The organism is Nitrospira tepida (genome assembly GCF_947241125.1).
Lineage (GTDB): Bacteria > Nitrospirota > Nitrospiria > Nitrospirales > Nitrospiraceae > Nitrospira_G > Nitrospira_G tepida.
In genome coordinates this window covers 508,414-566,084 of sequence record NZ_OX365700.1, presented here as the reverse complement: position 1 = coordinate 566,084, position 57,671 = coordinate 508,414, and the positions used below count along the sequence as shown (strand labels likewise).

General features: G+C 61.0%; 49 protein-coding genes and 1 tRNA gene (1 of these 50 running past the window's edge). 23 read left to right on the top strand and 27 right to left on the bottom strand.

Translation table 11 applies throughout. The annotated features are described in order from the left end of the window. Positions 1-81: 81 nt before the first annotated feature. Positions 82-1,395: an ABC transporter ATP-binding protein gene (locus tag QWI75_RS02750; RefSeq protein WP_289267156.1), complete on the top strand. Its 1,314-nt coding sequence runs from the start codon at positions 82-84 to the stop codon at positions 1,393-1,395. A gap of 75 nt (positions 1,396-1,470) precedes the next feature. Here the strand turns inward: QWI75_RS02750 and QWI75_RS02745 are convergent, their stop codons facing one another. The 19 genes from QWI75_RS02745 to rpmH form a co-directional block, all read right to left on the bottom strand. Further along, on the bottom strand, positions 1,471-2,025 hold the full coding sequence (locus QWI75_RS02745; RefSeq protein WP_289267155.1) for a GNAT family N-acetyltransferase: 555 nt from the start codon (positions 2,023-2,025) through the stop codon (positions 1,471-1,473). A 65-nt stretch (positions 2,026-2,090) separates the two neighbouring features. After that, positions 2,091-2,993, bottom strand: a complete 903-nt coding sequence (locus tag QWI75_RS02740; protein ID WP_289267154.1) for a hypothetical protein — start codon at positions 2,991-2,993, stop codon at positions 2,091-2,093. Between the two features lie 469 nt (positions 2,994-3,462). Further along, complete coding sequence (locus QWI75_RS02735) at positions 3,463-3,885, bottom strand: F0F1 ATP synthase subunit epsilon (RefSeq protein ID WP_289267153.1); 423 nt, start codon at positions 3,883-3,885, stop codon at positions 3,463-3,465. 37 nt (positions 3,886-3,922) lie between these two features. Then, a complete protein-coding gene (gene atpD, locus QWI75_RS02730) occupies positions 3,923-5,368 on the bottom strand; it encodes a F0F1 ATP synthase subunit beta (protein WP_289267152.1) in 1,446 nt (481 codons plus the stop codon). A gap of 116 nt (positions 5,369-5,484) precedes the next feature. Next, positions 5,485-6,372, bottom strand: coding sequence for an ATP synthase F1 subunit gamma (gene atpG / locus QWI75_RS02725; protein ID WP_289267151.1), 888 nt, complete (start codon positions 6,370-6,372; stop codon positions 5,485-5,487). 147 nt (positions 6,373-6,519) lie between these two features. Then, the gene (gene atpA, locus QWI75_RS02720; protein WP_289267150.1) at positions 6,520-8,037 is read right to left on the bottom strand and encodes a F0F1 ATP synthase subunit alpha; all 1,518 of its coding nucleotides are present in this window, start codon (positions 8,035-8,037) and stop codon (positions 6,520-6,522) included. 41 nt (positions 8,038-8,078) lie between these two features. Beyond that, on the bottom strand, positions 8,079-8,618 hold the full coding sequence (gene atpH, locus QWI75_RS02715; protein WP_289267149.1) for an ATP synthase F1 subunit delta: 540 nt from the start codon (positions 8,616-8,618) through the stop codon (positions 8,079-8,081). A gap of 155 nt (positions 8,619-8,773) precedes the next feature. Continuing rightward, a complete protein-coding gene (mnmA, locus tag QWI75_RS02710) occupies positions 8,774-9,865 on the bottom strand; it encodes a tRNA 2-thiouridine(34) synthase MnmA (protein WP_289267148.1) in 1,092 nt (363 codons plus the stop codon). A 23-nt stretch (positions 9,866-9,888) separates the two neighbouring features. Continuing rightward, entirely contained in the window at positions 9,889-10,329 is a 441-nt protein-coding gene (locus QWI75_RS02705; RefSeq protein ID WP_289267147.1) for a bactofilin family protein, read from the bottom strand. A gap of 61 nt (positions 10,330-10,390) precedes the next feature. Beyond that, positions 10,391-10,876: a bactofilin family protein gene (locus tag QWI75_RS02700; RefSeq protein ID WP_289267146.1), complete on the bottom strand. Its 486-nt coding sequence runs from the start codon at positions 10,874-10,876 to the stop codon at positions 10,391-10,393. Positions 10,877-10,981: 105 nt separating this feature from the next. Beyond that, a complete protein-coding gene (locus QWI75_RS02695; RefSeq protein ID WP_289267145.1) occupies positions 10,982-11,839 on the bottom strand; it encodes a ParB/RepB/Spo0J family partition protein in 858 nt (285 codons plus the stop codon). Beyond that, positions 11,817-12,593: a ParA family protein gene (locus QWI75_RS02690; RefSeq protein ID WP_289267144.1), complete on the bottom strand. Its 777-nt coding sequence runs from the start codon at positions 12,591-12,593 to the stop codon at positions 11,817-11,819. The genes QWI75_RS02695 and QWI75_RS02690 overlap by 23 nt, the downstream gene beginning before the upstream one ends. 92 nt (positions 12,594-12,685) lie before the next feature. Beyond that, on the bottom strand, positions 12,686-13,333 hold the full coding sequence (gene rsmG, locus QWI75_RS02685) for a 16S rRNA (guanine(527)-N(7))-methyltransferase RsmG (protein WP_289267143.1): 648 nt from the start codon (positions 13,331-13,333) through the stop codon (positions 12,686-12,688). A gap of 107 nt (positions 13,334-13,440) precedes the next feature. Next, complete coding sequence (gene mnmG, locus QWI75_RS02680) at positions 13,441-15,369, bottom strand: tRNA uridine-5-carboxymethylaminomethyl(34) synthesis enzyme MnmG (protein WP_289267142.1); 1,929 nt, start codon at positions 15,367-15,369, stop codon at positions 13,441-13,443. Positions 15,370-15,391: 22 nt separating this feature from the next. Further along, positions 15,392-16,825 carry a tRNA uridine-5-carboxymethylaminomethyl(34) synthesis GTPase MnmE gene (mnmE, locus tag QWI75_RS02675; protein ID WP_289267141.1) on the bottom strand — a complete coding sequence of 478 codons (1,434 nt, stop codon included), beginning with the start codon at positions 16,823-16,825 and terminating at the stop codon, positions 15,392-15,394. Positions 16,826-16,894: 69 nt separating this feature from the next. Further along, entirely contained in the window at positions 16,895-18,592 is a 1,698-nt protein-coding gene (gene yidC, locus QWI75_RS02670; RefSeq protein WP_289267140.1) for a membrane protein insertase YidC, read from the bottom strand. A 4-nt stretch (positions 18,593-18,596) separates the two neighbouring features. Next, complete coding sequence (gene yidD / locus QWI75_RS02665) at positions 18,597-18,827, bottom strand: membrane protein insertion efficiency factor YidD (RefSeq protein WP_289267139.1); 231 nt, start codon at positions 18,825-18,827, stop codon at positions 18,597-18,599. Between the two features lie 10 nt (positions 18,828-18,837). Further along, a complete protein-coding gene (gene rnpA / locus QWI75_RS22625; RefSeq protein WP_370693542.1) occupies positions 18,838-19,236 on the bottom strand; it encodes a ribonuclease P protein component in 399 nt (132 codons plus the stop codon). 201 nt (positions 19,237-19,437) lie between these two features. Beyond that, positions 19,438-19,575, bottom strand: coding sequence for a 50S ribosomal protein L34 (gene rpmH / locus QWI75_RS02660; RefSeq protein ID WP_289267138.1), 138 nt, complete (start codon positions 19,573-19,575; stop codon positions 19,438-19,440). Between the two features lie 490 nt (positions 19,576-20,065). Here rpmH and QWI75_RS02655 point away from each other — a divergent pair, with 490 nt between their 5' ends. The 11 genes from QWI75_RS02655 to QWI75_RS02605 all read left to right on the top strand — a co-directional run bounded on the left by QWI75_RS02655 (position 20,066) and on the right by QWI75_RS02605 (position 32,946). Further along, the gene (locus QWI75_RS02655) at positions 20,066-20,293 is read left to right on the top strand and encodes a hypothetical protein (RefSeq protein ID WP_289267137.1); all 228 of its coding nucleotides are present in this window, start codon (positions 20,066-20,068) and stop codon (positions 20,291-20,293) included. A 105-nt stretch (positions 20,294-20,398) separates the two neighbouring features. Then, positions 20,399-21,022: a hypothetical protein gene (locus QWI75_RS02650; RefSeq protein WP_289267136.1), complete on the top strand. Its 624-nt coding sequence runs from the start codon at positions 20,399-20,401 to the stop codon at positions 21,020-21,022. Between the two features lie 50 nt (positions 21,023-21,072). Then, the gene (locus QWI75_RS02645; RefSeq protein WP_289267135.1) at positions 21,073-22,212 is read left to right on the top strand and encodes a L,D-transpeptidase family protein; all 1,140 of its coding nucleotides are present in this window, start codon (positions 21,073-21,075) and stop codon (positions 22,210-22,212) included. Positions 22,213-22,368: 156 nt separating this feature from the next. After that, positions 22,369-22,881, top strand: a complete 513-nt coding sequence (locus QWI75_RS02640; RefSeq protein ID WP_289267134.1) for a L,D-transpeptidase — start codon at positions 22,369-22,371, stop codon at positions 22,879-22,881. Between the two features lie 68 nt (positions 22,882-22,949). Then, positions 22,950-23,594, top strand: a complete 645-nt coding sequence (locus QWI75_RS02635; protein WP_289267133.1) for a hypothetical protein — start codon at positions 22,950-22,952, stop codon at positions 23,592-23,594. A gap of 95 nt (positions 23,595-23,689) precedes the next feature. Next, positions 23,690-24,439 carry a 6-phosphogluconolactonase gene (gene pgl, locus QWI75_RS02630; protein ID WP_289267132.1) on the top strand — a complete coding sequence of 250 codons (750 nt, stop codon included), beginning with the start codon at positions 23,690-23,692 and terminating at the stop codon, positions 24,437-24,439. A 28-nt stretch (positions 24,440-24,467) separates the two neighbouring features. Then, positions 24,468-25,541 (top strand): glucokinase, encoded by a 1,074-nt coding sequence (gene glk, locus QWI75_RS02625; protein WP_289267131.1) that lies wholly within the window; start codon positions 24,468-24,470, stop codon positions 25,539-25,541. Then, entirely contained in the window at positions 25,538-26,236 is a 699-nt protein-coding gene (gene rpiA, locus QWI75_RS02620; RefSeq protein WP_289267130.1) for a ribose-5-phosphate isomerase RpiA, read from the top strand. Before glk ends, rpiA begins: the two co-directional genes overlap by 4 nt. Before the next feature lie 231 nt (positions 26,237-26,467). Beyond that, entirely contained in the window at positions 26,468-29,107 is a 2,640-nt protein-coding gene (locus tag QWI75_RS02615) for a M1 family metallopeptidase (protein WP_289267129.1), read from the top strand. A gap of 85 nt (positions 29,108-29,192) precedes the next feature. Next, entirely contained in the window at positions 29,193-32,300 is a 3,108-nt protein-coding gene (locus QWI75_RS02610) for a DUF748 domain-containing protein (RefSeq protein ID WP_289267128.1), read from the top strand. A 151-nt stretch (positions 32,301-32,451) separates the two neighbouring features. Continuing rightward, the gene (locus QWI75_RS02605) at positions 32,452-32,946 is read left to right on the top strand and encodes a PilZ domain-containing protein (protein WP_289267127.1); all 495 of its coding nucleotides are present in this window, start codon (positions 32,452-32,454) and stop codon (positions 32,944-32,946) included. A 193-nt stretch (positions 32,947-33,139) separates the two neighbouring features. Here QWI75_RS02605 and QWI75_RS02600 read toward each other — a convergent pair whose 3' ends face one another. Both QWI75_RS02600 and QWI75_RS02595 read right to left on the bottom strand, forming a co-directional pair. After that, positions 33,140-35,800, bottom strand: coding sequence for an ABC transporter permease (locus tag QWI75_RS02600; RefSeq protein ID WP_289267126.1), 2,661 nt, complete (start codon positions 35,798-35,800; stop codon positions 33,140-33,142). Then, the gene (locus QWI75_RS02595) at positions 35,797-36,501 is read right to left on the bottom strand and encodes an ABC transporter ATP-binding protein (RefSeq protein ID WP_289267125.1); all 705 of its coding nucleotides are present in this window, start codon (positions 36,499-36,501) and stop codon (positions 35,797-35,799) included. The genes QWI75_RS02600 and QWI75_RS02595 overlap by 4 nt, the downstream gene beginning before the upstream one ends. A 54-nt stretch (positions 36,502-36,555) precedes the next feature. Between QWI75_RS02595 and QWI75_RS02590 the strand changes: the two genes are divergently transcribed. Further along, the gene (locus QWI75_RS02590) at positions 36,556-37,278 is read left to right on the top strand and encodes an arylesterase (protein WP_289267124.1); all 723 of its coding nucleotides are present in this window, start codon (positions 36,556-36,558) and stop codon (positions 37,276-37,278) included. 105 nt (positions 37,279-37,383) lie between these two features. On the opposite strand, the gene QWI75_RS02585 is transcribed toward QWI75_RS02590, so the two are convergent. The 3 genes from QWI75_RS02585 to QWI75_RS02575 all read right to left on the bottom strand — a co-directional run bounded on the left by QWI75_RS02585 (position 37,384) and on the right by QWI75_RS02575 (position 39,789). Then, the gene (locus tag QWI75_RS02585) at positions 37,384-37,560 is read right to left on the bottom strand and encodes a hypothetical protein (protein WP_289267123.1); all 177 of its coding nucleotides are present in this window, start codon (positions 37,558-37,560) and stop codon (positions 37,384-37,386) included. A 134-nt stretch (positions 37,561-37,694) separates the two neighbouring features. Further along, positions 37,695-38,528, bottom strand: coding sequence for an SWIM zinc finger family protein (locus QWI75_RS02580; RefSeq protein ID WP_289267122.1), 834 nt, complete (start codon positions 38,526-38,528; stop codon positions 37,695-37,697). Between the two features lie 229 nt (positions 38,529-38,757). Beyond that, positions 38,758-39,789, bottom strand: coding sequence for a ChaN family lipoprotein (locus QWI75_RS02575; protein WP_289267121.1), 1,032 nt, complete (start codon positions 39,787-39,789; stop codon positions 38,758-38,760). A 111-nt stretch (positions 39,790-39,900) separates the two neighbouring features. Between QWI75_RS02575 and QWI75_RS02570 the strand changes: the two genes are divergently transcribed. The 4 genes from QWI75_RS02570 (at position 39,901) to QWI75_RS02555 (ending at position 45,755) form a co-directional block, all read left to right on the top strand. Then, a complete protein-coding gene (locus tag QWI75_RS02570; protein WP_289267120.1) occupies positions 39,901-41,247 on the top strand; it encodes a hypothetical protein in 1,347 nt (448 codons plus the stop codon). 148 nt (positions 41,248-41,395) lie between these two features. Next, positions 41,396-42,337, top strand: coding sequence for an AAA family ATPase (locus QWI75_RS02565; RefSeq protein ID WP_289267119.1), 942 nt, complete (start codon positions 41,396-41,398; stop codon positions 42,335-42,337). 54 nt (positions 42,338-42,391) lie between these two features. Further along, positions 42,392-43,603 carry a DUF58 domain-containing protein gene (locus QWI75_RS02560; RefSeq protein WP_289267118.1) on the top strand — a complete coding sequence of 404 codons (1,212 nt, stop codon included), beginning with the start codon at positions 42,392-42,394 and terminating at the stop codon, positions 43,601-43,603. Further along, positions 43,575-45,755: a transglutaminase TgpA family protein gene (locus tag QWI75_RS02555; RefSeq protein ID WP_289267117.1), complete on the top strand. Its 2,181-nt coding sequence runs from the start codon at positions 43,575-43,577 to the stop codon at positions 45,753-45,755. Before QWI75_RS02560 ends, QWI75_RS02555 begins: the two co-directional genes overlap by 29 nt. Positions 45,756-45,809: 54 nt before the next feature. On the opposite strand, the gene QWI75_RS02550 is transcribed toward QWI75_RS02555, so the two are convergent. Further along, positions 45,810-45,884 (bottom strand) — tRNA-Gly (locus QWI75_RS02550). A 287-nt stretch (positions 45,885-46,171) separates the two neighbouring features. Between QWI75_RS02550 and QWI75_RS02545 the strand changes: the two genes are divergently transcribed. After that, positions 46,172-46,354, top strand: a complete 183-nt coding sequence (locus QWI75_RS02545) for a hypothetical protein (RefSeq protein WP_289267116.1) — start codon at positions 46,172-46,174, stop codon at positions 46,352-46,354. Positions 46,355-46,714: 360 nt separating this feature from the next. Here QWI75_RS02545 and QWI75_RS02540 read toward each other — a convergent pair whose 3' ends face one another. Together QWI75_RS02540 and QWI75_RS02535 are read right to left on the bottom strand one after the other, a co-directional pair. After that, entirely contained in the window at positions 46,715-46,987 is a 273-nt protein-coding gene (locus tag QWI75_RS02540) for a transposase (RefSeq protein WP_289267115.1), read from the bottom strand. Positions 46,988-47,205: 218 nt separating this feature from the next. Further along, positions 47,206-47,622, bottom strand: coding sequence for a hypothetical protein (locus QWI75_RS02535; protein ID WP_289267114.1), 417 nt, complete (start codon positions 47,620-47,622; stop codon positions 47,206-47,208). Positions 47,623-48,280: 658 nt separating this feature from the next. On the opposite strand from QWI75_RS02535, the gene QWI75_RS02530 reads away from it, so the two are divergent. The 5 genes from QWI75_RS02530 to QWI75_RS02510 all read left to right on the top strand — a co-directional run. Beyond that, positions 48,281-51,718: a molybdopterin-dependent oxidoreductase gene (locus QWI75_RS02530; protein WP_289267113.1), complete on the top strand. Its 3,438-nt coding sequence runs from the start codon at positions 48,281-48,283 to the stop codon at positions 51,716-51,718. Between the two features lie 103 nt (positions 51,719-51,821). Next, positions 51,822-53,111 carry a 4Fe-4S dicluster domain-containing protein gene (locus QWI75_RS02525; protein WP_289267112.1) on the top strand — a complete coding sequence of 430 codons (1,290 nt, stop codon included), beginning with the start codon at positions 51,822-51,824 and terminating at the stop codon, positions 53,109-53,111. A 271-nt stretch (positions 53,112-53,382) separates the two neighbouring features. Next, the gene (locus QWI75_RS02520) at positions 53,383-55,554 is read left to right on the top strand and encodes a sensor histidine kinase (RefSeq protein ID WP_306417582.1); all 2,172 of its coding nucleotides are present in this window, start codon (positions 53,383-53,385) and stop codon (positions 55,552-55,554) included. After that, the gene (locus tag QWI75_RS02515; RefSeq protein ID WP_289267110.1) at positions 55,551-56,975 is read left to right on the top strand and encodes a sigma-54-dependent transcriptional regulator; all 1,425 of its coding nucleotides are present in this window, start codon (positions 55,551-55,553) and stop codon (positions 56,973-56,975) included. Before QWI75_RS02520 ends, QWI75_RS02515 begins: the two co-directional genes overlap by 4 nt. Positions 56,976-57,443: 468 nt before the next feature. Further along, on the top strand, positions 57,444-57,671 hold the start of the coding sequence (locus QWI75_RS02510; protein ID WP_289267109.1) for a molybdopterin-dependent oxidoreductase. It continues 3,210 nt past the right edge of the window; the window shows 228 of its 3,438 coding nt (coding positions 1-228); it begins with the start codon at positions 57,444-57,446; the stop codon falls past the right edge of the window.

Sequence of the window (57,671 nt, the reverse complement as noted above, 5' to 3'; positions counted from 1 at the left end):
CAGGGTCATCCCGTCTCGTTCCCTTCGGTCCCGGGACCGAAGGGGTTCACTCAGAGCGACAAGAACATCTGCGAGAATGCCGTGAACGATATCGCGATAGAGGCGGCGCACCTGACCAAGCAGTATCATATCGGAACGTCGGCCGACTCCTCCGGCTCTCTTGCGGAACGGATCACGCAGAAGGCCGCATCGCTGCTCCGCGGGCGCGCGGAATCTTCCGGCGGAGCATCCGGACGTCAACCTCTCTGGGCGCTCAAGGACGTGTCGTTTGAAATCCCGCGCGGCCACGTGTTCGGCATCATCGGCCGGAACGGGTCCGGCAAAAGCACCCTGCTGAAAATCCTGTCCAGGGTGACGGAGCCGACATCCGGACGCGCGGTCGTCCGCGGACGGGTCGGCACGCTCCTGGAGGTGGGAACGGGCTTCCATCCCGAACTGACCGGGCGGGACAACATCTATCTCACCGGCAGCATTCTCGGCATGAAGCGGCGAGAAATCCGGAAGAAATTCGACGAAATCGTCGCCTTCTCCGGCGTCGAACAGTTTCTGGATACGCCGGTCAAACGCTATTCCAGCGGCATGTATGTCCGGCTGGCCTTCGCGGTCGGGGCGCATCTGGATCCGGAAATCCTGCTCGTGGACGAGGCGTTGGCCGTGGGCGATCTCCAGTTCCAGAAGAAGTGCATGCAGAAGATGCAGGACCTCGGGTCAAAGGGACAGACCATCGTGCTCGTGTCGCACGACATGCAGGCCATGAGCCGACTCTGCCATCGGGTGCTGCTGCTGGAGAAAGGGCGGCTCGTGGCGGATGGCCCGGCGCACCAGGTCGTCTCGTCCTACCTGCACGGAGGGTTCGACGATTGGTCCTTCAGAGAGTGGCCCGACCTGCGGACCGCCCCCGGCGACAGTACCATGAGACTGTGCAGCATCCGGGTCAAGAACTGCGACGGAGAACTCACGGACACCATCGACGTGCGCGAGAGCTTTGCGGTCGAGATGGAATATGAGGTGCTGCGTCCCTGCTCGCCCGTGACGCCGAGCGTGACGATCACGAACGAACAGGGCGTCGACCTGTTCGAAACGTTCGATCTCGATCCGCAATGGCGGGGATCGGTGCGGCCCGTCGGCCGTTTTGTGGGAACCGCCTGGATTCCTGGCAACCTCCTGACGGAGGGCACCTTCTTCGTGAGCCCGAGCGCCTTCTGCCAAGAACCCTTCCACGTGCATTTTTTCGAACGGCAGGCGGCAGGATTTACCGTCGTGGATCCCCTGGCCGGCGACTCGGCGCGCGGGGATTTCAGCGGCCAGATGCGCGGGCTCGTCAGGCCGCTGGTCGAATGGACCAATCGGTTCGAACCCAAAAACTCAAGGAAGCCCGTCGGTTCCTACCGCTGACCCTGTTCTCGACAAAATGCGCTCCCGCGATCGGCTACGGGGCTGGACTATGGACAATCCCAGATCGAGTCCCCATCAACGCTGTCCATCCGACAGCAACGACCGGAACATGATGAAGGCATCCTGGTAGGTGCCGTCGTTCTTCCGCACGGCGCCCGGGATCGTTCCGATCACGCGGAAGCCCAGCTTCTCCCACAAGCCTCGGGCAACGTGATTGTCAGAGAACACGAGGTTGAAGAGCACGCTGCGATAGCCCAAGGACTTGGCATAGTCGAGCATCACCGCGCCGAGCAGCCACCCCAAGCCACGACGACGCCACTCCGGCGCCACGATAAAGCCCGCGTTCGCCACATGCCTCGCCCGCCCGGGCCAGTTCGGTTTGAGGTAGAAGGCCCCGAGCAGATCGGCCTGGTCCTTCCGCGGCCGTTCATAGGCGACCACCGTGCTCTTGCCTCGCACCCAATAGTCTTGAAACTGATCCAGCGTCAGCGGCCGATCGTGAGGATAGGAGATGCCTTCCGCCACGATCCGCTCATAGAGAGCGGCCAGCGCCGGCCAATCCCGATGGTCGGCCAGGACCAACTCCACCGACGTCCCGTCCTTCAGCTTGGCTTCGATGGGGAACTGCATGGCCTGCTAGCTCAGTAGTGGAAATGCTTTTGTGCAGATTGTTTCCACTTGCTTGATCAGCACAATTATTCAGATGGCTCCTGGCTGCCGGTTATTTCGAATGCTTGGTTCCCAGAGAAAGACACATCGGCGGCCATAGCTCTGGCAAGATCTGTTTTGCTGAATTCAGATACATTCTTGATCAATGAAGTTTCTACAAGATCCTTTTGCTTTTTAGACATAGTGGATAATAGATAGCCTGCACGGTTAGCTCGCCCATTGAGAAAGTCCATCACCACAGCGTGGACAGAGTAGGGCCCCGGTTCAATCTTGCCAGAGTCAGCGGCGACCTCCGTACCAGACCAATGTTCTGGGTTCTCGTCCATAATCCGACCAAAGAGAAGTATTTGTCCAAGTTTCGCAAATGCATATGCCATTCTTTCAGACCGAATCACATCGATGTCGACGGAACCGATGAGATAACGGTTCATAAATGGTGAGAGGTTCGGAATCGTATGTTCGTGAATTATCGTGAGGGGTAGAAGGTGTTGTGTATAGAGACCAATGGACATCTCATTTCCAGAAAGAAAGCGGTGCCAGCTATTTATCGCCTTATCTAATTCATATGTCTGGGTCTGGCTGAAATGTCTTATACCAAACTGGCGTTTGATGAAATGAACCACGCGCCAGGAAATTGAAACAAGACATTTGTTTGCCCATGGCCCATAGACCAAGCTAGCTGACTGCTTCCTATGATATGGAGCAAACACCTTTTTGCAGAAGTTCGTCTCCCATTTCGAAAACTGGCTTTCACATCCACCACATAAGAGTGGGATCTTGTAAGCATCTTGAATTCGGCGATTCGGAGCACCTCCAGCTCTAAGCGAACCTGGCTGAGTGGTCTTCAGCCAGTCGATCACAAACTTCGGAATGATATGAGAGAGCTTCAATTCACACTTCCGGTCGCACAGCGCACACACGTTACTCAAGAATTCACCTCGGTCAGCGACTTGTCAGGATGTCACAACCACTTCCCAGCCAACATGAGAACCATGAAATGGTGCCAGGCGACTTCTTACTCCAAATCCTAAACAAATTGTGCACACGAGGGAAGCAACGGGCGGAAAGGTTGTTTCTCGCCATTACCTCCCGAGCAATTATCCCATGGGAGCGATGCCCGTATGGTCCTACTGCGGCCGTCGAGCGAGCACATTCAGATCGTGCGGGCTCCGGGAGCAAGGGACCATACGGGCGTCGCTCCCAACCCTGACGGATAGGCGTGATCGACTTTGGGAAGATGGATTAGTTTCTTAAGCCCAACATTCCCAGCAGCGGCAGGATGGCGTAGTAATACACCCCAGCAAGGAGGACGAGGAGGATAAGCAACCGTATGAGACGGATCAGAATTCGATGAGGGCGTGGAGGGTACGAATCGGGGTCGGGATGATCGTCACGCAATTAGGCATGTCCGCCGCGCCGGGCTCGTTCAGCGATCTTTTTCCGCAGACGGGCTTTTTCGAGGCTGATCTGTGCTTCTTTGAGTTCAGAGGAGATTGTGCCGGCCTTCAAGCGGGCCTCGGCCTTTTCCACCCCCGCCTGCGCCCGTTCGATGTCGATCTCTTCGGCCTTCTCGGCGATTTCCGCCAGGATGGTGACTTTGGTCGGGGTGACTTCGGCAAACCCCCAGAGGACGGACATGTACCCGGTGTTGTTGCCGGAACGGTAGCGCAATTCGCCGATCTTGAGTGTCGAAAGAAAATGGCAATGGCCCGGCAGCACGCCGAATTCACCTTCCGAGCCAGGCGCAATGACTTCATCGACCTCCTGGCTCAACAGGAGCTTCTCCGGCGTCACCACTTCTAGCAACAACTTTCCTGCCATCTTTTCCTTTGTGCTCTCTTTTATCGAGAAAGCCGGCTCACGCCTTGTATCCCAGCTTCTCCGCCTTCGCCACGACTTCGTCGATCGTGCCCACCATGTAGAAGGCCTGTTCCGGCAGGTGGTCGTACTTCCCTTCGAGAATGGCCTTGAAGCTGGCCACCGTATCCTTGAGCTTCACGTACTTCCCCGGCGTGCCCGTGAAGGCTTCCGCCACGTGGAACGGCTGGGACAGGAACCGCTGCATCTTCCGGGCCCGCGCGACGACCATCTTGTCGTCTTCCGACAGTTCGTCCATGCCGAGAATCGCGATGATGTCCTGTAAGTCCTTATAGCGCTGCAACACGCCCTGCACGCCGCGGGCCACTTGATAGTGTTCCTGCCCAACGGTCTGCGGGTCCAAGATCCGCGAGGTGGAGTCCAGGGGATCGACGGCGGGATAGATGCCCAACTCGGCGAGTTGCCGAGACAACACCGTGGTGGCGTCCAAGTGGGCGAAGGCCGTGGCCGGTGCCGGATCGGTCAAGTCATCGGCCGGCACATAGATGGCTTGCACCGAGGTGATTGATCCCTTCTTGGTCGAGGTGATCCGTTCCTGGAGCGCGCCCATCTCCGTGGCCAAGGTCGGCTGGTAGCCGACGGCGGAGGGCATGCGGCCCAACAAGGCGGACACTTCGGATCCCGCCTGCGTAAACCGGAAGATGTTGTCCACGAACAGGAGCACGTCCTGGCCCTCTTCGTCGCGGAAATATTCCGCCGAAGTGAGGCCCGTCAGGGCTACGCGCAGCCGCGCGCCCGGCGGCTCGTTCATCTGCCCGTACACGAGCGTGGCCTTCGACTTGGCGAAATCCTTGGGATCGATGACCTTGGACTCCTGCATTTCGTGCCAGAGGTCGTTGCCCTCACGCGTCCGCTCGCCGACCCCCGCAAACACGGAGTAGCCGCCGTGGTGCAGAGCGATGTTGTTGATCAGCTCCATGATGATGACGGTCTTGCCGACGCCGGCGCCGCCGAACAACCCAACCTTGCCGCCCTTGGAATAGGGTTCCAGCAGATCGACCACCTTGATGCCGGTCTCCAACACCTCGGTCTTGGTTTCCTGATCTTCGAGCCGTGGAGCGGGGCGATGGATCGGATAGAACTTCTTGGCCGGGATCGGCCCCATTTCATCCACCGGCTCGCCCAACACGTTGATTAACCGGCCGAGAGTTTCGCGACCTACCGGCACGGTGATGGGCGCTCCCGTATCCTTGACCTCCATCCCGCGGGTGAGACCGTCCGTGGTGGTCATCGCCACGCCACGGACCCGGTTTTCTCCCAGGTGTTGCGCGACTTCGAGCGTCAGCCTGATCTCGGGGCGCCCGGCCCGCTTGTCTTCCGGGGCTTCGATCCGCAACGCATTATAGATGTTGGGCAGGTGTCCGGGCGGAAACTCGGCATCGACGACCGGCCCGATGACTTGAACGACTTTCCCGGCTGTGCTCACGGCTTGCTCCTTTCGACTCTCAGCGCTTCGTCAATCGTCAATGGTCATTCGTCAATCGTGCCATGAAGAGAACGTTCTCAATTCGCTTGACCAATGACGTGTGACGGATGACGACTCTATTTCAACGCTTCGGCGCCGCCGACGATGTCCATCAGTTCTTTCGTGATCGCCGCCTGGCGGGTCTTGTTGTAGTACAGGGTCACCTTCTTGATCAGCTCGCCGGCGTTGCGCGTGGCCCCGTCCATCGCCGCCATCTGCGCGCCGTAAAACGCGGCAAACGATTCCAGCAGGATACGATAGACCTGCGTTTGAACGTGCTTGGGCAGGAGGGCCTCCAGCAACTGGTCCTCATCCGGCTCGTAGAGATAGCTGCCCCCCGCGGCTTGGCTTTCGCTCGCCTGATCACCCTGGCCGAACAAGAAATCGGCGGAGATCGGAAAGAGCTTTTCGACGATGACCCGCTGTTGGATCGCTGACTTGAACTCGTTATAGACCACGTACAGTTCGTCGAACGTGCCCTTAGTATAGGCGTCCGACAACTCGCTGCCGATATCGACCCCGTGCTCAAACGTGAGGCGGTCCAAGAACCCGATCCAGTTCTGTCTGATCGTCCAGGGACGCCGCGTGAGGAAGTCGCGGCCCTTACGGCCAACGATGCTGACGCTGACCTTGGCGCCGCGGGATTCGAACTCGCGCAACACCTCCATGGACTTGCGGAGAATGTTGGCGTTGAAGGCCCCGCAGAGCCCGCGATCGCTCGTGACCACCAGGACCTCGATGACCTTCTCTCCCCGCTTCTGCAGCAGGGGATGCGCGGCGCGATTCACGCGCGTGCTCAAATTGGCCATCACCCCCCGCAACTTGTGGCTGTAGGGACGCAACGCCAGGATCCGGTCCTGGGCCCGCTTGAGCTTGGCGGCCGCGACCATCTTCATGGCCTTGGTGATCTTCTGTGTATTCTTGACCGCCGCGATCTTGCGGCGGAGTGACTGTAGACTGGGCATATCGGCTTGTTGAAAACGGCCCCCAACTTCGTTCTCAGTCGCCTGTCCTTGTGACGTACTGCAACAGTACGACTCAGTCGCCAGGCTCCCTGCGGCCGCGTTGGAGCACCGTTTTGAACGGCCGAGGGCAATGGACGGTTTCAGCTCTTACTTTGTCGTATACCCGTACTCCTGCTTGAACGAGGTCAGGATCTTCTTCAGTTCTCCACCGAAGGCCTCATCGATCTTGCCCTTGGCGGCGACGTCCTGGCGAACCTGCGGATGCTTCTGCTTCACGTAGGCAAGAAAATCCTCTTCAAACTGCCGGACCTTGTTCACCGGCACGTCGTCCAGGAACCCGTTGACACCGGCAAAAATCGAGAGGACCTGATCGGCCACCGCCATCGGTTTGTACTGGCCCTGCTTCAACAGCTCGACCATGCGCACGCCGCGATTGAGCTGGGCCTGCGTCGCCTTGTCGAGTTCGCTCCCGAACTGCGCGAACGCCGCCATCTCGCGATACTGCGCCAAGTCGAGGCGCAAGGTCCCCGCGACCTGCTTCATAGTCTTGATCTGAGCCGAACCGCCGACCCGGGACACGGACAGGCCGACGTTGATGGCGGGCCTGATGCCGGAATAGAACAGGTCGCTGGCCAGATAGATCTGCCCATCGGTGATCGAAATGACGTTCGTGGGAATATAGGCCGAGACGTCGCCCGCCTGCGTCTCGATGATCGGCAAGGCCGTCAGGCTGCCCCCGCCGAGCTTGTCGCTCAGCTTTGCGGCCCGTTCGAGCAGCCGGGAGTGCAGGTAGAAGACGTCGCCCGGATAGGCTTCACGGCCGGGGGGCCGGCGCAGGAGCAACGACAGTTGCCGATAGGCCGCGGCGTGTTTCGACAGGTCGTCATAGACGATCAGAGCATGTTTGCCGCTATCCCGGAAATACTCGCCCATCGCGACTCCGGCATAGGGGGCCAGGAATTGCAGCGAGGCGGCGTCGCTGGCCGTGGCGGAAACCACGGTCGTGTAGTCCATCGCGCCGTATTCTTCGAGCGTCTTGACCACGCGGGCGACGGTGGAGCGTTTCTGGCCGACGGCCACGTAGATGCAAAAGACGTTCAGGCCCTTCTGGTTGATGATGGTATCGACCGCGATGGCGGTCTTGCCGGTCTGCCGGTCGCCGATGATCAGCTCGCGCTGGCCGCGGCCGATCGGGATCATCGCGTCGATCGCCTTCAGCCCGGTCTGGAGCGGCTCGCGGACCGACTGTCTCGTAACGACCCCGGGAGCCACCACCTCGATCCGGCGCGTCTTATCGGATTTGATCGGCCCCTTCCCGTCGATCGGCTGGCCGATGGCATTGGTCACGCGCCCGACCAGCGCTTCTCCCACCGGAACTTCCGCAATGCGGCCCGTTCGCTTGACCGGATCGCCTTCCTTGATCCCCGTGTCTTCCCCCATCAACACGGCACCGACGTTGTCCTCCTCGAGGTTGAGCGCGATGCCATACACGTTGCCGGGGAATTCGAGCATTTCGCCGGCCATCGCCCCCTCAAGCCCATAGATCTTGGCGATGCCGTCTCCGACCTGGATGACGGAGCCCCGCTCGCTCACATCGACGGCCTGATCGAATCCCTTGATCTTTTCCTTGATAATCGAGCTGATTTCTTCGGCTTTGATCTGCATTGCCTCTCCTTGCCAACGCTTGTCGAGAAAGCCTCGCCGCGCTATTCGCGCATGAGCAATGTTTTCATACTGTTCAACCGGTTCCGCAGGGAACTGTCGTACACGGTGCTGCCGATCTTAATTTGCAGCCCGGCCAGTAGGGCGGGGTCCGTGTGCACCGCAAGTTCGACCTCGCGTTTGAGCGACGTGCGAAGCCGTGTTTTAAGCTGCTCATGAACCGCGGGGTCCAGCGGTCTGGCCGATACGATTTCAACCGGTTGCGTCCCTTTCGACTGATCGACCATGGCACCGAAGGCCTCGGCGATATCCGGGAGAAAAACCACCCGGTTGGTCTTGACCAATTGACTCAAGAAATTCTGGCCGACCGGCGGGCACCCGGACCGCCTGCCGAGTTCCGTCAATACCCTCACCTTGTCGTCAAGGGTGAAGGCGGGGGAGGCCATGACATGCTGAAGGTCTGTGGACTGCTGGAGAGCCTCTCCGAGCGCCGTCAACGAGGCGCGCGCCTGCGCGAGGCTCGACTGGTCCAGGAGTTCAAACAGAGCTTTTGCGTAGCGGCGGGCTACCGATGTCTTCTTCACCGTTTATACCGTTGTGTTGAAACGGCAGACCTGTCTCAGCAGGAGTTCTGCGTGCGGTGGGCACGACAAAAGCGGCGTAGCGTAGCATTCAAACGCGCGGACTGTCAAGAACGAGGCTCGGGAGCGAGGGCGGGGGTTGCAGGACGGCTCAGGCGCTAGATCGGCCGGACCGGACTAATAATTCCTCCTCCAAGAACCCTGGACCCGTCATAGAAGACGGCGGACTGTCCCGGGGTCAGCGCACGCTGCGGTTGGTGAAAGCGGATGAGGAGGGTACCTTCACCAAGGGGGTCGATCGAAGCAGTAGAGGCCGGCGTCGCATATCGGACCTTGACCTCAACCTCCCGGCGCCCATTCAACCGATCAGGATCAACGGCATGGAGGTTGCTTACCTCGCAGGCTTCCGAATAGAGCGATTCGTCCGGCCCCAGGACCACGACATTGGTCTGTGGTTCGACCCGCTGCACATACAACCGCTGCCCCGTGGCTACGCCGAGCCCGCGACGCTGCCCCGGCGTGTAGAAGGCAATGCCCTCGTGTTCGCCGAGCACCCGGCCCTCGCCGTCCGTGAACGGTCCTGGTCGATGGGCCTGAGGCGCCTCCTGTTCGAGGAACGTCCGATAGTCGCCATGACTGACAAAACAGATCTCCTGGCTCTCCTTGAGCTCATCGACCGGCAACCCCAGCGTCTCGGCCTCCTGCCAGACATCTGCTTTCTGCATTTCTCCCAGTGGGAATAGGGTCCTGGGAAGCCATGCCGGATCGATTCGATAGAGGAAATAGCTCTGGTCCTTCTTGGCGTCCAGAGCCCGATGGAAGGTCCAGCGGCCGTTCTCGCGGAGGATGCGTGCATAGTGGCCGGTCGCCACATAGTCCGCTTCCCGTTCTCTCGCCAGCTCGACCAGGGTTCTCAGCTTCACCCGTTCATTGCAGCGGACGCAGGGGTTGGGGGTGATGCCGTTGACATAGCCGCCGACAAAGTCGTCGATCACGGACCGGCGGAACCGCTCCCTGGTATCGATGACCTCATGGGGAATCCCAAGCTTCTTGGCGACAAACTTCGCGAGGCCCACCTTGCAACAGCCTCGCTCCTGCCACCGCTTGGAGGTTGCCACAGTCTCGTCCTCATGTTCCCAGACCTGGAGTGTGACGCCCCGGACATCATATCCCTGGGCGACCAACAACGAAGCGGCGACGGAGCTATCCACCCCCCCGCTCATGCCGAGAATCACGGTGTGACGAGCCATATGTCCGGCGGGATTATACTGTGTCAGGCAAGCGCTTTACCACGATGGACGGCGATGTCATGGACATTGGCGGGGAGTTCCGAATAGTCGTCTCCGCTCTGCTCCGCTCCCATGTCACACATCCCCTGGAACCGGGCCCCTTCTTCAATCGAGATATTGGGCGTGCGGATGTCGCCGACCAGAATGCCGGGCTTGAGCAGTTGGAGCTTATCGGTGGCCGTGACCGTCCCGTTGACCTTCCCGCTCATCATGAGCACGCCGGCCGTAACGATTCCCTTGATGACCGCGTGCTCCCCGACGACCAAGGTCCCGGTCGTATGGATCTCCCCTTCCAACTTGCCGTCGATGCGGACCGTCCCTTCAAAATTGACGACCCCCTTGAAATGGGCTCCCTTCCCGAGGAACGTAAAGTTCTCATCCTCCGCGACCGCCGCCCCTACCTTCTTCTCACCTTTTGTCCACATGTCCGTTCCTCCCTCTCACCTCGTGTGACCGGGAGTGGGGCGGCGACCGGCTGAGATTCCGTCAGCTATAGGCGCCCGCCGCAACCATCCCCTCTCCTGCAAGATTGGCCGTCCGGGCCGGCGCCGACATCTCGATCGTGCCGTTGAACTGGACGCCTTCCTCCATGGAAAGCATGGGCGTTTCCACTCCTCCATTGATAACGGCCGGCGCGCGCAGGGTGACCTTTTCCTTGGCCAGGATATCGCCGGTGATCTGCCCCTTGCACACGATCGTGCCGGCCGTCACCTTCGCCTTGATTACGGCCTCCTCTCCGACCAGCAACGTGCCCTCGGTATGAATCTCACCTTCGAGGGTGCCGTCGATGCGGACCGTGCCGTGATAGCTGATCGTGCCTTTGAAGTCCACGCCCTTTCCGACGAACGCGTTGATGCCTTCCAAGGCCCCGACCGGTTCGACCGCCGCGCTCTGGCCGTTCGTCGTCGTGGCCATAAGGTCATCGGCCTGGCCCGGCTGGCGCTTGCCGTCAGTTTTTTCCTTGTTCCACATGCGTCACCTCCGTTGAAGTATAACAAAGCATCTGTTGAGCACCAGGAAAAAGCAAAGTGTCGTCGCCGCGGCGAGGCATCGGCGGACGAATCGTAGAATGTCTCTTCACCCGAGCAAGATGTCAAGGAGTCTTTCCTGCTCCTGGGGCGAAAAATAATGCACCACGATGCGGCCGCCGGTCCCTGCCTGTTCGATGACGACCTTGGTCCCGAGTTTTTTCTGCAGCCGCGCTTCGAGATCCTGGAACGCCGAGGGCTGTGCGCGGCCGCGCGTCGGCCGCTTGTCGCGCGCCTGCGCGGCGACTCTTTTCTCTGACTCCCGCACCGACCATTGCCGATCCACGATCTCGCGGGCCAATCGCACCTGCGCCTCGCCTCCGTGTACAGCCAGCAGCACTTTGGCATGTCCGGTGGAGAGGCTCCCAGCCGCCACCATCTGCTGCACCTCCTCGGGCAGATGGAGCAACCGCAAGAGGTTCGCCACTGAGGACCGTTCCCGGCCGACCCGCTGGGCGATCACATCCTGGGTCATCCCGAATTCCGTCGCCATCCGGTGGTAGGCATGTGCCGTTTCCATCGGATTGAGGTCGTCCCGCTGGAGATTCTCGATGAGCGCCAACGCCATGGCCTCATCGTCGCTACAGTTTCTGACCAGCGCCTTGATCGTGCCGAGCCCGGCCAGTTCCGCCGCTCGCCACCGCCGCTCGCCCGAGATCAACTCATAGAGGCCGTCGCCCTTCCGGCGGACGACGATGGGCTGGAGCAGGCCGTTCTGCCGCAGCGAGTCCGCCAATTGCTCAAGCTCGTCCTCCGGGAAATCCCTGCGCGGCTGGAATCGGTTGGGAAGAATATGATCCAACTCGATGTCGAGCACGTCTTGCGATTCGGCGGCCGGCTTCACCGGAGCCGGCGCCGCAACCGGCAGCAAAGCATCCAGTCCTCTACCTAGGGCTTTCTTCTCCATGGCTCATGAGCTCCTTTGCGAATTCCAGATACGCCTGCGCCCCGGCCGACCCGGCGTTGTACAGCAATGCCGGCCGGCCGTAGCTCGGGGCCTCCGCCAGCGTGACGTTCCGAGGAATCACGGTCTTGAAGACCTTCTCCTTGAAATGCGCCCTGACCTCCTCGGCGACTTGCCTGGCCAGGGTGTTCCGGATATCGAACATAGTGAGCAACACCCCCTCCAGTTCAAGTTGCTGGTTCAGGCTTTGGCGAACCCGCTCGACGTTCGCCATCAACCAGCCTAGCCCCTCCATGGCGTAGTACTCGCATTGGACCGGCACCACCACGGAGGTGGCGGCGGCCAAGGCATTGATGGTCAACAGGCCGAAGGCCGGGGGACAGTCGATGATCACATAGCGGTAGTCGTTCAGGACGTGATCAAGAGATCGCTTAAGCACAAGCTCACGTGAAAGCACCTGAATCAGCTCGACCTCCGCTCCAGCCAGATCCCTATTGGCCGGCAGGACCGATAACTGTGACACTCCAGTCTGAACAATCGCTTCAGATGCGCGGGCCGACCGCATCAGGCAATCATAGATAGTTTTGGTGAGTTCTCTTGGCGAGATGCCAAGACCGCTTGTCGCATTGGACTGGGGGTCCATATCGACGAGCAGAGTCGGAGCCCCATTGATGGCAAGATAAGCGGCTAAGTTGATGGAGGTCGTGGTTTTTCCGACCCCGCCTTTTTGGTTGGCAACGGCGATCAGGCGGGTCATGAGCCGCATCCTGCTAGGCTTTCCAACATCAGGACATGCCCGCGTTGTTCCACGTGGAACATTGCTCCGCTCCCTCCGGTCTCCGCTTCGCTCTATCCCTTTTTGAGCACGATGAGCCTTCTGTCACCCAGTCCCTGCGGCAGTTGATAGGGTATTTGATCGAGAAGCTTCAACTGATAGTTGTCCAGAGAATGAAACCAAGGAGTAGTGCTGTAGAGAATCAGGCGCTCCTCCCTGTTCAGGAGGCATGCAAAGAGACCAACTCGATCCTCTACCTTCAACCCCCTCACAACGATCGAGAGCGGTCCATTCATACCGAAGTCCTGGCGAGAGAGATCCTCTATTTTTCTATTTAAAACATAGGCTTGTCCAAGCTTGAGCAGGCCAACAAGGTGAAGGAGGAACGAGGCCTTCTTGCTATTGGGCTCCACGATGGAGAGGGCCAGATCCGGCATCATGATCTTCAGCGGAATCCCTGGAAATCCTCCTCCGCTCCCGACATCGACAAGCCGTTGCGCCCCGGTCGGCAGCGCAAGCACTCCAAAGAGCGAGTCCAGAAAGTGTTTGATCGCGACGTCTGTCGGCTCGGTGATCGCCGTCAGGTTGACCTTTTGATTCCACCGGCTCAGCTCGTCCGCAAATCTGGCGAATTGATCGAACTGGGTGCTTGTGAGCGAGAGCCCGATGAGATGGATTTGTTCAGCAAGACAGGTGGAAACGATCTCACCGAAATGTTCCACGTGGAACATCTACTTGAATCTGTCAAGGAGGTCAAGATGAGGGATGCCGCAATGGACAGGAATTTGATGAGGAGTGGATCAAATCTCGAACCGGACGGAAGGTATGGCTATTCTTCCTGACTGCATGACAGGCTCGATAGGTCTTCGGAAGCATGGTCAGCATGTCCAGAACCATTGCGCTTGGCCTTCTCCAGAGCGACGAGTAGGAGAGAGATGGCGGCCGGTGTGATCCCGGAAATCCTGGAGGCCTGCCCAATGGATGACGGGCGGACACGGTTTAATTTTTCGAGGACTTCCCGTGAAAAACCCTTCACCGCCTCATAGGCAAAGTTGCTCGGGATGGATTTCGATTCAAGCCGCTTGAACCGCTCGACTTGCTTGATTTGTCGGCGAATATAGCCTTCGTACTTCACCGCCATTTCGATGGCATCAGCCAGCTCTCCCGTAGCAGGCTGGTCTTCTCCGATCAGCTCCCAGAGGTCCTGGTAGGACACTCCGGGTCGCTTGAGGAGTTGCGCGAGGGAATGGGTTGGCAACACTCCATCGATTTCCCGCATCTTGAGTCGCTCCCTGACATCCTGGGACCACGGGACCCTCTTACCGGACAAATGCGAGACCGCCCCTTCGATTTGCTGCTTCTTGGTACGACAGCGATCCATGATGGCCTCATCGATCAGCCCGAGCCTATGTCCATACTCCATTAATCGTAGGTCCGCGTTATCGTGGCGAAGCAACAATCGATACTCTGCCCGTGATGTGAACATCCGGTAGGGCTCCAAGGTGTCTTTGGTGATCAAGTCGTCGATCAGGACCCCGATGTAGGCTTCAGATCGATCCAAGACCAACGGTTCCTTTTGGAGGATCTTTGCAGCGGCATTGATGCCCGCGATCAAGCCCTGCGCCGCCGCTTCTTCATAACCCGACGTGCCGTTGATCTGCCCAGCGTGATACAGGCCCTCCACGAGCTTCGTCTCCAACGTCGGATGGAGCTGTCTCGGCGGGAAGTAGTCATATTCGATCGCATAGCCTGGCTTGATCATGGCCGCCCGTTCAAGACCGGGGATCGTCCTGAGAATCGCTGCTTGAACATCGACCGGTAGGCTCGTCGAAATTCCGTTGGGATACCAGGAGTCTGTGTCAATCCCTTCAGGCTCAAGAAAGACCTGGTGGCGGGCCTTGTCGGCAAAACGTACGACCTTGTCTTCTATCGACGGACAGTATCGTGGCCCAGTGGATTCGATGCGCCCGCTGTACAGGGGGGACCGGTCCAGGTTGTCCTGAATGATCCGATGGGTCTCCTGGTTCGTGTAAGTGAGATAGCAGTCCCGCTGAGGGGTCGTGATGACATCGGTGCGATGGGAAAAGGGTGGAGGCGGATCATCGCCAGGTTGGACGGTCATCACGGAAAAATCGATCGTCCGGCGATCGAGCCGGGGCGGCGTGCCGGTCTTGAGCCGGCCGAGCTGGAATCCCAGGTCGCGCATGCAATCTGACAGATGCTCGGCCGAGGCTTCCCCGGCCCGTCCCGCCGGAAAATGATTCAGACCGATGTGGATTAATCCCTTAAGAAATGTTCCCGACGTCAAGACCACGGCCTTCGCCGCCACCCTGTCCCCTCCGTTCGTCACCACCCCCGTCACGCGTTCCCCGGCCGTCAGCAGCCGATCGACCGTGCCCTCCCAGACGGCCAGCCCCGGCACGTTTCGAATCGTCTCTTGCATGCAGCGGCGATAGAGCGCCTTGTCGCACTGGGCGCGTAGGGCCCGGACGGCAGGCCCTTTGCTGGTGTTGATCATCCGGAACTGGATACCGGCCCGATCGGTGTTGCGCGCCATTTCTCCGCCCAGCGCGTCAATCTCCTTAACCAGATGCCCCTTGGCGATCCCGCCGATCGCGGGATTGCAGGACATCTGGGCGATCGTGTCCGGCGCGATCGTCAGCAGGACCACGCGCACACCCATACGCGCTGCCGCTAACGCGGCCTCACAACCGGCATGCCCACCTCCCACCACGATCACGTCACAAGACTGACTCATGGTCCATTCGCCCCCTTGCCTCCTATTTCCCGATGCAAAACTCTGAGAAAATCCGGTCCAAAATATCGTCGGTTGTCACCCTGCCGGTAATCTCTCCCAGGAAGTCCAAGGCCCCGCGTAAATCCGCAGCCAGAAACTCCGGGGCCAGTCTCCCGACCACCGACGCCTTCGCGCTGTGGAGCGATTCGCTCGCCCGTTCAAGGGCCTGCTTGTGGCGCAGCTTGGTGATCATGACGCCTTCGCGCGCCTCCAAGGATCGGGGGACAAGCGTCCGGGCCACCTGACGGCGCAGTCCATCCAGGTTTTCACCGGTTCTCGCGGACAGGGTGACCACCATCTGCCCCTCCGGCAGAGACGAGAGGCTCTCTCTGCTCCATCGCATCGGGCGATCGCACTTGTTCACCACGATGAGCCGGCGCCGTTGCTCCGTCTGGCAAAGAATCTCCTCATCCTCGGAGATCAACTCTTCCGAACCATCCAGCACCACCAAGACCAGATCGGCCTCCTCAAGGGCAAGCCCTGTGCGGCGAATGCCCTCCTGCTCGATGGGGTCTTCGCTCTTCCGGACGCCGGCCGTATCGGAGAGGCGCACGGCGAGGCCTTCAATCAGCGCCGACTCCTCCAGCACGTCTCTCGTCGTTCCTGGAATCGCCGTCACGATCGCGCGGTCCGACCGCAAGAGCGCGTTGAGCAGGCTCGACTTGCCGACGTTGGGCCTGCCGACGATGACGACCTTGGCCCCGTTCCTGAGAATCCGCCCCTCTTCCCAGGTGGCAAGCAGCCGGTCGACGGCGACGATTGTACGATCAAGCCCTCCGATCAACTCCTGCTCTGAGACAAAGGCGATATCTTCCTCGACAAAATCGATGCCCGCTTCGACCCGTGCCAGCAGACCGGCGATCGTCTCGACCAGGGCATTGATTTCGCCCGATAAGGTTCCCCGCAGGAGTTCTTGGGCCAGCCGCAGGCTTTCGTCGCTCCTCGCTTGAATCACCTCCAGCACCCCTTCTGCCTGCGAAAGGTCAAGGCGCCCGTTGAGGAACGCCCGCCTGGTGAATTCTCCCGGCTCGGCAAGACGCGCCCCATCCACCACCAACCGTTCGCAGATTCGGTTGACGATCAACCGTCCGCCATGGCAGTGGACCTCGACCACATCCTCGCCCGTGTAGGAATGCGGCGCGCGCATGACGACCACGAGCGCCAGATCCAGGCTGATCGCCAGCGGAGCCTTCCGTTCGGAATCATTCAGCGGGCTGGACGAATCAACGCCAACACCGACTTCGGCCCGGTATAAGCAATGAGATCGGACAGTGGCCAGGCTCCGGCGGGAACGCAGGCGGACGAGACGGTCGACCAGGGACACCGCGTGGGGTCCGCTCACGCGAACGATCGCGACCCCGCCTTCCCCCGGCGGGGTTGCCACGGCACAGATCGTATCGTCGCTCCCGGGGACCATGGCTTCATACCCGCATCACCGCGGCCTTTTTCCCATTCGATCCGTCCGCTTGCACGTCCTGAAGCCGGTTCAGGCCTGCGTGGCCGCTTCGGCAGCGGCAGTTTTATCGGGACCAGGTCTCTTAAAGATGAATCGGTCCGTGACAAATTGCTGGACGATCGTGAGAGTGTTGTTCGTGACCCAGTACAGCACCAACCCGGCGGGGAAGGTCAAGAACAAGAACGTGAGCATGACCGGCAGGATCAACATCACCTTGGCCTGGGTGGGATCAAGAGTGGTCGGCGTCATCTTCTGCTGGAGCACCATTGTCGCGCCCATGATGACGGGCAGGACGTAAAACGGATCGGGCACGGACAGGTCCTTGATCCACAGGAAAAACGGAGCCTGCCGGAGATCGATGGTCATATAGAGGATGTTGAACAGGGCGACAAAGACCGGCATCTGCAGCACCATCGGCAGGCAGCCGCCGACCGGGTTGACCTTATGGTCCCGGTACAGCTTGATCAATTCCTTGTTGAGCCGCTCGCGGTCATCCTTGTATTTCTCCTGGAGCGCCAACACCTTCGGCTGGATCACCTGCATGTCCTTCATGGACTTGTAGCTCTTGTATTGAAGCGGCGCGAACAGGAGCTTGATGCAGACGGTCAGCAGGATGATCGTGACCCCGTAGTTGTGGGTGACCTCGTTGATCGTCCGCAGCACCGAGAAGAGGGGCTTCGCCACCATCTTGACGAGACTCCAACTTCCGTAAATGAACCAACCGAAGTCGATCGTGTCTTCCAGGCCGATCTGAAATGATCGGAGCGTATCGTATTCCTTGGGCCCGGCGTAGAGTTGCAGCTTGACCGGCTGCCCGGCCGGGGGAGCGACTTTCACCTGGGAGGACACCACCCGTTCACTCTCCTTCTTAACCTGGACCGCCGTCCCCTGCGAGGGAATGATCACGCTCAAGAAATACTTGTCCTGCAAGGCGGCCCACTGGACAGTCCCTGACCGTTCGGCCTCCTGCTCCGGCGTCTCCTTCTCGATCTTGTCGTCGACCATGGACGCCGGGCCGATGAGGCCGATAAACCCTTCCCCCCACTCGATAATCCCGAAGTTCGTCCCCATGCCCACGTTGACAGGCCCCTGTACGCCTTCCGTCTTAACCTCAACATCCACGAGGTAACTGTCATGACGAAACCCCAAGGTTTTCTGGATTGCGAGACCGGACTTGGGGTTTCTGTACGTAAATGTCACCCGGCCCGTGGGGTGGCCAGGATCCAGCCGGAGCCCTGTCTCCTCAACCCGGTAGAGCGCCTGCTGCATTTCTCTCGTCGCCGCCTCATCCGACACGCGCAGGGAGAGCGGGCCGGGGAATTGGCCGCCTCGGTAGACCAATTGAACGGGCTGAGGGCCGGTTTGAGTCTCGGTGGAATAGCGTTTCAGTTGCCAGGTCTTGATCACCCCGCCCTTGTTGGTCAATTCGACCTTCAGGAGGTCGGTCTCAATCGTCACAATCTGCTCGGCGCTGGACTCGTGGCCTCCCGGGGAAATGTCTCCGGTTCGGGCCTCCGAGCCGGTGGCTTTGGTCTCGGCCCCGCTCCCTGTTGCAGGAGGCCCTGCAGGCTGACCCTCCATCGTGGAGGAGGGCTTCTCACTTGAATCGACCTGACGGGCTGCTTCCTCCGTGGCCGATGGGACGATGCCCAGTTGTTTCAAGAGATAGTCGTACCCGGCCACAATGATCAGCGAGAGGACCAGAAAGATGATGACGCGCCGTTCCATCGTGCTATCGGGCCGCCTTGTTGAGAGGTACGACCGGGTCGCTGCCGCCCGGGTGGAAGGGATGGCACTTGCCCAACCGAACGACCGTCAGCAGGAGACCGCGCATGACTCCGTAGGTTCGAACTGCCTCTATGGAATAGTGTGAGCAACTGGGGTCAAAGCGGCAGCAGGGGCCGAGCCACGGAGAGACCAGCACTTGATACAACCGGATCACTCTGATCACCAGGTCGCTCATACCGGAATTCTCACACCCCTTCTGAACACCGACCCCTCTTGATAATCGATTCGCGCGCCAACAGCTCCCGCCACATCTGTTCCAGATCGGTGAAGCTTGCGCTCAAGGACGCAGTCCTAGGGAAGACAACGAGATGGCGGTAAGGTCCCAACTGGCTTTCGACCGCCCGAGCCAGGGCTCGAAACCGGCGCTTGGCCCGATTTCGGATGACGGCGTTTCCAAGTTTTCTTCCCACCACGATCGCGACCTTGCTGAGTTCCGCATCAGAAGGGGCCACAACCAGATTAAAATACGGGCAGGAGAGCCTCTTGCCCGCTCTTTTCGCCCGCTCTATATCCGCACCCCTTCGCAGGAACAGCTCGGAGTCCGTCCTTGAGCGAAGCGGGCTCTGAGCCCCATGGCTCCCCATATCTCTCCCCCGAAGGCGCGGTTCCACGACCCGGTCGGCCCTGCCCCCTCGCGGACCAATTGAACATGGATCTGGTTCGCGCTGATGAGACAGCCAGACGGCATCGGGCCGGGTTATCCGGAACGCTGCACGGCGGGGACAGTGGAAGATGCGCGGTGGCGAATGGAACGGGGCTCCTCCGACAGGTACCGGAGCCTGGTTTCAGACAGTCAGGCGGGTCCGCCCTTTGGCACGACGACGGGCAATGACCTTCCGTCCACCTTTGGTGCTCATCCGTTTACGAAAACCGTGCTCCCGTTTGCGCTTGAGATTGGACGGTTGTTGATATGTAAATGACATCACCGGCTCCTTCAGAAATTGAAAGCCTGGATTATATGGACGGCATGGAACCCTGTCAACGAATCCTATCCGCACGAATCCTATCCGCACGAATCCTAATCCGCGCTCGCTCCATGACAAACCCAACCGGTCACGAAGACCGATCTGCCTGGAAGTGGGGGCATGCTCGACCTGGCTGTCGATCCAGAAGTCTGGGTGAATAGTCCTTCGCGCAGTGCTATTTTTTGAGATGATACGGATGAACAAATATCCCAAAGACGATCAACAGCTCCTTGCGGTGGAGCTAAAGGCACTTCTGAGGCGCTTTTGCCCGGCTTGTGGCGAGAGCGCCACACAAGACCACATGATTTCCATGCGTTTTTATTCATCTGCCGATTCATAAGTCACAGGAAGCGCGATATTTTCCATCATGAGTTCTCCCGTACCGTTGGCCTGGCGATTGCATGATGATACATCGTTCTACCCGGCTTGATCGGCTGAAGGAGGGGCAGTGAAGGGTTTGTTCTTTGTAATTGGTGGTCTTCTCGGAGCCTGCATGTTAGTGCTCGGAGCGACAACCTTGGCACAAGAGCATCCAGTGTCGGTCCCCCAGCAACCCTTGCCCGGTCAGGCGATGGCTCTGGTGGGAGAGAAGCCGGCCGCCAGCCAGCCCCAACAAGGAAAGAAGCAGAGAAAGAGTCAGAAGAAGAAACAGACAACACAGGACGCCGACCGCTGAACCGCGGCTCTTCGATTTTGGACGAGCCCCCTTCGGTCGGCCACGCGACGACCGGAGGGGGCTCGTGCTTTACTGACCAAGAGCGATCATGAGGAGTACCTTGCGATGAACTCGATGAAACAACGGATTGTGATGGCCTTTGTGGCCTTGAGTCTTGCGACTTGGGGATGCGCCAACTCCCCGGTCGATCAAATCCAAACTGCGGAACGAGCGGTCGCAGATGCCCGCGCAGCCGAAGCCGGCAAATATGCGGCAGAGGATCTGGCCAAGCTTGAGGGGCAACTGACCCTGCTCAAGAAGGAACTCGACGCCCAGAACGAGAAATTTTCGTTGCTGCGGGACTACGGCAAGGCCGAGCAGCTTGCAGCGACCTTGACTGCCGAGGCGAACAGGCTCGTTCAAACGTCAACCGCCAAGAAACAAGAGGCGCAGGAAGCCGCCGCCCGCGCCATCCAGGCCGCACAGGAAGCCATCTCGACCGCACAGAGTTTAGTGGCGAAAGCGCCGATCGGGAAGGACCGGGCCGCCTTTGAAGCCATCAAGCACGATGCCGAGGCCCTGTCTCTCTCTCTCCAAGAGGCGCAGAAGGTACTGGAGCAGGGCGAGTATCTCGACGCGCAATATCGCGCCAAGGCGATTGCCGACAAAGCCCAATCGGTGTCAGACGAGATTGAAAACGCCCTCGCAAAGGTCAAGGGAACTCGCACCACCAAGGTTGCCACCAGATAACCATGTAAAATCGGGGCAGCGTACTGGTTGTCGCCTGCCGGATCACGAATATGAGCCTCAGACGTTTTCGGACGATAGCCCTGCTCCTCGCCGGAGGGTGGTGTCTCGCTGCAGGCAGTGGGTGCGTGCAGGCGCCTCCGCCCGAACTGGTGCAGACGGTCGAAGCGCTGGACAGCCAGTTGACAGAGGTTGGCGGCGCGGAGTTTGCGCCGGAGGAATATGCGCATTTCGTCGAGCGGTGGGTGGCCCTCAAGCACAGGCTTGAAGAAGACGACGATTTGATCCGCTGGCCCTGGGAACCGAACCGCGTCGCCGACGAAGTATCCCAGGTCGCCCAGGAGGCGGCCCTCACCCTTTCTCTCGCCAGGGAGCGGCGCGAAGATCTTCGCCGGACGACCGAAGAACAGGTGGAGGAGGCGGAGACACGGTTGGGCACGCTGAAGCAACGCGTGGAGGACTTGGGCAGCCGAGCGGTCGTGGGGAAACAACTCATCGACACGGAATTGCTCGTGCACCAGGCCAAGACCTTTTTTGAGCAGGGCCGCTACGCCCGCGCCTTGGAACTCTCCCAGATCGCCCTGCAATCGGTGGGCGCCCAAACGGTGAGTCTCACCCGATCCCTCGGACGCTATGCCGATGAGGAGCAGGTGCAGGCGTGGAAGCAGATGGCCGCTCGTACCATCGAATGGTCGCGGACGAGCCGGGCGCAGGCGCTCGTGATCAATAAAGCGGACCGCCAGTTGACCCTGTACCGTAATGGCCAGTCCGTCCACACCTACCCGGTTCGCCTTGGCTTCAACGGCATGCTGGAAAAAAAGCATCAGGGCGACGGCGCCACGCCGGAAGGCCAGTACCGCATCCTCAGAAAGCGCGGGCCCGGGGACACGCAGTTCTATCGGGCGTTTCTCCTGGACTATCCGAATGCGGACGACCGCCGCCGCTACGATCTTGCGAAGGATTCCGGGGAGATGCCGGACGGCAAGGGCATCGGGGGGTGGATCGAGATCCATGGGCAGGATGACCACGGGCTGGGACAAACGTTGGGCTGCATCATGCTCGACAACTCGCAGATCGCCCACCTATACGAGCAGGTCTCGCCCGGCACCCCGGTCACGATCGTCGGCGCGCTTGACGTCGACAATCGCGTTTCACGGATGTTGGGCGACCTCGCCGAATTCGCCGCAGACTAAGCCTCGCCGCGGCAGGTCCCTGTCCTGGCCATGAAGCAGGCAGCGACAGTTGTCCTTCTTCTTCTTCTCCTCCTCCTTGCCGCATGGGTCGGCTTCTCCCAATCCACATGGCTCACGCCATCAACCGACCGACGGCCCCCTGATCCGAACCATGCTTTGCCGCCCCTCGAATTGCTGCTGTCTCGACAGGCGTTCCTGACCAAGAAATTAACCCAACTGGCGCCGGCCGAACCGTACATTGTCGTGGACACGGCTCGAAACCTCCTGTATCTCAAACGGCGCGAGAAGGTCCTCCTGACCGCCCTGGCCTCAACCGGGAGCGGGACGATTCTGGATAAGCCCGATCATGTCGAGGGCCAATGGGTGTTCGATACGCCTCGCGGCTTCTTTACGATCCAGTCGAAACTCTTGAATCCCGTTTGGGTCAAGCCGGACTGGGCGTTTGTGGAGGCCGGGCTGGCGGTCCCGCGCAATCCTGCCGAACGGCTTGAACCGGGCGTGTTGGGCGAATATGCCCTTGGGTTCGGGCAAGGCTATTTCATTCATGGCACCCTCTATGCCAGGCTGTTGGGCAAGAACGTGACACACGGATGCATTCGTTTAAACGACGAAGACCTGCGGACCGTCTACAAGGCGGCAAAAATCGGAACACCGATCATGATTTTCTAGTCGCGCGCCGGCGATGGTCGGTCCCTGCCGGGAGAGGGACCGGCGCCTGTCAAGGCCGCTCCTCGTTCTTGCTCGTTTGGTTGGTCGCCTGGGCCCTCGTCGTCCCATTTCTTGTTGAGCCCCTCTGTGCCTCTTCTCCTGGTTCTCCTGCTACCCTCAATCCGGCCGATGTCGCGGAGCGCAACCGCCTGCTTGACCAGGAAATTCGCCTGGCCGCCCGTCCGCAGACCTATCTGGTGCTGGACCTCCAGGCAGGACAGATCCTGATCAAAGCCAGGGGGCTCGAACTTCATCGGCTGGCCATCTCCTCCTGGGTCACGTCTGAGTTCGATCGGTTGGTCGGCCCCTTTTACCTCAAGGCACGGCCACCGATCTTGCGGACCAAGTCCGGTTCGCCGGACGATCCCTCCGCTCAGCCGATTGAACTGGACGATATGCCCAGCACGTTCGAGTTGTCTTTTGATCCACCGCTGGTCATTTCGGTGGAGGCTTCCACCCATCGGTCTGTCTGGGCCCGGCTCCGATCCTACATCGGTCGTTGGTGGCACAGTCTGGCGCGACTGTCGCATGCACTCTCTGATGCCAGCCCATCGGAAGACAACCTCCGTCCCCTCATGATCTCGCTGTTGTTGGCTGAAGAAGACGCACGGTCCCTGGCCTGGACCGTGACGGACGGGATGCCGCTGCTCATTCTCCGAAAGGGCTCCCCATAAGGAGATGCTCGCTCTCGGCAAGTTTGCCTTTTCCCCAGCCAACTCCTAAGATGTCGCTCGCGCTCAGTTTCTTTCTTGCGACCATCAGCGCCTCTATGCCGTCTCCACGAGAGATTCGCGTCCTCGATAACGAGTCCGCACTGGCCGAGGCGGTCGCGGGCTTTCTTGCGAGCACCATTGAGGAAACCCTGCGGCGGAAGCCGCGTGTTCGTCTGGTTCTCTCGGGGGGATCGACGCCCCGCCGTCTCTATCGCACGCTGGCGCAACCCGAATGGGCCAAGCGCATCGACTGGACATCTGTCCTTCTGTTTTTTGGAGATGAACGCTGCGTCCCGCCGGACCATCCCGAGAGCAATTACGCCATGGCCAAGGAGGCCCTGATCGATCCCCTACAGATCGCCCCCCAGCAGGTCATGCGGCTGCGGGGCGAGGCGGAGCCGGAGGAAGCGGCCTCTCACTATGAAGCGACGATCCGCGAGGCCTTTGCACCGGATCAGACACCGTTCCCGCGCTTTGATCTGATCTTCCTCGGCTTGGGCGATGACGGCCACACCGCCTCACTGTTTCCCTCCAGTCCCGCGCTCCGCGAACAACGACGCCTGGTCGTCCCGACGTCCTCGCCCGTTGGAATCCCTCATCGCCTGACCATGACATTTCCGCTCCTGAACGCGGCCGTGACGGTGGTGTTCCTCGTAACCGGGTCCTCCAAGGCTTCGATCTTGCGCCGGGTGCAAGAAGAACGCGACAGCGCCGCGCCACTGCCTGCATCACGGATTCGTCCCGCAAACGGACGGCTGATATGGTATGTTGACAGGGCTGCGGCTTCGGCCCTACCTTCGGCATGACCATCTCCATTGTGATCGACCACGACGCATGATCCTCGCTGGCGATATCGGCGGCACCAAGACCCACCTCGCCTTGTATGAATGGACGGAGTCCAGGGTCGAACCGGTCCGCCAACAGACCTTCTACAGCCGAGACTATGGGCAGCTCGAAGAGGTCCTTGAGGAATTTCTCAAACCTCCGGCGCCTGCTTCCCTGATCCAATCTGAAGATCCTGATGAGGTGGGAATCCAGTCCGACGACAAGCCGATCCCTGAGGCGGTCCCGCTCAAGATCGAAGCGGCCTGCTTCGGCGTGGCTGGGCCGGTCATCGACAACCGCTGTCAGACCACCAACCTCCCCTGGATCGTCAGCGGAGCCGATCTGGCCAAGCGGTTCGAGATCCCCCTGGTCATGCTGTTGAACGACCTGGAGGCGACCGCCCATGGCCTCCTCGTCCTGCGACCGGATGAGTTCGCCACCTTGAATCCAGGACGTCAGCCGGCCGCCAAGCGCTGTATGGCGCTGATTGCCGCCGGCACGGGGCTCGGCGAGGCGGCGCTGGTGTGGGTGAAGGACCACTTCCATGTGTTGTCCTCGGAAGGCGGGCATTGTGATTTTGCCCCGAACAGCGACGCGGAGATCGATCTGTTGCGCCACCTTCGCGGGCAATACCTGCACGTGAGCTATGAACGGGTCCTGTCCGGCCCCGGGTTGCAGGCGATCTACGAATTTCTGCGCGACACGAAAAAAAACGAGCCGACCTGGCTCGCCGAACAGATTCGAGTGGGCGACGGTCCTGCGGTGATCGCAGAGGCCGGTCTCAAGGGACAGGCAGAGATCGCCAAACAGGCGCTGGATATGTTCGCTGCGATCTATGGGGCGGAAGCCGGCAATCTGGCTTTGAAAACCATGGCATTGGACGGCGTCTACCTCGGCGGCGGCATCGCCCCGAAGCTGCTGGCCAAATTACAGGACGGGACGTTTCTCCGCGCCTTTACCAACAAGGGCCGCTATAAGCGGCTGATGAGCAACATGCCGATCCGGGTCATCATGAACGACAAGACCGCTTTGCTCGGCGCCGCCTCGGTTGCTTCCCAATTGGCCCGTCAGGCCCCGGCATGATTCAGCATACGCTCGATGAGCTTAAACGGCAGGCCGCGCTCAAGGCCGTGGACTATGTCCAGGACGGGATGGTGATTGGGCTGGGCACCGGCTCGACGGCCAAACATATGATCCTGGCGCTCGGCGAACGGATCCGGCGGGGGCTGAAGATTCGCGGCGTGCCCACGTCACAGGAGACGGCCGATCTGGCACGGAGCCAGGGCATTGCCCTGATCGAATCCGACAATACCTGGACGCTCGACCTCGCGATCGACGGGGCCGATCAGGTGGATCCGCAGTTATGCCTCATCAAAGGCGGCGGGGGCGCCCTACTCAAGGAAAAAATCGTCGCAGCCGCAGCCCGGCAGCTCATCATCGTCGTGGACCATACGAAGCGGGTTCCGATGCTCGGCAATTCCTTTCCCTTGCCGATCGAGGTGGTTCCATTCGGATGGGGCAATACCGCCAAACAACTCGAAGCCATCGAGGGGAAGGCTGTCCTTCGCGAACGGGAGGGCCGGCCGTTCCGCACCGAGGCAGGCCACTTTATTCTTGATCTGCATGTGGGATCGATCACCGATCCGGCCGATTTGGAGATCCGCCTCAATCAAGTCCCCGGCGTGGTCGAAACCGGCCTCTTCGTGGGTCGGACCAGCCTGCTCATTGTCGGCACGCCTGAGGGCGTGGTGCTGCAAACAGCCCCGCAGCGGTCATGAGCACCGGTGACGGACTCCGGATCCGCCAGACAGGTCCGTTCTTCCGGCAAGCCCTCATCCGCATCAGACAGGGGTCGCCTCTCGCCCCTGTCCCGGCGCGAGACCCTCTCGTGGCTGGGCCGGACAGCAACCCACGCCCTTCGGCTCTGCGGAACGGCCGGCAGCCTGTGGCTGATGCTGGGGTCCCTCATCGGATGCCGGCCCCGTCCGCCCCTTGTTCACGAGTCCTCGATGACCGCTCAACCGACTGATCCGACCGACCCTCCGCTCGATCCCTATCGCCTGCCGCGGCTGGTGCTGCCGCAACGATACGGCCTGTCGATCGCCCCTGATCTCGAGCGGGCCCTGTTTCAGGGATCGGTGAACATCGCCGTGACCGTGCGGCAATCGACCGCCGTCATCGTGCTGAATGCCCTCGACCTCACGATCAGTTCGATCACGGCGGCCGATGATCGAGGCCGAACGCTGGCCGGCGTCTGCACGTTGGATCAGAAGGCAGAGCGCTGCCACCTCACATTCCCGGAGCCCCTGGCACCGGGGGATTGGACCCTGTCGCTCGATTTCCACGGCGGCATGAACGACCAGCTCCGCGGCCTCTACCGGAGCACCTACACCGATGACACCGGAACCGTTCGACATCTGGCCGTCACGCAGTTTGAAGCGACCGATGCCCGCCGCGCCTTCCCTTGTTGGGACGAGCCGGACTTGAAGGCCCGGTTCGCCCTTACACTGATCATTGATCCGGCCTTGACGGCCCTGTCCAACACCGCGCCCCTGTCCGAAGAAATCCAGGAGGGACGCAAAATCGTCCGATTCGCCGAGACCATCACGATGTCCACCTACCTTCTGGCCTTCGTCGTGGGACAACTCGAAGGGTCAGAGCCAGTCTATGTGGGCCGCACCCCGATCAGGCTCTGGGCCGTGCCGAAAAAGACCCACCTCATGCAGGTCGGGCGGGACATCGCTGCGGCCTCGCTGCGCTTTTTCGAGGACTATTACGGCATGCCGTATCCCGGCGACAAGCTCGATCTCATCGCGATCCCGGATTTCTCCCATGGCGCCATGGAGAACCTCGGCGCCGTCACCTTTCGCGAGCGGGCCCTGCTCATCGACGAAGCCGCCGCCAGCCAGGGAGAGCTGGAAGACTTGGCGAACGTGGTGTCGCATGAGAACGCGCACATGTGGTTCGGCGACCTGGTCACGATGGCTTGGTGGAACGGGATCTGGCTCAACGAGGCCTTCGCGACCTTTATGGAGGCCCTGGCGGTCCAGGAATGGAAGCCCGAATGGCAGCCGCTGCGCATGTTTCTGACATCGCGCGCATCGGCCTTGAGCGTCGATGGACTAAACAGCTCCCGCCCGGTCGAATATCCGGTTCGAGATCCCAAGGACGCCGCCGGCATGTTCGACGTCCTCACCTACCACAAGGGGGCCGTCGTCCTGCGCATGCTGGAACAGTTCATCGGCGAGACGCTGTTCCGCGACGGCATCCGGGACTATCTCAAGACGCATGCCTACGCCAATGCCGAAACCGAGGACCTCTGGGCCTCCATCGGAACAGTCGCGGGGCTTCCCGTCTCCGCCCTGATGAACGGCTGGATTTTCCTGGCCGGCTATCCGCTGCTGACCGTCAGGCGAGATGGGCCTTCGCACCTCCTGCTGACACAACAGCGCTTTCGGTACCTGACGCCGGAACCGGCGGCGAGCGGACAGGCTCCGCAGGCAGAATCCCTCTGGCAGGTGCCGGTTCACCTGCAGGTCCGTGCCGGCGGCCGCGAGCGATCGCACAAGTTTGTGCTCGCCGAGGCAACAATGCGTCTCGCCATCCCCGAGGATTTTGAATCGCTGATCGTAAACGAGGGCGGCCATGGATTCTATCGCGTCCGTTACGAGCCCGATCTCTTCGACCGGCTCCAAGCGCGCCTGCCGGACCAACTTTCCTCGACCGACCGGTTCACGCTGATCAACGATGCCTGGGCCCTGTGCCAGGCAGGGCTGGCTCCGATTGCCTCCTACCTGGACCTCACCACCCGGTTCCGCGACGAGCGCGATCGGCATGTCTGGGGGCTGATCCTGGAGTCGTTCGGCCTGCTCAACCAGCTCATCGAAGCAACCGACCGTTCCTCCTTCTCCAGGCTCGTGCAGGACCGGGTACAGCCGGCCGTTTCAGACCTGGGATGGAACCCGCGCAAAGGAGAGGATGGGTTGACGGGTCAGCTCCGTGGAGACCTGATCGAGGCCCTGGGGACCTTGGGCGAAGACCGCACCGCCCAGGCCAGAGCCAAGTCTCTGTATAACGGTCTACCCGGAAACGGCGGGGGAATCGACCCGAACCTGCTGCCCGCGCTGGTCTCAATCGTGGCCTACACCGGGGAGGCGCCGGAATATGAACGATTTGTTCACCGCTTCAAGCAGGCGGCCACGCCGCAGGAGGAGCGCCGGTACCTCTTCAGCCTGGCGGCCTTCCGTCCCAAGCCGCTGATCGCGCGCACGCTGGACAGCACCCTCAACGGCGACGTCCGGACGCAGGACGCGCCCGCCCTCCTAGGCGCGCTGCTCGGCAATGTGGAGGCGCGCGAGATGACCTGGACGTTCATCAAACGCCACTGGGAGACGATGGAGCGGCTCTTTCCTCCTGTCGGTCTCCGGCGAATGTGCGGCGCGGTCGTGAACCTGGCGACCCCCGAGTTGGAGCGGGACGTGCGGACCTTTTTCACCGAGCGCCGGCTCGATTTCGGCGGGAAGCTCGCCCAGCAATATTTGGAACGGTTGCGGATCGTCGTACAGTGGCGCGAGCGGGAGTCCGAAGCCCTTCGCCGATACCTGCGGCCTTTCTCCATGCAGTCGACAACCATGCGGGATTCCCACTAGTTTCGCGATTGCCGTTGTGTCCATCCGTGATTTATCATGAGCTTTGTCATCAGCCACCTCGCCGGCGGGTTACCGAGGGATTGCCATGCCCAGGAGAACCAAATGGCTCGTCATCCTGTCCGGTCTCCTCCTGCTCTATACGGTTGTCGGCTTCTTTGTCGTTCCCGCCGTCCTCAAATCCCAACTGGAAGCCAAGCTGCCGCCGGTGCTCCATCGGCGGGTGTCCATCCATGCGATTGATTTTAATCCCTACGCTCTGTCTCTCAGGATCACCGGCTTCCAGGTCACTGAGCCTACCGGAGAAGAGTTCGCGTCATTTGGAGAGTTGTTCGTCAACTTCCAACTCTCCTCCCTCTTCCAGCGCAGTTTGAATCTCAGCGACATCTCGCTGAAACGCCCCTCGCTGAGCGTGATTCTCGAGAAGGGCGGGAAGGCCAACTTCGCCAATATCCTCCGCTCGGATCAACCGCATGAGGAGCGCCCCTCGGACACGGCTGAACCGGCGCCTCCGTCTCGGCCGCCGACCATCCGAATCGCCAGGCTCGCGATCGAAGAGGGCACGGCGACCTTCGACGATCTCACGCAACCGGTGCCCTATCAAACCCGCATCGGGCCGGTACATTTTCTGGTCACCAACTTTACGACCGAGCCGGACGCCAGCAGTCCCCATACCTTTACCGCGCGCATGGATCCGGACACGTCCGTCTCCTGGTCCGGACACTTCTCCGTGGATCCCTTGAAATCCTCAGGCACCATCGCGATTGCAGGCGTCCAGATCAACAGTTTCGCGCCCTACTACCTCGATCACTTCCGAGGGCAGATTCTGGATGGGCTGGTCGGGCTGTCGTTCGACTATCACGTCGATCTCGGGCAGGAGCCGCTGGTGCTGGACGTGCAACGGGGCGCCTTTGACCTGAAGCACTTGATCGTCGCCGACCCCGACAGCCAGGAGGTCCGCTCGTCGCTGCCCCACCTCTCCGTACAGGGCATTTCGGCCGACTTCACCCAGCGCACGATCGCCGTGGACGAGATTGCTCTGGCGGACGGCTCCTTCTTCGCGCATCGAGACAAGGACGGGCGGCTGAACTTCCAGAAACTGATCGTTCAGCAGCCTGAGTCGCCCCCCTCGCCCCCGTCCCCTGAGGTTCAGTCTGAAACCGAGACGCGCCCGTCATCCAGCGAAACCCAGCCACCTTGGCACATCCAACTGAGCCGGTTGCACCTGGATAACTTTACCCTCTCCGTCTTCGATCAGGTCCCGGCGACGCCGGCCCAACTGCTCATTGACCAGATCAGCCTCGATGTGAAGGACGTGGCCTATCCGGAGGATCAGCCGATTCAAACGGCCGCGTCGCTCCGCTGGGCGGAGAAAGGCACCCTCACCATTTCCGGCACCCTGCACCATTCGCCGATGCAGGCAGAGCTTGAAACAACGCTCAAGGACTTCGAACTATGGCCGCTCCAACCGTATCTGTCGGAACAGGCCCAAGCACAAGTAGCGAGCGGCTACCTTCAATGGCACGGCAGCCTCACCTATGGAGCCGCCGCCCCCAAGCAGCCGCTGCTTCGTTTCGTCGGCGACATGGCCCTCAATCAACTGGCCCTGCGAGACGAGCGAACGTCCGATCTCCTCGTGAAGTGGGACGGGCTGCGGCTGAGCGGACTCCAGGCGGCCCTTTCCCCGACAGCGATCCGGATCGATCAGGTGCACCTCAAGAATTTCCAAGGGATCGGGACCATCGGCAAGGACGGGCAGATGAATCTCGCAACCCTCGTCCGGGATCGGGGCGCCGACAGACCGCCGACACCTAAGCAAACCGAGGCGGAAGAGCCACTCCGTCTGGCGATCAAGGCCTTTGTCATCGAGAATGGCGGCTTCACCTTTACCGACCGCTCGATCCAGCCGGCCGTCTCAACCGGTATCCAGCAACTGACCGGCCGGATCACGGGCTTCGCGCTTCCCGGCCAAGCCAAGACGACGATCGATCTGACGGCGAAGGCCGACAACCGCGCGCCGATCAGAATCACGGGCGATTTCAGAGCGCACAGCAAGAATCCCCTGCTCGATCTCGTGGTGGCCTTGAAGGGCTATGACGTCCCCGCGTTCTCCGCCTACAGCGGAAAGTACGTGGGATACCCCATCGAAAAGGGGAAGCTCTCGCTCGACCTCAAGTACAAGGTCGCCGACCGCCAACTTGCAGGAGACAATGTCGTGGTGGTCGATCAACTGACTTTGGGAGAAAAAACTGACAGCCCGGACGCCACCTCGCTGCCGATCAAATTGGCCTTGGCCGTGCTCAAGGACCGGAAGGGCCAGATCAACCTCGATGTCCCGGTCAACGGAAGCCTGGATGATCCGGACTTCACCCTCGGCCGCGTAATCCTGCGGGCGTTTGTCAATATTCTCGAGAAAGTGGCCACCTCTCCCTTCGCGTTACTGGGATCGGTGGTCGGCGGAGGCGACGAGCTGAAGGAAATCGCCTTTACAGCCGGGAGCGCCATGTTGACAGACGAGGAGCGGGACAAGCTGGCCAAGTTGGCCAAGGCGCTTGCTGAACGGCCGTCGTTGAACCTCGAAGTGAGCGCGACCTATGACCAACAGCAGGATCGGCTGGGCATCGCCCGCGCCAAGCTCCGCCGGTTCTTCAAGGAGAAGAAGCTCAAGGCCATGCCCCCGGAGCAGGCCCAAGCGGTCTCCAGCGACGATTTGGTCTTGGATGAGCTCGAATATGAACGGATGGTACGGGAGACCTACGAAGCCCTGACCGTGGCGACCCAGAACGCCCCTCCCGAGGCAGAGATCACTCTGGAGAATCTTCCCCCTCCTCCCAAGCCACAGTCTGGATTTTGGGATTTTCTGGCGCGTCTGAACCCGTTCGGCGGGAAGGATAAGACGACTCCGGCGGCCAAGCCATCGCGCAATCGGCCTGAGGAGACTCCACCCGCGGATGGGACACCTCAGCCGGACGGACCCTCGCTGGCCGACATGGAACAGGCATTGCTTGAGAAGCAACCGGTCACCGAACAGGACTTCGAGCAGTTACGGAAGGATCGGGCCGAGATTGTTCACAATTACCTCATCGACCACGGCGAGATTGAACCGGAACGGGTCTTCGTGACGGCTCCCAAAACTGGCGAGGGGGAGGGGACCGAGGCGGTCCAGGGCAGCAAAGCCCTTCTGACGCTTAATTGACCTCGCCTCTCACGTCTGAGTTCCGACCCGGTCACGCCGACTGTCCCGCCCCTCCCATCCAGGGGATTGGCCGGACACAACCGAGTACCGTACCCTGCAAAACAGGCACCAACGAATCTCAGCCATTTCATCGCCAAGGGGGTCCGACATCATGCCGCAGCGCCGATGCCCGCGATGCCGCACGACCAAGCTCCGGCTCGCGCCGTTTCGAAGCCGGGTGGACCGCCTCTTGGAAGTGCTGGCCCTGTACCCGGTTCGGTGCCAATTATGCGGACACCGCTTTCGCGCCTGGCTTGGCCGCTACCGCAAGAGTCAGCGGCGAAACTACGAACGAGTCCCTGTGAGGTGTCCGGCCTGGTTTCGGCTGGAACGGGAGCCGGAGGCACAACAGCCCGAGCACGGAACGATCGCGAACCTCTCGATCCGAGGCTGTCTCATCAGAACCGGCCGGCGCCTTCCGCTCGGCACGCCGGTCTCGCTGGAGTTTCAGCCTTCGCCTTCGACCTTCCCCATCACCATCGACTGCGCCATCGTCCGTTCGCACGCACGAGCGGGGCTCGGACTTCGCTTTGTCAATCTGCTCCGCAGCGAGGAGCGCCGCATTCGTCGCCTCGTCGACCTCCATCTCTACAACGCCCCGCTCTAAGAGTACTATCTGGAAATTCCGCCAGCCGGAAACCAGTCGCTCTTGGAATGCCCCTGGTGGCCGCCTCCGGTTTCGACGTCATGCGTCAAACGTCAGTCCTCAATCGAACGTCAGTGCCGGGACAGGATGCGAAGATCTGCACTCCCCCACGTTTGACGAATGACGAGAGACGGTAGCCCGTCCTGTAAGCCGCTCACTCATGGCGCAGGACCGGGAGGGGACGCTGACCCAACAGCCGGAACGTGCTGACAAATCCGACAGCCAGGGTCAGCCCGACGGTGGAGGCCAGACTCAATCCCACGACCGCGGGATGAAACGACCAGGCCAACTCGAAGAGGAACCGCAGCACGCCCCAGGACAAGACATTCGCCAGCACGACCCCGATCAGGCCCGCCGCCAATCCGAGAAGCGCATACTCGGACGCGAAGGACCGGAGCAGGAGCCCGCGTGTCGCTCCCAGAGCCTTGAACACGACCGACTCATACAAGCGCCGGTACCTGGTGGCGGAGAGGGCCGCGCCCATCACGACGGCTCCGGACAGGACGGAGAACAGCGCGACCGCGCGAATGGCCATGGCCAGCCGATCCAACATCGCGGTGAAGCTGTCGAGCACGTCGCCGATGTTGATGGCCGTGACATTGGGAAACGCCCGCACCATCGCCTGCTGCAGCGGCACCTCCTGCTCCGGCCTGACACGGGCCGTGGCGACATAGGTGAAGGGAGCGCCCTCGAGGCTGCCCGGCGACAGAATCATGTAAAAGTTGGTCGTGAAATTTCCCCATTCCACCTTGCGGATGCTGCTGACCTCCGCCGCCACCACGGCGCCCTGGATTTCCATCTCAACCGTGGACCCGACGTCGAGTTCCAAATACTTGGCAGCTTCTTCCTCGATCGAGATCAGCGGCTTCTCGGGAACAAGTCCGGCCGGCCACCAGGTTCCCTTGATCAATTCATTCCCCTTGGGAAGGGCTTCGGCAAAGGTCAGCACATACTCCCTTGTGAGGTACCAGTTTTTCCGCCGCTCTTCGCGATCGGCCGGGGAGGCGCCGGCATCCTCTTCAGCCTTGACCGGCTGTCCGTTGACGCTGGCCAGACGGGATCGCACCAGCGGAATCGCATCCAGGTCCAGCGTGCCGGTTTGTCTGTGGATAAGATCCAACACCCCCTCCCGTTGATCCGGCTGGATATCGATGAAGAAGAAGGTCGGCGCGTCGTCCGGCCGGTTCGTGACCACCTGTTCGACCAGGGCCCGCTCAAGAATCGAGACCGTGGCCGTCACCATCAAGGCCAGCCCGATGGCGACCATGATGCCGATCGTTTGGCTGCCCGGCCGGTGAAGATTCCCCAGCGCTTGCCGCAACGGCAGCGACCGCGGACGAGGCATCCGTCGCACAAGCGATATCAGGACGCGCGCCGATCCCAGCAGGACCAGAACCGCGGCGAGCAGCCCCATCGCGTAGAGCAGTCCTACGGTCCAGGAGCCGGCCTGCCACACAGCCAACAGGCCGAGTCCGAGGGCGATGACGGCCGCTGCCGCGATCGAAACTCCATCATATGCCCCCCAGCCTCCGACCAACCCGCCCCGATGGCCGGCCTCCTGCACCTGTTTCATCGCCGCCAGATCACGCCGCAGGATCACGACCGGCCGGATCTCGCGCACCCGCAGCAGCGGCCAGATCGTAAACAGGATCGCGGTCAACAGCCCCAACACAATACCCTTCACCACAACCAGCAGGCTGGACCAGCTCACCGTAGCGCCGAAATCGATCTGCTCCAGCAGGTCGATCGCAAACGCGGTCTTGACGAACCCGGGCATGACCTGCTGCAAGCCCAGCCCGACGGCGGCGCCGAGCAAGCTCCCCAACAGGGCGAGCAGGAGCACTTGACGGAGATAGATCCCGATGATGACGGCTGTGGTCGCCCCAAGGGTCTTCATGATGGCGATGGTCGCCATCTTCTCGCGCATGAACGCGTGGACCGTCGTCGCCACGCCAATACCCCCGACGAAGAGGGCGGTCAGCCCGACGAGGCCGAGATACCGCCCCATCTGGTCCAGGAACCGTTTCAGTTGGGGCTGGGCGTCTTGAGAAGACGACACTCTGGCCTGGTCCTTGTCCAGCCGACCGCGCAGCTCGTGCACCAGCGACATCACCGCCGATCCCGGCGGAATGCGCAGGAGATAACGCTCCCGCACGCGGCTGCCGGGCTTGACGAGGCCTGCCGCCGCCAGCCCTTCCTGGGAAATCATCACCCGGGGTCCCAGACTGAACGCGTTGGCCATGCGATCCGGCTCCTTCCTCAGAAGGCCGGTGATCGCGAACAGTTCCTCTCCGATTTTGAGGTGCTGGCCTGGCCGAAGGCCCAGGCGAATGAGCAACGACTCCTGGACCACCGCGCCATGGCAGGACATCGCTCCGCATGAGGCGACCGCCAGCAGATCATGGAGCGGGCGATCGGGGTCGAGTCCAACCTGGCCGTAGAGGGGATAGGTCGGTTCGACCGCCTTGAGTTCCACCACCTGGGACATCTGGCTCGGCCGCGGCAGGTCGGCGGTCGCCTGAACAGCGGCCATGGCAATCAGCTCGCTGGCATGCGTGACGGCGATGCCGCGCTCGGCCAGCGAATCGAGCACCTGACGCCCCTCGACAGTGATGGGACGGGAGAGGCGCACCTCGATGTCGCCGCCCATCAGGCTTCTGGCTTCGCGCGTGATGGTCCGCTCGACGTTCGCGGCGAACACGCTCACGGTGACCAAGGCGCCGACGCCGACGGCGATGCAGACCAGAAAAAACAGGAAGTGCCGCCAGCCGGCGCGGGTCTCCCGCCAGGCCATGCGAGAGGAGAATCCCATCATCGAAGCTGCTCCTGGCTCATGGGGTCGCCCCGAGAAACGTCGTCGGAGGCCATCCGTCCGTCCCGAAGCGAAATGATCCGTCCCATGCGGCTTGCCAACTGGGGTTCATGCGTCACGAGGATTAGCGTCGTCCCCGCATCGCGGTGGAGCGCGAGCAGCAGCTCCATGACGTGGCGCCCGTTGACCGAGTCCAAATTTCCGGTGGGTTCGTCGGCCAACAGGATCGGCGGGCGGCAGGCAAAGGCCCGTGCCACCGCCACCCGCTGCTGCTCGCCGCCTGACAGTTGGACTGGATAGTGGCCCCGCCGATCGCCGAGCCCCACGGCATCCAGCAGTGCCTCTGCGCGCTCGACGGCGTCCGCGACGCCGCTCAACTCCAAAGGAACCGCGACGTTCTCGACCGCCGTCAAGGTAGGAATCAGGTGAAACGATTGGAATACATAGCCGATCTTCTCGCGGCGGAACCGAGCCAGTTCCGCCTCCGGCATGTCGGTGATCTCGATGCCGTCGATCTGAATCGACCCGGCCGTAGGACGGTCGAGACCGGCGATGAGCCCCAGCAACGTCGATTTTCCGCTCCCTGAAGGCCCGACAATTGCGACGGTTTGTTTATCCGGAATCTCCAGTGAGATGCCGTCCAACACCGTGAGCGTGTGGCCGCCGCCCGAAAGCTGCATCACCAGATCACGGATCTGAATCATACGAGACTCCAGCCGTTACCGCGTCAGACAACTGTCATATTATACTGGGGCAGGATGAAGCACCGCGCCATTTTCACCCTCGGGTTGCTGCTGGGGATGGCTCACCTCTTCGGTTCCTTTGGAACCCAGGGGCTGTCAACGCACCAGCGAGTCTGGGCGTCATCGCGCGGAGTCGAGACCGAAACGGCTCCGCACGGGGAGGACCGGCCGCGCATCGTCGCGTTCGGCAACAGCCTCACCGCTGGACTCGGCGTCCCCCGCGGGCAGACTTATCCTGCGTTGTTGCAACAACGATTGGAGGCGACCGGGCACAAGTACCGAGTCATCAATGCCGGCGTGAGCGGAGACACCACCGCTGGCGGACTTAGGCGAGTTCCGTGGATCCTCAAAAATCTCCCGGCGATCGTAATCTTGGAACTCGGGGCCAATGACGGATTGCGCGGGTTGAGCCTCGATCAGACCAAGGCCAATCTTGAAGAGATTATCCGCCGGCTGCGGGAGGCCCGCGTCACCGTGGTGCTCGCGGGCATGAAACTTCCGCCGAACTATGGAGCAGAGTACACGAAGAGATTCGAGGCCTTGTATGTCGATCTCGCCCGCCGCTATAACCTTGCCTTGATCCCGTTCTTCCTTGACGGGGTTGCCGCGGATCCGGCGCTGAACCAACCGGACGGCATCCATCCCACGGGCGAAGGGTACAGGAGGATCGTGGACACGGTGTTTACAACGATCGAGCCCCTGTTGTCCAAGCAGCGCCGTCCCCAGGGCCCGTCATAAGAAACAGACACACCCCCGCATCCCACCCTTCGAGAATGCGCGCCACAAGGCGCCGCGCCCCCGCAGGCGTTATGACAATGAAAGTCCGATGGCGTGAAGAACGACTTAGGACTTCTTGAAGAAGGTGTCGTACACCCCGTAGGCCAAGACCATGCCGATCAAGACATAGTACATGCCGGTGATGCCGCTGTAGTCCGGTGGACCATCCGTCGGGGCATTGGCGACAGCCAGGGATGCGTTCAAGAGTGCGAGGCCGGTGAAACCCAACATCCTACGGAACATACCTCTACCCTCCTCTGCGTTGAATAAACCGGAATTGATCCGGAATTGATAAAGAGAGAGAAGATCTTACCGAACCGTCGGGGTCCATTTCAAGCGGTTCAGTTCGCGTGAGGGTCGCTATCGGCAGGGGTACGCTACAGGTGTCGCCTGCCTAGATCCTGGAGAGCGGCCGCCACCTCCCCAAAGGCCCGCGACAACTGCTCCAACTGATTCCCGCTCTTGGTGAGATCTCCGGACACCGTCTTGATCTCCAGGTCGAACTGGCAGATTTCGCGGGAAAGCGTGGTCAGCTTGGCGACCATGGCTTGATAGCCGGTAATCTCCCGCTCCAGACCTTGGCTTTTGGCCTTAGCGTTCTCCAACTCCTCCTGAACAGAGGCGAGTTGCTGCCGGAACTGTTGGATCTGCCCTTCATGCCGTGACAGATCTTCTTGAAGCGCCTGCCGCAACGCTTCGCTTTCGCGCCGCTCTCGTTCCAACTCCCTGATGGCGCTGATCCAATCCGCCACCAGACCGGTCTTTTGTGGCGGTGAATCGGGAAGCGGTTCCTTCGTCTCCAGGCTCTTCATCGCGGCCTGGAGCCATTCGATGAACTCCGTTACCTCGCTGAGCCTCAGGTCATTCACGGCATGGCCGGCCGCGGGGGGAGCCTTCCCGTTCCCCTTATGCGCCTCCGCTGCGGGCCGAACCGGAGCACCGTCGCGCTTCAGCCGCAGGGACACCCATCGGTGATATTCCAGCAGCACCGCCACGCAATGCCGGCACATGGGCGGCTCGCTCAAGGAGCAGGAGCAAGATGCCACCAGATGGCCGTCCCGTAGGCGAATCGTCTGCTCATACAGGCCGGAATTGCCACTGACCGTCGCGGCAATGTCCTGCTCATTGGCTTCGAGCAGGCGCACGCGGGTTTCTGAAAAGTACTGGTTGCCCCGCTGATAGGCCTTCTGCTCGACGATGGATTGGATCATCGTCGGTTCGAGAAGACCAAGACGGCTCGCCGTACAGGGGATGGAATTTCGCATGAGGGGGAGAGAAGACTCTGACGATTGCCGCGCTCTGTTCTGTCCGGTTGTACCGCCAGGTATGGCACCTGTCAAGAAATGCGGGATTGAGGGACGGGCTGGCCCCTTGGGGCCCAGGCTGCACCGTTTGCGGCCAAGCCGTCCGGCGTCAAAGACCCGCCTGCAAGACCGGTCCTCAACGGCAGCGGCGTGGAGGTCCTTGTGGACCAACCGGCGTCAACCACAGGTAGTCGGCAATGTGCCGGATCAACAGGTCCCGCACTTCGTCGGGGCGAGCCGGTTCAAACGAGGTCATATAGATCGTCATCTGCTTCACGCCAGGCCCGACTCGCCGTTGCACGCGATTGGGCACGGGCAGCCGATACTGGATATGCCCGCCTCCTGTGTAACTGACGAAGGGACCTCGAGTCGGATCTCCGTCCGTGGCCATGCGGGCCAGCGAGTCCGCGATGGTCTTGGCCATCCCTTCGTCGCGAAACAATGACGCCTCGTACATGCCCTCGTAGTCACGATCCGTCCCGCCTCCATGACAGGCCTTGAGCTGACCGATGATGGCTTCCCGATAGCCGGCATCCTCGACAAGTTCCTCGCCCTTCATGCCCCAGCGGGCTGCCTCCTCCCCCTTCACAACCGCCTCCACCCCATCCTTGACCACGCGCCTGACAAGGGGACGAGGTGGATTCAGCGCTAACACCGGCAGCTTGTGTTCCCGCGCAAAGGCGACCAAGGGGGCATAGTCCTCAAACGCACCGCCCCAGTTCTGTTTCCACCGCACGGCTTCGAGAAACTGCTGATCCGCATCCGTCTCCCCTGCCACATACCGGTCCAAAGCCGGTTGTCCGTCCCAGGAGAACATCTCCATTCCCAGCAAGGGGCGGCGCCCCTGTGCGAGCAGCGATCGCAGGACCAGCAGCGCCGCCTTGATGTGTTCCGGATTCTGATGTTCCTCTCCGAGATAAACGACATCGACGCCTCGGAGCCTGGGCAGCCAATCCTCGAAACTGGACGGTTCTCCGGTCTCGGCCGACAAGATCACGCCCGGCTTCCATGCGGGAGTCGCCTGCGTTGCAAGGTCGTTCGGACGAACACTCCCTCCATGAGCCGCTGGCGGGTCCTGGTCGGCCGTCACCATCGTGCAGGACGGAACGGCGCTGAGGAAGAGGATTGCCGCGGCCACGCCGGCTGATTTCAGAAACCATCCATTCATGTGTGTTCCCTAACACAGGCGCCACGCTGCGGCAAGCTCGTGTCTTGACGGCGGCGCTGCCGGTTCTTATGCTTCCCTACTTCCAAACTTGTTCATCGATTCGTGATCGCGGTGACCTCTCATCCTGACCAACCGGGACGGCTTCCGCAGGACTCTCCTGCGTTTGCCGAATTCCGTTCGTCCCTCAAGACTCTCCGCTCGTCGAAACCGCGCGAATGGCAAGCTTCCCGCGCCATGATCGCGGGCCACACCCTCTTGGCGACGTTGCACCGCTTGTCCGAAGCGATCCGAACCTCCACATTGCCTCCCGAGATTCGTGAGCCATTGCTGGCCGGCCTCTTGCCCGCGGCGCACGAACCCACAATGCCGGAACCGGGCAGCGACCTCCTGAAACGACTGACCGGCTTCCCCACAACCAAAGCCCTTCGCGCGCTCTGTGTGCACTTTGGGCTGGCCGGTCTGCCGGATCATTCAGTTACCGGCCCTGACCGGACAACCGATCAAGTGGACACGTTCCTGCGCAGTCACGCCAACCCCTTCGACCTCTTGCTCGAAGTCGAGACCCCATCCCTGTTGGATCTCGGCGCGGGCGACCTGTCCTTCGTCCACGAGCTGGTTGCCCAGTACCTCCCGCCCATTCGCGAGCACGGCCGCCTGCTGACGGTCCATGCGCTCGACCGGATCAAACCCGGCTCCTCCCTGGGGACGGCATATCAGGCTACGCAGGACAGGGTCGCAAGCCTCAAGACGAAGCCGGGATTGCAGTTTCGCTATTGGGGCGACCAGGATATGTTTGCCCTGGAGAAGCCCGACCGTCGCTCTGTCCTTCGCCCCTGGTACCATCTGGTCACCTGTTGGGCGCCAGCCAATCCTACTTTTTCATATGAGCCGTCTCGGCTCTCTCCCGAACTGATCGACCGGCACCTGCGTGAAACGCGCGGGACCTACCGACAGGTACGGGCTCATGGCGAGCCGGCATTGGAAGTCCTTCATCAAGGACGGGCGTTGCTCTTCCCGGAGTGGAAATTCGACATTCGCGGGCCGCTCGCCTTGCTCGACGTGATCGCCCACCGAGGGCTGCTCTGCGTGCTCGGCGCCGTTGATTCAGAGGTATTTTGGGAACTTCTCGCGCAACTCGTGGCTGATCCGTCGACGCGTCCGCGAGATGTGCTCTTCACCGAGCAGACCCTGCCTGAAGTCTTCGGCCGGCTCTACCGTGATCTCCAGACCTTGACGCAGGACCGCCCACAGAGCCTGGCCGAACTCACGGACCTTCGCCGCGACATCCCACGCACGGTCGCATCCAGCACGGATGCGGCCACGACGTTCGGCTTCCGCGATGTCCTCATTCGGCGCGGCGCCACCTTTCCTGGCATGCCCGCCAGCGCGACCGCGCGGCAATTCTCTCGACTTCGAGAGGAATCCGCTCCCTGGTTTCTCCTATTGCTTCCCGCCTGACGATGGAGCCGCTTATCGCCGAGAATGGCTCTGGGAGCGGCTTTTCAGCTCTTACGAAAACGGCGATAAAATTGACGCTCCCCGGACCCTCTGTTAGACTTTTTCAATGTCCTTCCCGTAACCCTGGCCACCTCCCGTCGTCGACGTCGTGGACAACGCACAAGCCATCCGGAATATCCAGCAGAACATCGCGCGCGTGATCAAGGGCAAGTCCCCTGTGATTGAAATGACGATCGTCTGCCTGCTGGCGCGCGGGCACCTGCTGATCGAGGACGTCCCCGGCGTCGGCAAGACGACGCTCGCGCACAGTCTGGCCCGTTCCATCGACTGCTCCTTCAAGCGCATCCAGTTCACGAGCGACCTGCTCCCCTCCGACATCGTCGGCATTTCGATCTTCAACCGGCAAAAACAGGCGTTTGAATTCATGCGAGGACCGATCTTTGCCAACATCGTCCTGGCCGATGAGATCAACCGGACCACGCCCAAGACCCAGAGCAGCCTGCTGGAAGCGATGAGCGAGGCCCAGATTTCCGTGGACAACCAGACCTATCCGCTGCACCAACCGTTCATGGTCATCGCCACGCAGAACCCGGCGGAGTACCACGGCACGTTCCCGCTCCCCGAATCGCAGGTCGATCGCTTCTTGATGCGCCTGCGGATCGGGTATCCCTCGCCGGAAGAGGAAAAGAAGGTGCTGGATCGCCCGCAATCGCTGCACCCGGCCGAAGAGCTCGACCCGGTGGTGACGGCTCAGGACGTGCTCGATCTTCAGGACCAGGTCGAAAAGGTGCGGATGCACGACACGTTGATGAATTATCTGCTGGCGCTGGTGCTCGCCACCCGGCAAACCGACCTCTTGAGCCTCGGCGTCAGCACGAGAGGTGCGCTGGCGCTTTGCAAGGCCGCCAGGGCCCTGGCTTTGGTGCGCGGGCGCGACTATTGTCTGCCCGACGACATCAAGGAGTTGGCGCCGCTCGTCCTGTCTCATCGCATCATGCTGAACCGCGCCCACGCCGTGCGCGGCAAGATCGCCGAACAAACAGAACGCGTCGTGCACGACCTGATCCATTCCGTTCCTGTTCCGCTTTAGCCAATGCGGCAGTTTCGCCGCGGAGCCACGAACAATCGAACCGTACAAGCGGGCATGATCACGAGAGATCTCGGCAGGTCCAACGTGGCTCGCACCACCTGGCGCCCGCCCGGCATCACCTCCCCTTCACAATGGCGGCTCCTGCTGCGGCACCTCTTCCGCCACCGTTCGATTCGGTTCACCGCGGAGGGGAAGCGTTTCATCCTGTTCACCGTGGCCGTCGGGGTCGCGGCTGTGAACACCGGCAACAATCTTTTCTATCTGCTGCTGGCCATGATGTTGAGCCTGATCGTCATGTCCGGCCTCCTATCCGAGTTCTGCCTGCGCAAGTTAGAACTCTATCGGCATGCGCCGGCCTTCCTCTATGCCGGAGAGACCGGAACTTTGACCATCACCATCACCAATCGAAAATCGCGTCTGCCCAGCTTTTCGCTCCGTCTGTATGACATGGTCGCTGGCTCGGAGATCGATCGAGACCTGCACCTGGCGCACCTGCCCCCCCAAGCCTCGCGCCTGCTCTCCTGTCGCCTGAGCCTCCCGCGACGCGGGCTTTATCGTATCGAGGGAATGTTGCTGGCGACGCCGTTTCCCTTTGGCCTGTTCGTCAAGCGGGCCTTTGTCCCCTGCGAAACGACCATCACGGTCCTCCCGCAACCGCTCCCCCTTCCTCGGACGCTGCTGCCCGAGACGGTCGGCGCGGGCGGACAGGCCCGTCTCCTAAAAAAAGGACTGGGATTGGATCTCTACAATCTGCGTGTGTATCAGCCGGGGGACGATTCACGGCGCATTCATTGGATGAGCACAGCCCGCACCTCCCAGCTCATGGTGCGTGAGACGGAGGCGGAAACGCAGGAGACGGCATCCGTCCATCTCTCCGTCATCACCCCTGCCCAGGCGCGGGACCGATTCGAGCAGGCGGTGACCCTGGCGGCTTCCGTCGTCGCGCACCTGCACGAGCAGGGGTATCGAGTTCGCCTTGTAACCGGAGAGACCGCCGTACAGGCCGAATCAGACGATGAGGACCTGCGCCGCCTTCTCGCTCCCTTGGCCACCTGCCTCCCGCAGGAACCGCCGGACGACGGAAGCACGCCACCTACGGCCATTGCCGCACCGGATTCCGATGATGGCGACCTCATGATCGCCATTCTGCCCTGGTCCACGCCGGACCTCCAGCGGCAGTATGAGCGGGCGACGCACCTTATCGATCTCGGCAGCCCGGAGTCTGGAGCCCTCCCGCATGGATGTGACCAGCGCGTTCCGGCTTAGCTCTCTACTCCTGGCAACCGCGGCCTTCACCGGCCTTGCGCTAACCGCCTCGTTGCCGCCCGGTTTTCTATTTCTCGGCTTCGGCTGCCTGCTCGCGGCGCTGGCCGCATTTGCCATGCAGGCCTCCAGCCTGACACAGCCGCTCGGCGCGTCCCTGCACTTCTGGAACGTGCTGATCATGGTGGCGTTCATCTGGTTCTGGATCGACTATCTGTGGTTTTCCAACGACCTGTTGCACGCCGGCGTCCATTTCCTGATCGGGCTCATGGTCAATAAATTGTTCAACCTCCATCAGCGGCGCGACTATCTCCAGCTCTACGCCATCAGCTTCATCATGATCCTCGCCTCTGCCGCGATGACGACGGAGGTGTGGTACGGGACGGTGGTGGTGACCTATCTGCTGATCGGCGTCTGGACCCTCTTGTTGTACCAACTCGTCATGGAAGCCGACCGCGCGGGCCACGCCAGCGGACCGGAGCCGGCGCTGCCGGAAATCGGACGGATCACCGCGCAATTCTTCTGGTCCACGAACGGGCTGGCTGCCGGTGCGCTCGCGGTGACCCTGATCATCTTCTTCACGTTCCCTCGCATCGGCGTCGGGTTGTTTCAAAAGAACCGCGACCAGACCATGCGCACCGTCGGGTTCACGGAAAAGGTGGACCTCGGGGTCATGGGCCCGATCAAGTTGGATGAGAGCGTGGTGATGCGAATGGAATTGCCCGGCAGAACGCCGAGCCCGGAATCGGTCTTGTATCTCAGGGGCATGGCCTACGATTGGTACAACGGGACGGCCTGGGTGAATACCTTCCGAAAGCGCCGGCTCATGAACGATGGTCCCTCCGGCAGGTTCGGTTTGCTGCCAGGACACGGAACGCCTTACGAGCGACAGCCGGGCACCCCCATCGTCCAGACCATCCTTCTGGAAGGCCTCGATACCACGGTCCTGTTCGGGCTGTCGTTCCCCCGCTCGATCGATGGAGACTTTCTGACCCTCCAGACCGACGGGATGGGCAGCTTGTTTCTCCCCGTTCCGTCGACGGGACGGACGCAATACACGGTCTGGTCGACACCGGTCTCGATTCGCGAAGCAGATCGGGCCGCGACGTCATTCACGTATCCGGAGGAGATCCGACGGCATTTTTTACAACTTCCTCCGCTTCCCCTCCGCGTGGCACAACTGGCGCAGGAAGCAACGGCCGGCGCCTCGACGCCTTATCTCAAGGCCCTGGCGCTCTCGCAGTACCTGCAACGCCATTTTCGCTATAGCCTGGACGTCGGCCGCGGCCAGTCTTCCAAACCGTTGGAGCAGTTTCTCTTCGTGCGCAAGACGGGCTACTGCGAACACTATGCGACGGCCATGGTAATCCTGCTCAGGACATTGGGCATCCCCGCCCGTCTTGTGACGGGGTTTCTTCCCGGTGAGTGGAACGAGTTCGGCCGCTATTACACCGTGCGCCAGCGGGACGCCCATGCCTGGGTGGAAGCCTACTTCCCCCAATCCGGCTGGGTGACGTTCGATCCAACGCCAAGCGTCGGATCGGCCGGTCACGAGTCCTGGTGGACGGCCTGGGTCAGAATGGTCGACTCATTTCGTGTGCAATGGGATCGGCTGATCGTGCAATACAGTGCCCGCGATCAACTCGCGGTCGTGCAGAGCCTTCGGGAGAGCACACACTCCTTGCGGACTGAAGTGACCGATCTTCTGGTTTCGACATTCAGTGAATGGTTGCTCCGCGCGCAGGCCCTTGCCCAGTTCCTGCAACGCTCCCAGTGGTACGCCGCCGCCGCTCTCTCGGGGGCGCTCCTGGTCGGGTGGTTTCTCTGGCGGGTCCCTGTTCGTCTTTTGGTAGAGTGGCTTCGGGGACGATCGACGGACGTGCCGACGCAGGAAGAAACCGCAGCCCAGCAGGTCTATGTCCGGACGTTACAGATCCTGCGGGCCCGGGGCTACTGCAAGCCGGCCTGGTCCACGCCGCATGAATTCCTCCACAACGTGGGAGCCGAATGGAAGGAAGCCGAACCGATCATCGCATCCTTGACGGAGTTCTATTGTCGGGTGCGATTCGGAGGCACGACCTTTACGCTTCGCGACCTCCGACAGGCAGATGAATGGCTCACCCGTCTTCGTGCTCTCCCTTCCCGGCAGCCGTGAAGCCTCTGGGGAGGGAAATTAGAAAAGGCCTTAGAACGGAAGTGATTGAAAAATTGGAGCGGGAAACGGGATTTGAACCCGCGACCCTCGCCTTGGCAAGGCGATGCTCTACCACTGAGCTATTCCCGCTCTTTAGAATCTGGAGGAGAGCGAATTCTACTGACCTGACTACTGACTGTCAACTTTGGCGTGACACGGGCCGGACACATGTGGCCTAATCGAAAACCCCAAATCACCCCCACATTTCTTTTCCTGTGGCCATAGGAGCCTGTCCGACATTGCCGTTCGCTTGACCCATTGCAGTCCCGGAGCAATGGGTGCCCCGGATTTTATGGGCCGAGAACGAAGCAGATGTCGGTACATCATTCGCCGCAGTAGAAAGGTCAATGTCGGACAGGCTCCTGATATGGACGAGCGTGTCAAGTTCCTTGTTCGATCATGGCGCCGCCGGTGCGGTCTGGGCGGCCTATCCCTGGAGCGCCCAGGACCTGGAAGCCAGGCGTTGCGCGACGGTGAATCAACCTGATATTCGCGTGTTGTCCATCCAGGGATGGACAGGGACGCATGATAGTGATTCGTCGGGAGCGGCCTCGATCTAGCGTCCTGGGTCATCGCCAACGGATGTTGGGATGCCACAGAGGAGCCACGAGCATGCTCCATACCGTTGCCTCGCTTCCAGGACCAGAACGCTCCAAGTGCCTGTCCTCGCTCTCAGATGGGTGGCGCCACCGGGAATTGCTGGGCGATGGCCCAGACAAACCCAGCCAACTCCCGGGCAGCGGCCACGACGGCGGCTTGTGGCGATGCAGCAAGCGCCAGAATTTCCGCCGCACCCGGTCCTGGGCCTTCACCGCGTTCTTGTGTCCCCGATGCCGCCTGATGCGGCGATAGCGAGCGGCCAACCGGCTGTCTTTCCCCCGAATGGCCCCAAAGGCCGCTCCAATCAGCGCGGCCCGAAGCTAGCAGTTGCCCTTACGGGTCTTGCCGCTCTGGCGCTTGCCTGCGCTCTCATGATGGCCAGGACAGATCCCAGCCCAACTGCTGAGATGCCAATCCGAGGGAAACGGCGACAGGTCGACGCCGATCTCGGCCATGATCCCTTCAATCGCGCGCTGGTTCACCCCCGGGATCGCATCCAACGGCTGGACCAGGGTCGCGGAAGGGCGGAGGTGCTCCTCGATCTGCTGGCTCAAACGTGCGATCGCCTCTTCGAGGTCATCCAGAGGCGCCAAGAGCTCGCTGACCAGAAACCCATGATGCCCCCGAAAGCGCCCGGCCAGGCCGCCCGCAACGCCGGCAGCTTGGCACGCAGTCTGCTTTTGGCCAGCTCGGCCAGCGTGTCGGGATCGGTGGTCCCGTGCACGAGCGCCTCCAGCATCGCTCGGCCCGAGCCCCCAGGATATCCGTGGCGACCGACGCCAGCTTCACCCCCGCCTCCTCCCGCCCCTTCTCAAGCCGCTGCGTCTCGCGGCCACGCTCCTGGATCAGGCCCTCGCGATACCGCGTGAGGTCCCGTAACTCCCGGATCGGTGCCGGGGGCCACGAAGCTGCCCCGCAGCAGCCCAGGCTCCAGCAGTTGCGCGATCCAGACACAGTCCTGCCCATCGGTCTTCCGCCCCGGGACGTTGCGCATGGCCACGTCGGTGACCTGGTGGGCCGCCAGCCAATCGCGCAAGGCCAACAGGTCCGCCGTCATTGTGCCCAACGTGCGCCCCTGCTGCTCCCGCGCTCCCGTCGGCCCTGGCACGCGGACACACCCCGCCACCGTCTCTTTGGGGTCATCCAAGCCTGCACCACGCTCGATACGTCGCTCCATGGCATCCTCCTCCAGATGGTGAACGGCCGTGGCCCGGAGGCGCCTCCTCATCACGACTCTGCTTTGCGTGCTCGCAGCCACCATGCGGGGTGCCGGAAGCGCCCACATCACACTCGTGGCGGACTCGCGGTACCAATGTTCCCCGACGTGAACCGGGCCACGGCATGCGTCGGATCGCGCATGCTCATCATGCACGGGTGAACGCCAGGCGTTCATGGCAACTCGTGAATAATGCGGGATAGCTCAGTCCTTTTTTCCGCGCCACTCCGCTCCCCAGCAGCGTTACCTTGCTGGATAGACCCGCCCAACTGGTAACGCATAATAAACTCTCGCACCTTTCTGTTTTTATTGACCTTTCTATGCATATCCTTAAACCGACATGGCAAACCGTTACAGATAAGTAACGTCCGTTCTGCCTCATTTCTTCCTTCCCTCCGTCGAAATAATATTTTTTTCTCATCAATTCCATAAGTTAAAAAAATACATCCCTCATGGTTTGATAGTTGCTTTTTACCGCTCTGTTTTGAGGGGGTCTTTTGTGTTTCTTGTTATCGAAACATGCTCTTACTGGTCGGAAATACAGGGCACATCAAGTGGTAAGGAGGAAATGCTTCACAAAGGAAGGAGGTGGGAAAAGAAGTTCGGTGGTGCGAGTCATTTGGTGCAGTCAGGCTGAGAAGTCAGCTCACAACTTGAGGAGGTGCACTCAATGTTTCTATCACGACGACAATTTCTGAAGGTCACGGCGGGGACGGTGGCGGCCGCGGCGATCGCCGATCGCGCGCTGGCGCTGACGGCCCTCCAGCCGGTCATCGAGGTGGGCAACCCCCTCGGCGACTATCCGGACCGCTCGTGGGAGCGCGTCTACCACGATCAGTACCGGTATGACTCCTCCTTCACCTGGTGCTGTTCCCCCAACGACACGCACGGCTGCCGCATCCGCGCCTTCGTCCGCAACGGCGTCGTCATGCGCGTCGAGCAGAACTACGACCACCAGACCTACGAAGACCTCTACGGCAACCGCGGGACCTTCGCCCACAACCCCCGCATGTGCCTGAAGGGCTTCACCTTCCACCGCCGCGTCTACGGCCCCTATCGCTTGAAAGGCCCCCTGATGCGCAAGGGCTGGAAGGAATGGATGGATGCCGGCTCCCCGGAGCTCACCCCGGAGACCAAGAGCAAGTACAAATTCGACAGCCGCTACCTGGACGACATGATGCGCGTCTCCTGGGACACGGCCTTCACCTACGTCGCCAAGGCGATGGTCGTCATCGCCACGCGCTACAGCGGCGAGGCCGGCGCCCGGCGGTTGCGCGAGCAGGGCTATCCGCCCGAGATGATTGAGATGATGAAGGGCGCGGGCGTCCGGTGCTTCAAGCACCGCGCCGGCATGCCGATCCTGGGCTTGATCGGCAAGCACGGCAACACCCGGTTCAACAACAACACGCTGCCGTTGCTGGACGCGTGGATTCGGAAAGTCAGCCCGGATCAAGCCCAGGGCGGCCGCTATTGGAACAACTACACCTGGCACGGCGACCAGGACCCCAGCCAACCTTGGTGGAACGGCACTCAGAACTGCGACGTGGACTTGGCCGACATGCGGTTCTGTAAGTTCAACACCAGTTGGGGCAAGAACTTCGTCGAGAACAAGATGCCGGAAGCGCACTGGAAGTTGGAGTCAATCGAACGCGGCGCTCGCATCGCCGTGATCACCCCGGAATACAATCCGACGGCCACCCGGGCCGACTACTGGATTCCGGTCCGGCCGGAGACCGACAACGCCCTCTTCCTGGGGGCCTGTAAGATCATCCTCGATGAGAACTTCCAAGACACCGACTTCCTGAAGGCCTACACGGACATGCCGCTGTTGGTCCGGACGGATACGCTCCAGTACCTCGATCCCCGCGACGTGGTCAAGGACTATGCATTCCCGGACTTCTCCAACGCCTATAGCGGCCGGGTGCAGGGCCTGAAACCCGAGTACATCCAACGCCTGGGCGCTTGCATGGTCTGGGATCTGTCGAAGAACCAGGCCGTGCCGATTCACCGGGAGCAGGTGGGCTGGCACTTCCTGAGCAGCGGTCTGGATGTGGCCTTGACGGGCACCTACCGCGTCAAGCTGCTCAACGGACGGGAAGTGGACGTGGCCCCGATCTACCAGCTCTATCAGGTGCACTTGCAGGACTACGACCTGGACACGGTGCATCAGATCAACCGGGCGCCCAAGGACCTCATCGTGCGCTGGGCGCGGGACGCCGGTACCATCAAGCCCGCCGCCATCCACAACGGCGAGGGGGTCTGCCACTACTTCCACATGACGCAGATGGGCCGGGGTGCCGCGTTGGTGATGATCCTCGGCGGCAACGTCGGGAAGTTCGGCGCCGGCTGTCATACCTGGTCGGGCAACTACAAGGTCGGCATCTGGAACGCGGCCCCCTGGTCCGGCTCCGGCGCCGCCGTGTATTTGAGCGAAGATCCGTGGCACACCAACACAGATCCCAGCATCCACGGCAAGGAAGTCAAGTATCGGGGCTACTACTACGGCGAGGAAGTGGGCTACTGGAACCACGGCGACACGGCCTTGATCGTGAACACGCCCAAGTACGGGCGCAAGGTGTTCACGGGCAAGACCCATATGCCGAGCCCCAGCAAGCTCCGCTGGGTGGTCAACGTCAACGTGTTAAACAATTCCAAGCACCACTACGACATGGTCAAGAACGTCGATCCGAACATCGAATGTATCGTGACCCAGGATATTGAGATGACCTCGGACGTGAACCATGCGGACGTGGCCTTCGCCTCCAATTCGTGGATGGAGTTCACCTATCCCGAAATGACGGGCACGGTGTCCAATCCCTGGGTGCAGGTGTGGAAGGGCGGCATCCGTCCGCTCTACGACACCCGCAACGACATCGATACCTTCACCGGGGTTACCACCAAGCTCGCCGACATCACCGGCGAGCAACTGATGCGGCAGGTCTTCAAGTTCGTCTACGACAACCGGGTGGACGTGTATGTGCAGCGTGTTCTCGATGCGTCCTCCACGTTCTACGGCTATTCGGCGGACGTGCTCTTGAAGTCGGAGAAGGGCTGGATGGTCATGGTCCGGACCTATCCGCGGCATCCCCTGTGGGAGGAAGTCAACGAGAGCAAGCCGATGTGGACCCGGTCCGGCCGGTTGGAATCCTACCGGACGGAGCCCGAGGCCATTGAATACGGCGAGAACTTCATCGTCCACCGGGAAGGCCCGGAGGCGACGCCGTACTTGCCCAACGCCATCTGCTCCACGAACCCCTACATCCGCCCGGATGACTACGGCATCCCCATCACGGCGCAGCACCATGACGACAAGCAGGTGCGCAACGTGAAGCTGCCCTGGGCGGAGATCAAGCGCTACTCGAACCCGTTGTGGGAGAAGGGGTATCAGTTCTACTGCGTCACCCCCAAGACCCGGCACCGGGTGCACAGCCAGTGGTCGGTGAACGACTGGGTGCAGATCTACGAGTCGAACTTCGGCGATCCGTACCGGATGGACAAGCGGACGCCGGGCGTCGGCGAGCACCAGTTGAACATCAACCCGGCGGCGGCGCGCGATCGGGGCATCAACGACGGTGACTATGTCTACGTGGACGGGAACCCGGTGGACCGGCCCTACCGCGGCTGGAAACCCTCCGATCCCTACTACAAGGTCGCCCGCTTGATGATCCGGGCCAAGTACAATCCCTCCTATCCGTATCACGTCACGATGGCGAAGCACGCCCCGTACGTGTCGACGGCGAAATCGGTCAAAGGGCACGAGACACGGCCGGACGGCCGCGCCATCGCCCTGGACACCGGCTATCAGTCCAACTTCCGCTACGGGGCCCAACAGTCCTTTACGCGGAGCTGGTTGATGCCGATGCACCAGACCGACAGCTTGCCCGGCAAACATGCCAACGGGCTCAAGATGAAGTGGGGCTTCGAGATTGACCACCACGCGGTCAACACGGTGCCGAAGGAATGTCTGATCCGCATCACCAAGGCGGAAGACGGCGGCATCGGCGCCCGCGGCCCGTGGGAACCGGTCCGGACCGGCTTTACCCCCGGGCAGGAGAACGAGTTCATGATCAAGTGGCTCAAGGGCGAGCACATTAAGATCAAGGTGTAATGGCGTCATTCGTCAACCGTCACTCGTCACTTGCAAGAGTGATGAGGTGTTCGGACGGACCGTACGAATGACTAATGACGAATGACGGATTACGGAGGAAACCATGCCTGAAGTCTATAACTGGCAACTGGGCCGCAAGATGCTCTATCCCTACGAGGAGCGGCATCCGAAGTGGCAGTTCGCCTTCGTGTTCAACATCAACCGGTGCTTGGCGTGCCAGACCTGTTCGATGGCCGACAAGTCCACCTGGCTCTTCTCGAAGGGCCAGGAGTACATGTGGTGGAACAACGTGGAGACCAAGCCCTACGGCGGGTATCCCCAGTTCTACGACGTGAAGATCACGCAGTTGATCGAGCAAGTGAACCCGGGCGGGCAGGTGTGGAACGTGCGGGTCGGCCGCAAGCACCATGCCCCCTACGGGGTGTTCGAGGGGATGACCATCTTCGACGCCGGGGCCAAGGTCGGCCAGGCGGCGATCGGCTACATCCCCACGGACCAGGAGTGGCGGTTCGTCAACATCTACGAGGACACGGCTACCTCGATGCGCGCCCTCGTGGAAGGCATCGACAAGACCGGCTTCTCCCGAGATGAACCCTGGCGCATGACGGGCAGCAGTCTGCCGGAGCATGAGACGTTCTTCTTCTATCTCCAGCGGATCTGCAACCACTGCACGTACCCGGGCTGCCTCGCGGCCTGTCCCCGGAAGGCCATCTACAAGCGGCCGGAAGACGGCATCGTGCTGATCGACCAGAACCGCTGCCGCGGGTACAAGAAGTGTGTCGAGCAGTGCCCGTTCAAGAAGCCGATGTACCGGGGCACGACCCGGGTCTCGGAGAAGTGCATTGCCTGCTATCCGCGGATCGAGGGGAAGGACCCCTTGACGGGCGGCGAGCCGATGGAAACGCGCTGTATGGCGGCCTGCGTCGGGAAGATCCGGATGCAGTCGCTGGTGCGGATCGGCGAGGATGGGCTGTGGGCCGAGGACCGGTGGCACCCGCTGTACTTCGCCATTCGGGTGGAGCAGGTGGCGCTGCCCCTGTACCCGCAGTGGGGAACGGAGCCGAACGGGTTCTACATCCCGCCGCGGTGGAGCCCGCGGGGCTATGCCCGGCAGATGTTCGGGCCGGGCGTGGACAATGCGATCGAGAAGTACCTGGTGCCGAGCCGGGAGCTGTTGGCGGTGCTGCAACTGTGGCGGGCCAGCCAGCAGATCATCTTCCGGTACGACGTGATTCCGGGCCCGAAGGTGTTTGAGACCCAGATCCACGGGAAGCGGTTCGAGATGTACAACGACACCGTGCTGGGCTTCAACAAGTCGGGGAAGGAAGTGGCGCGGATCCAGGTCGAGGAGCCGATCTACGTCCGACCGGCAGAACGGGTCACCTGGTTGTAAGACGGCCCGGTGGTGTGTCTCCCGGTGCGCGTCATCATGAGCGCACCGGGCTTCAGCAAGTTCGGAGGGTGACCTGGCTGTAATCCCAAGCTGGGCACAGATGCGGAGGGGCCGGGAGCCGCCAGGCTCCCGGCCCCTTCTTCTTTCACCCAAACCAATTCGCACGCCATTTCGTCAATTTCCCTCTTTTCAACCTCAACATCCATACCTCCCACGGCCCCAAGACTTGCATGCAACGTCCCGGTATGTTTATGTACCCTAAAACGTTTGAATGAAAGGACGGGCGTACCTTGCTGGACAGGCCACGCGGCACAGTCTGTCAGGTTTCCCTCGATCCACTAGGACCCCATCATCCATGCATTCCGCACGTTCGGCTATATTTCGACACTTGTCGCGCTCGATCGTCTCAAAGGTCGGGGCAGTCTTCCTCCTCCTGATTCTCACAACGGCAGGATGCCTTCTCACCACATGGCACCTTGCAGGACAACTCATCGGAACCAGCGCCGCCATTAACGAAGCCGGAGGGCAGCGGATGCGAGTCTACAAGCTTGCCCTTCTCTTGTCCCAGCTTCGCGATCCGGCCATGCGCCAGACGACACGCGCCGCCATGCGCGAAGAAATCCAAAAGTGGAATCAAGTGCTTGAGGGTCTCCAATATGGGAACGCGCGCCACAACGCGATCGCTTCCTCCAATCCTGAGCTGGCACGACAACTCCAAACAGTCAAGGACCGATGGGAACTCCAGCTCAGGCCCACGCTCGAACGAGCCCTTCACGACAATCCCACGGATCTCCACCTTCTTGAACAGCAGTACCAGCACGATCTGGACGACCTCAAACTCGATCTCAATCAGATGGTGCACATGCTGGAGCAGGATGCGGGCGACCGCATTCAGGCGCTCAATCGCCTCTTGCTCATGTTTTTGATGCTGTCCCTTTGCATCATCGGCCTCACCGTCCTGGTCTTGAGACGGACGCTGCAGGCTCCACTCAACCAGCTCGTCGGCAAAGCTGAGCGGCTCGCCTCCGGCGATTTCATGGACGTCGCGTCGCTTTCCCGGGAAGACGAATTGGGCAGGGTCGGCACTGCCTTGGAAACCATGGCGCACAAGGTCCGACACAAAATCGAGGAGCTGCAAGCGCTCCATTCCGTCTGTCGAGAGGTGGCCGCTCTCGGCCATGGAGATCTCGATCAGGTGCTTCACGGCATTGTGGATCATGCCGCGGCTGTCTCCCGCGCCGATTTTGCGGCTCTGCTGGTCCGCCATCCATCGATGGACTGTTGGGTCCTTGACGCCATTTCCGGTGCGATGTTCGACGCGAAACAGAAAGAGATCTGGTTGACGGAGGAAACCCCGTTCTCCAATCAAGCCTACGAAGAACGCGCGCCGGTGATTGTTCCCGTCTTGTCGGACCATGCCGATACATTGGTCAAGATTCGCGACGTCTATGGAGCAAAAAGCCTGCTGGCCGTCCCGTTAATGGCGCATCAACACTGTCTTGGCGTGTTGATGTTGTGCAGCACCACCCAGACTCGCCAGTTTACGACGTGGGACGTGGGGTTGGCGGAGCAGTTTGCCTCCTACGCCGCCGTCACCTTGGAAAACGTCCGGCTCTTCCACGAACTGGAATCCGAAACGAACGCCCTATCCGCCAAACTGGCGGCGGTGGAGCACAAGGTGGCCGCCTTGACGCACGAAGTGAAGGCGCCGGCGGGGCGCGTGGCCGAGTTCGCCTCCTGGATCGAACAGGATTATGGCTCGCTTATAGGCGAACATGGGCAACGGTACCTTTCCTGGATCAAGAAGGAGGGGCGGGACCTGGCTCAATTGGCCGAGCGGACCCTGGACCTGGCCAGGCTCACGCATGAGCCGCTCGACCTGGAAACCGTCGATGTGTCCGAGGCCGTGGGCGAAGTGTTGCAACTGCTCGACGGCGCGATTCAGACGCGAGGAGTCCGGATCACCGTGGAACCAGACCTTCCGCGACTCGCCTGTCGCCGCATCCATGTGAAGCAAGTCCTGGAAAACCTCGTCAGCAATGCGATCAAATACATGGGAGGGCAATCGGAGCCGCATGTCGAAATCGGCACCATGCTGTCGAATCAAGCCCGTTTGATCTATGTCCGTGACAACGGCATGGGGATGGATCCTGCCATGACGGAGCATATCTTCAGTCCGTTCGCCAGGCTGGCTGGTCCGGAGATCTCCGGAGCCGGAATCGGTCTCGTCATCGTGAAAACCGTGGTTGAACAATACAAGGGGCGTGTGTTCGTCGATACCATTCCAGGGAAGGGCAGCACCTTTTATGTGCAACTTCCGACCGTGGCCGTGCTCGAAGAGGAGCCGGCCGTGCAGATCCATCCCGAACAAGCCGGACAGGCCGTCCCGTGGCCTGCGACAACGGGGCAGGAGGCGCTCCGGCCCAGACAGGTGAATTCATGAGTCTCGTCAAAAGCAAACCCTTTACGATCTTGTTGGTGGAGGATAACGCCGGCGACGTGGAAATGTTTCTTCGCGCCGTCGAACATGAGCTCCCCCGTCACGACGCCGAGCAGGTCGAATTGGTCGTGGCCGCCCGCGCGGAGGGAGGGCTCAAGATCCTTGCCGAGCGCCCGATCGATCTCGTGATCACGGACATCCGTCTGCCCGGGATGAGCGGGCTCGAACTGCTGCAGCGCATTCACGACATGAACCGCCACATCCCAGTCATCATGGTCAGTTGGGTGGACGCCGTGGACACTGCTATTGAAGCGGTGCACCACGGGGCGTTCGACTATATCGTGAAGCCCTTCGAGAAGTTCGACCTGGCCATGCGGATTCACCGTGCCATGCGGATCTCCGAAATCTTCGCGGAACAGCGAGGGAGCGAGGTCGCTGATCCCGCGACCCTTCCCTTTCGAAACCTGATTGGCAACGGCCCCGCCATGCAGAAAGTGAAAGCCATGATCGATACCGTGGCAAAAGTCCCCGCCACGACCCTGATCATCGGAGAAACGGGCACGGGCAAGGAACTCTTGGCCAAAGCGATCCATGAACGGAGCGATGAGGCCGACGGCCCCTTTCAGGTCGTAGACTGCACCACCTTCACTGAAGGCATCGCCGAGAGTGAACTCTTCGGGCATGTGCGCGGAGCCTTCACCGGGGCGGTGTCCGACAAGCAGGGTCTCATCGAGCTGGGCAGCCGGGGAACCGTCTTCCTCGACGAGATCGGCGATCTTCCGTTGAACCTTCAGGCCAAATTGCTCCGCGTGCTGGAAGAACGCGAAGTCCGGGCGGTCGGCAGCACCGAGCAGCGAAAACTCGCCGTCCGCTTCGTCGCGGCGACCAATCAGGATTTGGCCGCTAAGGTCAAGCGGGGTGAATTCAGAAAGGATCTGTTTTTCCGATTGAATGTCATGGTGATTCATGTGCCGCCGCTGCGGGAGCGTAAAGAAGACATCCCGTCGCTGGCTCGGCACTTCCTGGGACGCTATACAAAGGAATTCGGCAAGCCGATTGCCGACATCCTCCCCGCCGCGTTAACCGAGCTGATCGCCTACCCCTGGCCGGGAAATGTACGCGAGCTGCGGAACGTCATCGAGCGGGCCGTGATGCTCGCCAAGCAGGACACGATTGACCGAAGCCAGGTAGTCAATTTGCTTCATGCGGACCGCCACAGCTCCGGATCGATCATTGAAGAACATCTCCATCTGCCGTACGCCAAAGCCAAGGAAAAGATCCTGGAGGAGTTCAACCGCCAGTACATTCAGGCGAAGCTCAACGCGCATAAAGGCAACGTGACCCATGCCGCGTCGGAGGCCGGGCTACCCCGCCCGTATTTCCATGAGATCATGCGCCGCTACCTTAAGAAGGAAGGAGACTGACCTGTCCGTCTTTTCAGACGTCCCTCTCTCCTCAATCCCACTCATTCCCTTTATCATCAACATCTTCCTCTTTTCACCCCTCGCTGTCATGCAATCCTGACTCTCTATTGTGCTCAATATTTCCATGACTTGCGCCAGTCCCACCTCCAACGCTGTCATGTTTCTCTTACATGGCCAATTAAATCCTTGCGATCGCATCTTGCCTTGCCCTTCTATCGCGTTGAAATTCCTTCTTAATCATGGCGGCATCACTCCGCACCTCTTCAGGTTCCTCCGGCATCCGCTTTGTATAAGCAGGATAGCGACAACCTACCCTGCGGGGGATTGGATACGGTCTTGCTCTGCTTTTGTTACCTCAGTTGCACGCAGGGAGAAAGGGGGACCAAGAACTGTAGAGCGATATCTATGGAGTTCGGGCAAAAATGAGCCGGCGACCCGGCTCTTTCTTTAACTGAGGAGGTCTGATCCATGTTTTTATCACGACGACAATTTCTGAAGGTCACGGCGGGGACGGTGGCGGCCGCGGCGATCGCCGATCGCGCGCTGGCGCTGACGGCCCTCCAGCCGGTCATCGAGGTGGGCAACCCCCTCGGCGACTATCCGGACCGCTCGTGGGAGCGCGTCTACCACGATCAGTACCGGTATGACTCCTCCTTCACCTGGTGCTGTTCCCCCAACGACACGCACGGCTGCCGC

Excerpts from the sequence above, each read along its gene's own strand:
- QWI75_RS02585 (WP_289267123.1), bottom strand. The coding sequence starts at position 37,560 with ATGTTCCGTAGGATGTTGGGTTTCACCGGCCTCGCACTCTTGAACGCA.
- QWI75_RS02615 (WP_289267129.1), top strand. The coding sequence starts at position 26,468 with ATGACCGCTCAACCGACTGATCCGACCGACCCTCCGCTCGATCCCTAT.
- QWI75_RS02600 (WP_289267126.1), bottom strand. The coding sequence starts at position 35,800 with ATGATGGGATTCTCCTCTCGCATGGCCTGGCGGGAGACCCGCGCCGGC.
- yidD (WP_289267139.1), bottom strand. The coding sequence starts at position 18,827 with ATGAGCGACCTGGTGATCAGAGTGATCCGGTTGTATCAAGTGCTGGTC.
- QWI75_RS02705 (WP_289267147.1), bottom strand. The coding sequence starts at position 10,329 with ATGTGGACAAAAGGTGAGAAGAAGGTAGGGGCGGCGGTCGCGGAGGAT.
- QWI75_RS02575 (WP_289267121.1), bottom strand. The coding sequence starts at position 39,789 with ATGAATGGATGGTTTCTGAAATCAGCCGGCGTGGCCGCGGCAATCCTC.
- atpA (WP_289267150.1), bottom strand. The coding sequence starts at position 8,037 with ATGCAGATCAAAGCCGAAGAAATCAGCTCGATTATCAAGGAAAAGATC.
- QWI75_RS02595 (WP_289267125.1), bottom strand. The coding sequence starts at position 36,501 with ATGATTCAGATCCGTGATCTGGTGATGCAGCTTTCGGGCGGCGGCCAC.
- atpG (WP_289267151.1), bottom strand. The coding sequence starts at position 6,372 with ATGCCCAGTCTACAGTCACTCCGCCGCAAGATCGCGGCGGTCAAGAAT.
- yidC (WP_289267140.1), bottom strand. The coding sequence starts at position 18,592 with ATGGAACGGCGCGTCATCATCTTTCTGGTCCTCTCGCTGATCATTGTG.
- mnmA (WP_289267148.1), bottom strand. The coding sequence starts at position 9,865 with ATGGCTCGTCACACCGTGATTCTCGGCATGAGCGGGGGGGTGGATAGC.
- QWI75_RS02580 (WP_289267122.1), bottom strand. The coding sequence starts at position 38,528 with ATGATCCAATCCATCGTCGAGCAGAAGGCCTATCAGCGGGGCAACCAG.
- QWI75_RS02745 (WP_289267155.1), bottom strand. The coding sequence starts at position 2,025 with ATGCAGTTCCCCATCGAAGCCAAGCTGAAGGACGGGACGTCGGTGGAG.
- rpmH (WP_289267138.1), bottom strand. The coding sequence starts at position 19,575 with ATGTCATTTACATATCAACAACCGTCCAATCTCAAGCGCAAACGGGAG.
- QWI75_RS02590 (WP_289267124.1), top strand. The coding sequence starts at position 36,556 with ATGAAGCACCGCGCCATTTTCACCCTCGGGTTGCTGCTGGGGATGGCT.
- QWI75_RS02695 (WP_289267145.1), bottom strand. The coding sequence starts at position 11,839 with ATGGAGAAGAAAGCCCTAGGTAGAGGACTGGATGCTTTGCTGCCGGTT.
- QWI75_RS02700 (WP_289267146.1), bottom strand. The coding sequence starts at position 10,876 with ATGTGGAACAAGGAAAAAACTGACGGCAAGCGCCAGCCGGGCCAGGCC.
- QWI75_RS02605 (WP_289267127.1), top strand. The coding sequence starts at position 32,452 with ATGCCGCAGCGCCGATGCCCGCGATGCCGCACGACCAAGCTCCGGCTC.
- QWI75_RS02535 (WP_289267114.1), bottom strand. The coding sequence starts at position 47,622 with ATGAGGAGGCGCCTCCGGGCCACGGCCGTTCACCATCTGGAGGAGGAT.
- rnpA (WP_370693542.1), bottom strand. The coding sequence starts at position 19,236 with ATGGGGAGCCATGGGGCTCAGAGCCCGCTTCGCTCAAGGACGGACTCC.
- glk (WP_289267131.1), top strand. The coding sequence starts at position 24,468 with ATGATCCTCGCTGGCGATATCGGCGGCACCAAGACCCACCTCGCCTTG.
- QWI75_RS02650 (WP_289267136.1), top strand. The coding sequence starts at position 20,399 with ATGAACTCGATGAAACAACGGATTGTGATGGCCTTTGTGGCCTTGAGT.
- QWI75_RS02560 (WP_289267118.1), top strand. The coding sequence starts at position 42,392 with ATGATCACGAGAGATCTCGGCAGGTCCAACGTGGCTCGCACCACCTGG.
- QWI75_RS02555 (WP_289267117.1), top strand. The coding sequence starts at position 43,575 with ATGGATGTGACCAGCGCGTTCCGGCTTAGCTCTCTACTCCTGGCAACC.
- QWI75_RS02530 (WP_289267113.1), top strand. The coding sequence starts at position 48,281 with ATGTTTCTATCACGACGACAATTTCTGAAGGTCACGGCGGGGACGGTG.
- QWI75_RS02515 (WP_289267110.1), top strand. The coding sequence starts at position 55,551 with ATGAGTCTCGTCAAAAGCAAACCCTTTACGATCTTGTTGGTGGAGGAT.
- mnmE (WP_289267141.1), bottom strand. The coding sequence starts at position 16,825 with ATGGTCCCCGGGAGCGACGATACGATCTGTGCCGTGGCAACCCCGCCG.
- pgl (WP_289267132.1), top strand. The coding sequence starts at position 23,690 with ATGCCGTCTCCACGAGAGATTCGCGTCCTCGATAACGAGTCCGCACTG.
- QWI75_RS02520 (WP_306417582.1), top strand. The coding sequence starts at position 53,383 with ATGAAAGGACGGGCGTACCTTGCTGGACAGGCCACGCGGCACAGTCTG.
- rpiA (WP_289267130.1), top strand. The coding sequence starts at position 25,538 with ATGATTCAGCATACGCTCGATGAGCTTAAACGGCAGGCCGCGCTCAAG.
- QWI75_RS02525 (WP_289267112.1), top strand. The coding sequence starts at position 51,822 with ATGCCTGAAGTCTATAACTGGCAACTGGGCCGCAAGATGCTCTATCCC.
- QWI75_RS02690 (WP_289267144.1), bottom strand. The coding sequence starts at position 12,593 with ATGACCCGCCTGATCGCCGTTGCCAACCAAAAAGGCGGGGTCGGAAAA.
- QWI75_RS02645 (WP_289267135.1), top strand. The coding sequence starts at position 21,073 with ATGAGCCTCAGACGTTTTCGGACGATAGCCCTGCTCCTCGCCGGAGGG.
- QWI75_RS02610 (WP_289267128.1), top strand. The coding sequence starts at position 29,193 with ATGCCCAGGAGAACCAAATGGCTCGTCATCCTGTCCGGTCTCCTCCTG.
- mnmG (WP_289267142.1), bottom strand. The coding sequence starts at position 15,369 with ATGAGTCAGTCTTGTGACGTGATCGTGGTGGGAGGTGGGCATGCCGGT.
- QWI75_RS02735 (WP_289267153.1), bottom strand. The coding sequence starts at position 3,885 with ATGGCAGGAAAGTTGTTGCTAGAAGTGGTGACGCCGGAGAAGCTCCTG.